This is a genomic window from Kocuria sp. HSID17590 (assembly GCF_003989485.1).
Classification (GTDB): domain Bacteria; phylum Actinomycetota; class Actinomycetes; order Actinomycetales; family Micrococcaceae; genus Kocuria; species Kocuria salsicia.
The window spans coordinates 1-57,671 of the sequence record NZ_RBMB01000007.1; the positions used below are offsets into that span (position 1 = coordinate 1).

General features: G+C 72.0%; 42 protein-coding genes and 1 tRNA gene (1 of these 43 running past the window's edge). 27 read left to right on the top strand and 16 right to left on the bottom strand.

What is annotated here, in order from left to right:
- The first annotated feature begins 189 nt into the window (after nucleotides 1–189).
- Together hemB and hemL are read left to right on the top strand one after the other, a co-directional pair.
- Entirely contained in the window at nucleotides 190–1,182 is a 993-nt protein-coding gene (gene hemB / locus D8M39_RS03515) for a porphobilinogen synthase (protein WP_174233458.1), read from the top strand.
- An 80-nt stretch (nucleotides 1,183–1,262) separates the two neighbouring features.
- The gene (hemL, locus tag D8M39_RS03520; protein ID WP_055082201.1) at nucleotides 1,263–2,582 is read left to right on the top strand and encodes a glutamate-1-semialdehyde 2,1-aminomutase; all 1,320 of its coding nucleotides are present in this window, start codon (nucleotides 1,263–1,265) and stop codon (nucleotides 2,580–2,582) included.
- Between the two features lie 119 nt (nucleotides 2,583–2,701).
- Here hemL and D8M39_RS03525 read toward each other — a convergent pair whose 3' ends face one another.
- Entirely contained in the window at nucleotides 2,702–3,400 is a 699-nt protein-coding gene (locus tag D8M39_RS03525; protein WP_055082212.1) for a 3'-5' exonuclease, read from the bottom strand.
- A 411-nt stretch (nucleotides 3,401–3,811) separates the two neighbouring features.
- Here D8M39_RS03525 and D8M39_RS03530 point away from each other — a divergent pair, with 411 nt between their 5' ends.
- Entirely contained in the window at nucleotides 3,812–7,378 is a 3,567-nt protein-coding gene (locus tag D8M39_RS03530; protein WP_094394315.1) for an ATP-dependent DNA helicase, read from the top strand.
- Nucleotides 7,379–7,380: 2 nt separating this feature from the next.
- Nucleotides 7,381–11,037 (top strand): ATP-dependent DNA helicase, encoded by a 3,657-nt coding sequence (locus D8M39_RS03535; RefSeq protein WP_310745609.1) that lies wholly within the window; start codon nucleotides 7,381–7,383, stop codon nucleotides 11,035–11,037.
- Here the strand turns inward: D8M39_RS03535 and D8M39_RS03540 are convergent.
- Nucleotides 11,034–12,299: a macrolide 2'-phosphotransferase gene (locus tag D8M39_RS03540; RefSeq protein ID WP_238693935.1), complete on the bottom strand. Its 1,266-nt coding sequence runs from the start codon at nucleotides 12,297–12,299 to the stop codon at nucleotides 11,034–11,036. The genes D8M39_RS03535 and D8M39_RS03540 overlap by 4 nt on opposite strands.
- A 148-nt stretch (nucleotides 12,300–12,447) precedes the next feature.
- On the opposite strand from D8M39_RS03540, the gene nudC reads away from it, so the two are divergent.
- Together nudC and D8M39_RS03550 are read left to right on the top strand one after the other, a co-directional pair.
- On the top strand, nucleotides 12,448–13,422 hold the full coding sequence (gene nudC, locus D8M39_RS03545; protein ID WP_126874430.1) for an NAD(+) diphosphatase: 975 nt from the start codon (nucleotides 12,448–12,450) through the stop codon (nucleotides 13,420–13,422).
- Nucleotides 13,423–13,424: 2 nt separating this feature from the next.
- Nucleotides 13,425–15,224 carry an ATP-dependent helicase gene (locus tag D8M39_RS03550; RefSeq protein ID WP_371413757.1) on the top strand — a complete coding sequence of 600 codons (1,800 nt, stop codon included), beginning with the start codon at nucleotides 13,425–13,427 and terminating at the stop codon, nucleotides 15,222–15,224.
- Between the two features lie 20 nt (nucleotides 15,225–15,244).
- Here D8M39_RS03550 and D8M39_RS03555 read toward each other — a convergent pair whose 3' ends face one another.
- Nucleotides 15,245–16,069 (bottom strand): alpha/beta fold hydrolase, encoded by an 825-nt coding sequence (locus D8M39_RS03555; RefSeq protein ID WP_055085508.1) that lies wholly within the window; start codon nucleotides 16,067–16,069, stop codon nucleotides 15,245–15,247.
- Nucleotides 16,066–17,544, bottom strand: a complete 1,479-nt coding sequence (locus D8M39_RS03560; RefSeq protein ID WP_126874431.1) for an NAD(P)/FAD-dependent oxidoreductase — start codon at nucleotides 17,542–17,544, stop codon at nucleotides 16,066–16,068. The genes D8M39_RS03555 and D8M39_RS03560 overlap by 4 nt, the downstream gene beginning before the upstream one ends.
- A gap of 339 nt (nucleotides 17,545–17,883) precedes the next feature.
- On the opposite strand from D8M39_RS03560, the gene D8M39_RS03565 reads away from it, so the two are divergent.
- Nucleotides 17,884–18,891, top strand: coding sequence for a LacI family DNA-binding transcriptional regulator (locus D8M39_RS03565; protein WP_126874432.1), 1,008 nt, complete (start codon nucleotides 17,884–17,886; stop codon nucleotides 18,889–18,891).
- Nucleotides 18,892–18,917: 26 nt separating this feature from the next.
- Here the strand turns inward: D8M39_RS03565 and D8M39_RS03570 are convergent, their stop codons facing one another.
- A complete protein-coding gene (locus D8M39_RS03570; RefSeq protein WP_238693936.1) occupies nucleotides 18,918–19,733 on the bottom strand; it encodes a hypothetical protein in 816 nt (271 codons plus the stop codon).
- Between the two features lie 104 nt (nucleotides 19,734–19,837).
- On the opposite strand from D8M39_RS03570, the gene D8M39_RS03575 reads away from it, so the two are divergent.
- The gene (locus D8M39_RS03575; protein ID WP_126874433.1) at nucleotides 19,838–20,431 is read left to right on the top strand and encodes a M48 family metallopeptidase; all 594 of its coding nucleotides are present in this window, start codon (nucleotides 19,838–19,840) and stop codon (nucleotides 20,429–20,431) included.
- 266 nt (nucleotides 20,432–20,697) lie between these two features.
- Here the strand turns inward: D8M39_RS03575 and D8M39_RS03580 are convergent, their stop codons facing one another.
- On the bottom strand, nucleotides 20,698–22,242 hold the full coding sequence (locus D8M39_RS03580) for a zinc-dependent metalloprotease (RefSeq protein ID WP_126874434.1): 1,545 nt from the start codon (nucleotides 22,240–22,242) through the stop codon (nucleotides 20,698–20,700).
- Nucleotides 22,243–22,598: 356 nt separating this feature from the next.
- Here D8M39_RS03580 and D8M39_RS03585 point away from each other — a divergent pair, with 356 nt between their 5' ends.
- The 3 genes from D8M39_RS03585 to D8M39_RS03595 all read left to right on the top strand — a co-directional run bounded on the left by D8M39_RS03585 (nucleotide 22,599) and on the right by D8M39_RS03595 (nucleotide 26,971).
- Complete coding sequence (locus tag D8M39_RS03585; protein ID WP_238693937.1) at nucleotides 22,599–23,681, top strand: PDZ domain-containing protein; 1,083 nt, start codon at nucleotides 22,599–22,601, stop codon at nucleotides 23,679–23,681.
- A 108-nt stretch (nucleotides 23,682–23,789) separates the two neighbouring features.
- Nucleotides 23,790–26,777 carry a UPF0182 family protein gene (locus D8M39_RS03590; RefSeq protein ID WP_126874435.1) on the top strand — a complete coding sequence of 996 codons (2,988 nt, stop codon included), beginning with the start codon at nucleotides 23,790–23,792 and terminating at the stop codon, nucleotides 26,775–26,777.
- A gap of 117 nt (nucleotides 26,778–26,894) precedes the next feature.
- Nucleotides 26,895–26,971 (top strand) — tRNA-Met (locus D8M39_RS03595).
- A gap of 175 nt (nucleotides 26,972–27,146) precedes the next feature.
- Here the strand turns inward: D8M39_RS03595 and D8M39_RS03600 are convergent.
- The 4 genes from D8M39_RS03600 to D8M39_RS03615 form a co-directional block, all read right to left on the bottom strand.
- A complete protein-coding gene (locus D8M39_RS03600) occupies nucleotides 27,147–27,575 on the bottom strand; it encodes a hypothetical protein (protein ID WP_126874436.1) in 429 nt (142 codons plus the stop codon).
- Nucleotides 27,576–27,743: 168 nt separating this feature from the next.
- Nucleotides 27,744–29,357 (bottom strand): helicase HerA-like domain-containing protein, encoded by a 1,614-nt coding sequence (locus D8M39_RS03605; RefSeq protein ID WP_126874437.1) that lies wholly within the window; start codon nucleotides 29,355–29,357, stop codon nucleotides 27,744–27,746.
- Nucleotides 29,358–29,360: 3 nt separating this feature from the next.
- Entirely contained in the window at nucleotides 29,361–30,116 is a 756-nt protein-coding gene (locus D8M39_RS03610; RefSeq protein WP_126874438.1) for a PspA/IM30 family protein, read from the bottom strand.
- A gap of 87 nt (nucleotides 30,117–30,203) precedes the next feature.
- Nucleotides 30,204–32,234, bottom strand: a complete 2,031-nt coding sequence (locus D8M39_RS03615; protein ID WP_126874439.1) for a TPM domain-containing protein — start codon at nucleotides 32,232–32,234, stop codon at nucleotides 30,204–30,206.
- A 266-nt stretch (nucleotides 32,235–32,500) separates the two neighbouring features.
- Between D8M39_RS03615 and D8M39_RS03620 the strand changes: the two genes are divergently transcribed.
- Nucleotides 32,501–34,024 carry a S1C family serine protease gene (locus tag D8M39_RS03620; RefSeq protein ID WP_094394296.1) on the top strand — a complete coding sequence of 508 codons (1,524 nt, stop codon included), beginning with the start codon at nucleotides 32,501–32,503 and terminating at the stop codon, nucleotides 34,022–34,024.
- Between the two features lie 162 nt (nucleotides 34,025–34,186).
- Here the strand turns inward: D8M39_RS03620 and D8M39_RS03625 are convergent, their stop codons facing one another.
- Nucleotides 34,187–34,651, bottom strand: a complete 465-nt coding sequence (locus D8M39_RS03625; RefSeq protein WP_126874440.1) for a tRNA (cytidine(34)-2'-O)-methyltransferase — start codon at nucleotides 34,649–34,651, stop codon at nucleotides 34,187–34,189.
- A 34-nt stretch (nucleotides 34,652–34,685) separates the two neighbouring features.
- Here D8M39_RS03625 and D8M39_RS03630 point away from each other — a divergent pair, with 34 nt between their 5' ends.
- From D8M39_RS03630 to secA, 10 genes are all read left to right on the top strand, one after another.
- Complete coding sequence (locus tag D8M39_RS03630; RefSeq protein ID WP_094394836.1) at nucleotides 34,686–35,912, top strand: cysteine desulfurase family protein; 1,227 nt, start codon at nucleotides 34,686–34,688, stop codon at nucleotides 35,910–35,912.
- A 203-nt stretch (nucleotides 35,913–36,115) separates the two neighbouring features.
- Nucleotides 36,116–37,270, top strand: a complete 1,155-nt coding sequence (gene mnmA / locus D8M39_RS03635) for a tRNA 2-thiouridine(34) synthase MnmA (protein ID WP_055084840.1) — start codon at nucleotides 36,116–36,118, stop codon at nucleotides 37,268–37,270.
- A 42-nt stretch (nucleotides 37,271–37,312) separates the two neighbouring features.
- Complete coding sequence (locus D8M39_RS03640) at nucleotides 37,313–37,705, top strand: chorismate mutase (protein WP_055084842.1); 393 nt, start codon at nucleotides 37,313–37,315, stop codon at nucleotides 37,703–37,705.
- Nucleotides 37,702–38,724 carry a hypothetical protein gene (locus tag D8M39_RS03645; protein ID WP_126874441.1) on the top strand — a complete coding sequence of 341 codons (1,023 nt, stop codon included), beginning with the start codon at nucleotides 37,702–37,704 and terminating at the stop codon, nucleotides 38,722–38,724. The genes D8M39_RS03640 and D8M39_RS03645 overlap by 4 nt, the downstream gene beginning before the upstream one ends.
- Before the next feature lie 87 nt (nucleotides 38,725–38,811).
- Entirely contained in the window at nucleotides 38,812–39,498 is a 687-nt protein-coding gene (gene mtrA, locus D8M39_RS03650) for an MtrAB system response regulator MtrA (RefSeq protein WP_055084846.1), read from the top strand.
- A complete protein-coding gene (gene mtrB, locus D8M39_RS03655; RefSeq protein ID WP_238693938.1) occupies nucleotides 39,495–41,471 on the top strand; it encodes an MtrAB system histidine kinase MtrB in 1,977 nt (658 codons plus the stop codon). Before mtrA ends, mtrB begins: the two co-directional genes overlap by 4 nt.
- Before the next feature lie 143 nt (nucleotides 41,472–41,614).
- Complete coding sequence (locus D8M39_RS03660) at nucleotides 41,615–43,234, top strand: LpqB family beta-propeller domain-containing protein (protein WP_094394290.1); 1,620 nt, start codon at nucleotides 41,615–41,617, stop codon at nucleotides 43,232–43,234.
- A 177-nt stretch (nucleotides 43,235–43,411) separates the two neighbouring features.
- On the top strand, nucleotides 43,412–44,191 hold the full coding sequence (locus D8M39_RS03665; protein WP_126874442.1) for a ComF family protein: 780 nt from the start codon (nucleotides 43,412–43,414) through the stop codon (nucleotides 44,189–44,191).
- Between the two features lie 124 nt (nucleotides 44,192–44,315).
- On the top strand, nucleotides 44,316–45,008 hold the full coding sequence (gene hpf / locus D8M39_RS03670) for a ribosome hibernation-promoting factor, HPF/YfiA family (RefSeq protein WP_055084852.1): 693 nt from the start codon (nucleotides 44,316–44,318) through the stop codon (nucleotides 45,006–45,008).
- 204 nt (nucleotides 45,009–45,212) lie between these two features.
- Nucleotides 45,213–48,017 (top strand): preprotein translocase subunit SecA, encoded by a 2,805-nt coding sequence (secA, locus tag D8M39_RS03675; protein ID WP_094394286.1) that lies wholly within the window; start codon nucleotides 45,213–45,215, stop codon nucleotides 48,015–48,017.
- Nucleotides 48,018–48,147: 130 nt separating this feature from the next.
- Here the strand turns inward: secA and D8M39_RS03680 are convergent, their stop codons facing one another.
- Nucleotides 48,148–48,597: an Rv3235 family protein gene (locus tag D8M39_RS03680; RefSeq protein ID WP_126874443.1), complete on the bottom strand. Its 450-nt coding sequence runs from the start codon at nucleotides 48,595–48,597 to the stop codon at nucleotides 48,148–48,150.
- A 122-nt stretch (nucleotides 48,598–48,719) separates the two neighbouring features.
- Nucleotides 48,720–49,712, bottom strand: coding sequence for a hypothetical protein (locus D8M39_RS03685; RefSeq protein WP_055084858.1), 993 nt, complete (start codon nucleotides 49,710–49,712; stop codon nucleotides 48,720–48,722).
- Nucleotides 49,713–49,843: 131 nt separating this feature from the next.
- Here D8M39_RS03685 and D8M39_RS03690 point away from each other — a divergent pair, with 131 nt between their 5' ends.
- Entirely contained in the window at nucleotides 49,844–50,512 is a 669-nt protein-coding gene (locus tag D8M39_RS03690) for a hypothetical protein (protein ID WP_238693939.1), read from the top strand.
- 13 nt (nucleotides 50,513–50,525) lie between these two features.
- Here D8M39_RS03690 and D8M39_RS03695 read toward each other — a convergent pair whose 3' ends face one another.
- Nucleotides 50,526–50,741 carry a helix-turn-helix domain-containing protein gene (locus tag D8M39_RS03695; RefSeq protein ID WP_055084862.1) on the bottom strand — a complete coding sequence of 72 codons (216 nt, stop codon included), beginning with the start codon at nucleotides 50,739–50,741 and terminating at the stop codon, nucleotides 50,526–50,528.
- A gap of 229 nt (nucleotides 50,742–50,970) precedes the next feature.
- Here D8M39_RS03695 and D8M39_RS03705 point away from each other — a divergent pair, with 229 nt between their 5' ends.
- The 3 genes from D8M39_RS03705 to D8M39_RS03715 are packed head-to-tail and all read left to right on the top strand — an operon-like array spanning nucleotide 50,971 to nucleotide 55,097.
- A complete protein-coding gene (locus D8M39_RS03705; protein ID WP_126874445.1) occupies nucleotides 50,971–51,633 on the top strand; it encodes an SAF domain-containing protein in 663 nt (220 codons plus the stop codon).
- Nucleotides 51,630–53,492, top strand: coding sequence for an AAA family ATPase (locus D8M39_RS03710; protein ID WP_238693940.1), 1,863 nt, complete (start codon nucleotides 51,630–51,632; stop codon nucleotides 53,490–53,492). The genes D8M39_RS03705 and D8M39_RS03710 overlap by 4 nt, the downstream gene beginning before the upstream one ends.
- Before the next feature lie 21 nt (nucleotides 53,493–53,513).
- Entirely contained in the window at nucleotides 53,514–55,097 is a 1,584-nt protein-coding gene (locus D8M39_RS03715; protein WP_055084869.1) for a sensor histidine kinase, read from the top strand.
- A 214-nt stretch (nucleotides 55,098–55,311) separates the two neighbouring features.
- Here the strand turns inward: D8M39_RS03715 and D8M39_RS03720 are convergent, their stop codons facing one another.
- Nucleotides 55,312–55,560: a WhiB family transcriptional regulator gene (locus tag D8M39_RS03720; RefSeq protein WP_055084871.1), complete on the bottom strand. Its 249-nt coding sequence runs from the start codon at nucleotides 55,558–55,560 to the stop codon at nucleotides 55,312–55,314.
- A gap of 370 nt (nucleotides 55,561–55,930) precedes the next feature.
- Between D8M39_RS03720 and D8M39_RS03725 the strand changes: the two genes are divergently transcribed.
- Nucleotides 55,931–56,392: a hypothetical protein gene (locus tag D8M39_RS03725; RefSeq protein WP_238693941.1), complete on the top strand. Its 462-nt coding sequence runs from the start codon at nucleotides 55,931–55,933 to the stop codon at nucleotides 56,390–56,392.
- 168 nt (nucleotides 56,393–56,560) lie between these two features.
- Here D8M39_RS03725 and D8M39_RS03730 read toward each other — a convergent pair whose 3' ends face one another.
- A protein-coding gene (locus D8M39_RS03730; RefSeq protein ID WP_161971376.1) for an FtsK/SpoIIIE domain-containing protein crosses the window boundary here: on the bottom strand, nucleotides 56,561–57,671 show its final stretch. It continues 3,038 nt past the right edge of the window; 1,111 of the gene's 4,149 nt are visible here — the last part of the coding sequence; its start codon lies off the right edge, out of view; its stop codon occupies nucleotides 56,561–56,563.

Below are 57,671 nucleotides of genomic sequence, written 5' to 3' on the forward strand. Positions count from 1 at the left end.
CGCGCGCTGCGGGAGCTGGGCCTGAGCCCCGTGACCGCCGCCCGGCCGACGCCGCGGGACCTGGCGGACGCGGTCGACGCCGCGCTCGGCACCGCACGAACCGCCGGCCGCACCACGGCCGGAACAGACGCACGACCAACGACCTGCACCGACACGGATCAGGAGAACGAGAAGATGAACGACGACGAGATGTCCTACGACCTGGTGTCGCGCCCGCGCAGGCTGCGCACCACCCCCGCCATGCGCCGGTTCGCGGCCGAGACGCGGGTGACGCCCTCCGAGCTGATCCTGCCGGTCTTCGTCAAGGAGGGGCTGAGCGAGCCGCAGCCGCTCGCGTCCATGCCGGGCGTGGTCCAGCACAGCATGGACTCGCTCAAGCGCGCGGCCGCGGAGGCCGTGGAACTCGGCCTCAGCGGCTTCATGCTCTTCGGCGTGCCCGAGACCCGTGACGCGGTGGGCTCGGCGGCGCTGGACCCGGAGGGGATCCTGAACCGCGGCATCCGTGCCGTGCGGGAAGAGGTGGGGGACGAGATCGTGGTGATGTCGGATCTGTGCCTGGACGAGTTCACGGACCACGGCCACTGCGGCGTGCTGGACGAGCAGGGCCGCGTGGACAACGACCGCACCCTGGAGATCTACGGCCGCATGGGCGTGGCGCAGGCGCAGGCCGGAGCGCACATGGTGGCTCCGTCCGGCATGATGGACGGCCAGGTGGGCGTGATCCGGGCCGCGCTGGACGCCGCCGGGCGCGAGGACGTCTCGATCCTGGCCTACAGCGCCAAGTACTCCTCCGCCTTCTACGGACCGTTCCGCGAGGCCGTGGACTCCACGCTGACCGGGGACCGCAAGGCCTACCAGATGGATCCCGCCAACCGTCGGGAGGCCCTGCTGGAGATGCAGCTGGACCTGGACGAAGGCGCGGACATGGTCATGGTCAAGCCCGCCATGAGCTACCTGGACATCCTGCGCGAGGTCGCGGACGCCTCCCCGGTGCCGGTCTCCGCGTACCAGATCTCCGGGGAGTACGCGATGATCGAGGCCGCCGCCGCGAACGGGTGGATCAACCGGGACGCCGCCGTGCGGGAGTCCGTGCTGTCCATCAAGCGCGCGGGCGCGAACTCGATCCTGACCTACTACGCCACGGAGCTCGCGCGGTGGTTCCGTGACGAGAACGGCCGGTAACCACACGAGCGCCGCGCGTGGGTCTGCCGCGCCACGGTGTCCCCGGGAGCCGCTCCCGGCGAAAGGAATGAAGTGATCTCATGAGTGTTTCGCAAGAACTGTTCGACCGCGCCCGTCGGGTGATGCCCGGGGGAGTGAACTCCCCCGTGCGCGCGTTCAACTCGGTGGGCGGCACCCCGCCGTTCATCGCCGCAGCAAAGGGCCCCTACCTCACGGACGTGGACGGCCGGGAGTACGTGGATCTCGTGTGCTCGTGGGGTCCCGCCCTGCTGGGCCACGCCCACCCTGTGGTGACCGAGGCCGTGCACGAGGCCGTGGAGCGTGGGCTGGGCTTCGGTGCCTCGACCCGCGGGGAGACCGAGCTCGCGGAGCTCGTGGTGGACCGCGTGGCACCGCTGGAGGAGATCCGCATGGTCTCCACGGGCACGGAGGCCACCATGACGGCCCTGCGCCTGGCCCGTGGCTACACCGGGCGGGACCTCGTGGTGAAGTTCGCCGGCTGCTACCACGGCCACGTGGACTCCCTGCTCTCCGAGGCCGGTTCCGGGGTGGCCACCCTCGCTCTGCCCGGTTCCGCCGGAGTCACGGCCGCCACGGCCGCCCAGACGCTCGTGGTGCCCTACAACGACCTCGCCGCCCTCGAGGCCGTCTTCGCCGAGCACCCGGGAGAGATCGCCGCCGTCATCACCGAGGCCGCCCCCTGCAACATGGGCGTGGTCACCCCGGCGAACGAGTTCAACGCTGAGATCCGGCGTCTCACGCAGGACAGCGGCGCCCTGATGATCCTCGACGAGGTCCTCACGGGCTTCCGTGTGCACGAGGCCGGCTACTGGGGACTGAGCAACGAGCACGGCGAGGACTGGGCCCCGGACCTCTTCACGTTCGGCAAGGTCATCGGCGGGGGACTGCCCACCGCCGCACTCGGCGGTCGCCGCGAGATCATGGAGCACCTCGCACCCACGGGGCCCGTCTACCAGGCGGGCACGCTGTCCGGGAACCCCGTGGCCATGGCTGCCGGTCTCGCCACCCTGAAGCTCGCGGACCGGGTGGCGTACCAGACCATCGACCGGCGCTCCGAGCAGCTGCGTGCCGGATTGCGCGAGGCGTTCGACGCCGCCGGGCTCGACTACTCGATCCAGGAGGCGGGCAACCTGTTCTCCGTGGCGTTCGGCACGCGCGAGCACGGCGTGCACGACTACGCGGATGCCAAGGCGCAGGAGAGCTTCCGCTACACCCCGTTCTTCCACGCGATGCTCGATGCCGGGGTCTACCTCCCGCCCTCGGTCTTCGAGGCCTGGTTCCTCTCCGCCGCCCACGACGACTCCGCGATGGACCGGATCCTCTCGGCGCTGCCCGCCGCCGCTGAGGCCGCTGCCGCCGCGCAGCCGCCGCAGGACTGAGCGGGCACCCCGCGCCGCCCACGGCGGCCGCGGGAGTGTGACGACGGCGCGGCACCCCTTCGCGGGGTGCCGCGCCGTTTTTCTCTCGGCAGGTCTGCGGGTGCGCGGAACGGGCCTTCTCAGGGGCGCGGGTGCACGGGCCAGGTGCCGTCCACCACGGCGTCGGGATCCTTGCGCCGGAAGTACTCCTGCAGGGAGGCGGCCTGCTCGGCGGCCCACCCGATCTGCAGCTCGTGCAGGGCGGTGGCGGGCTGGCGCAGCTCGGCGAAGCGCTCGGCCAGGGCGGTGGCCAGGCGCTCGGTGGCGAGCGCGTCCGCGGCGGAGGTGTGGGCGGCGTCGAGCACCACGCCGTACTCCTCGCACAGGGCACCCAGGGTGCGCTTGCCGCGACGGTAGCGGTGCACCTGCTTGTTGAGGACGAACGGGTCCAGGACCGGCATCGGCGTCATGGCCGGGAGATTGTGGCGTTCGTTCTCGCGCGCCAGGACCGTGAGGTCGTAGGCGGCGTTGAAGGCCAGCACGGGTACGCCGTCGTGCCACATGCCGGCGAGGACGCCGTCGAGCTCCGCGGCGACCTCCGCGGCGGGGCGGCCCTCCGCGCGGGCGCGCTCGGTGCTCACGCCGTGCACCGCCGCGGCCTCCTCGGGGATCTCGATCCCGGGGTCCGCGAGCCACTCCCACTCCCGCAGCACGTCCCCGGTGGGTGAGACCAGGACTACGGAGGCTGTCACGATGCGTGCCTGCTGGGGGTCGCGCCCGGTGGTCTCCAGGTCGAAGCACGCGCGGGGGCCTTCGGTCCACGACGCATCCGGGCCCACGACGGTGCCCTCGAGCGGGTTCACCGCGGTGCCTCCGAGCGGGGCGCCGGGAGCGGGTCGCTGCGGGGAGCCGACGACGTCGGGCGCGTCCGAGCCGTGCGGCGCCCGGTCCAGGGGCGGTTTCGCGGCGGCCGTTGGCGCAGCGTCCACGTGTGGAGCGTTGTCCTGCGGGGTCTCGGCGCGCGCGGCGTCGCCCTGGGGAGAGTTGACGTGCGGCGCCTCGAAGAGGGCGGGCTGCTCGGGGAGTGCCGGTTCCGGGGCCGTCCCACCGGCACCGGCCGGCGGGGTGGGCGCGTCGAAGAGCGCGGGCTGGTCGGAGTCCTCGGGATGCTGCGCGGAAGCCATGACCTCACGGTACCGGGGGCCGCCGACACGCTTATGCGTGTCGGAGTGCCGTGGTCTGATGTGGTCATGCACACGCAGCGAGAAGCCTCCTGGCGCGTCCTGCCGCCCCGCGGGGTGGACGAGGCACAGGCCCCCCTGGAGCTGGACCCCGCGCAGGAAACCGTGGTGGGACTCGCGCCGGGACACGGCCCCGTCCTGGTCCTGGGCGCCCCGGGCACGGGACGCAGCACCGTCACGGTCGAGGCCGTGGTCCGCAGGATCGCCGCGGGAACGGATCCGCAGCGGCTGCTCGTCCTCACTCCCTCGCGGGAGTCCGCCGCCGCCCTGCGGGACCGCGTGAGCCGCCGGGCCTCCGCCACCATCAGCACACCGCTCGTGCGCGCGTGGCAGGCGTACGCGTTCGACGTCCTGCGCCGGGCGCAGGCGCAGGGTCTGCTCCCCGGCATCGTCACGCCGCCCGTCCTGCTCTCGGGTCCGGAGCAGGACGCCTTCCTCGCGGAGATGATGCGCGGTCACGAGGCCGGCTACGGCAGCTCCGTCGTGTGGCCGGCGGAACTGGACCAGGCCCTCGGCACGCGCGGTTTCCGCGGCCAGCTGCGGGAGCTGTTCGACCGCATGAACGAGTACCGGGTGACCCCGGAGCAGCTCGCGGCGTGGGCCGAGCCCCTGGGCCACCCCGAGTGGCGGACGGCCGCGGCCTTCCGCGCCGAGTACCAGGAGATCCGCGCCCTGCGCATGCCCAGCGCGTTCGACCCCTCCGAGCTCGTGGACCGTGCCGCGAAGGTTCTGGAGGAGAACCCGGAGTTCCTCGCGGCCGAGCAGCAGCGCCTGGACGTGGTCCTCGCGGACGACCTCCAGGAGGCCACTCCCTCGGCGCACCGGCTCATTGGAGTGCTCACGCGCGGGCGGGACGCCGTGTTCACGGCGGACCCGGACACCACCGTCCAGGGGTTCCGCGGCGCCCGACCGGACCTGCTGCGCACGCTCGAGGAGCGTGTGGGCACCCCGTCCCACCCGCTGCAGCGGCTCCACCTCGGCACGAGCCACCGCATGCCGCGGCAGGTGGGTCTCGCGTGGCAGCGTGTGGCCCGCGCGGTCTCGGTGGTGGCGGGGGCCCGCGTCCAGCGCGCCCCGGAGCACCCGGTCGGCCCGGACGGCGAACCCCATGAGGGATCCGTGCGGGTGGCAGTGTTCGACTCGCCCACCGCCCAGGCCAGGTGGTGCGCGGACCGCTTCCTGCGGCTGCACGTCCTCGAGGGGGTGCCGTACCGCGAGATGGCGGTCATCGTCCGCAGCGGCTCCCAGCTCTCGGCGCTCACCCGGCAGCTCGCCGCGCTGGGCGTCCCCACCACCACCTCCGCGGCGGAGACACCCCTGCGGGACGAGCCCGCCGTCATTCCCCTCCTCAATGCCCTGCGCATCCTGCTGGCCGCCCAGGACAGGGACTCCGGACGCGACGGCGCGGCGGAGCTCGCTCCCGTCGACGGCGAGGCGTCAGCGTCCGGGGCCGAGGTCCCTGCGCCCGGCGCGGCGATGCCGCCGAGCGGTGACGGGCTCCGGGCCGCCGCTGGTGAGCTCTCCGCGACCGGTGACGAGCTTCCCCCGGCTCACGACCAGGCCCCCGCGTCCACCGACGAACCTGTCCCGACCGCCGACGACGCCCCCGAGGACCTGGACGCCGAGGCACGCGGGACCATGCTCACCGCCACGGCGGCCGTCTCCCTGCTGACCTCCCGGATCGGCGGCGCCTCACCCATGGAGGTCCGCCGGATCCGGCAGAAGCTCCGCGGCTACGAGCTGCGCACGGGCGGTGGCCGCACGAGCGACGACCTCCTGGTGCAGGCGCTCACGGACGGTGTGCTCCTCGAACTCGCCGAGGTCCGCTCGGACGCCGCCGCCCGTGTCGCGGACATGCTCCTGGAGGGCCAGAACGCGCTCCAGGAACCGGGGGCCACGGCGGAGTCCGTCCTGTGGGCCCTGTGGGAGGCCTCGGGTGTCGCTCCGAGGTGGCGCCGTCGTGCTTTGGCCGGTGGAGCGGAGTCGGTGCGCGCGGACCGGGACCTGGACGCCGTCGTCGGCCTGTTCGAGGCCGCCGAGCGCTTCGTGGACCAGGTTCCCGGCGCCACGGCCCGTGCGTTCATGGAGTACATGGACCACCAGGAGCTGCCCATGGACACCCTCGCCGCCCGCGCTCCCGCGGAGGACAACGTCTCCGTGATGACCCCTGCGGGTTCCGCGGGACGGCAGTGGGCCCACGTGGTGGTCGCCGGCGTGCAGCAGGGGGTGTGGCCCAACACAGCCCTGCGCGGGCAGCTGCTGGGCACGGACGTCCTCACGGACGCGCTCGACCACGGGCCGGAGCAGGCGCTGCGCCTGGGCGCGGTGGACCGGCTGCGGCAGGTGCGCTTCGACGAGCTGCGGCAGTTCGCCACGGCCGTCTCCAGGGCGGGGGAGAGCCTCGTCGTCACCGCCGTCGCGTCACAGGACGAGCAGCCCTCCGAGTTCGTGGACCTGGTGGTCGGCGACGAGGGGCAGGACACCGGGACCGTGACCGAGCACGTCACCGCGCCCGAGCCCCTCACCCTGCGGCAGCTCACGGGCACGCTGCGACGCACCCTGACCAGCGGTGCGTCCGGCGAGCACGAGCGGGAGGCCGCGGCCCGGCTGCTGCACGAGTTCGCCACGGTGGCAGATCCGGTGCGGGGGGCGGCCCCGGACGAGTGGTGGGGCCACGCCCCGCTGTCCACCGAGGAGGCGCTGTTCGACGCAGAGGAGGCGGTGCGCGTCTCACCGTCCAAGATCGAGACGATCCACCGTTCACCCCTCGACTGGTTCGTCGCCGAGGCCCGGGCCACCGAGGTCACGGACCTCAGCCGCAGCCTGGGCACCCTGGTGCACGACATCGCCGAGAACATGCCGGAGGCGGACGCCACGGAGCTCGTGGCCGAGCTGCGACGTCGCTGGCCCACGCTCGGCATGCCCGCCGGGTGGACGGGCGCGCAGGAGCTTGAGCGCGCGGAGGAGATGCTCCGCAAGTTCGCGCAGTACGCCCGTGAGATGGGCAGCAAGCACGGACGGCGGCTCGCGGGAGTAGAGGGAAGCTTCGAGGTGCTCGTGCGGGATGCCGCCAGGGACGCACTGCTCACCGGGCGCGTGGACCGGCTCGAGGTGGACGCCCACGGACGCCACGTGGTGGTGGACCTGAAGACGGGCCGCTCCAAGCCCTCCAAGGAGGACCTTCCCGAACACCCCCAGCTCGCCGCGTACCAGGTGGCGCTGCAGGCCGGAGCCGGGCGGGCCATGGAGGAGCTCAGCCGCACCGAGGACCTGCACGAGGCGCACCGGCCCGAGCGGATCGAGCTGCCCGAGGGCGTCGTGCTCGCCCAGCCGGGCGGTGCCCTGCTGGTCCAGCTCGGCGGTTCCACCAAGGCCCCGGGCGTCCAGGAGCAGGAACCGCTGGACGAGGAGCAGAGCTGGGCCAGGGAACTGATCACCCGGGCCGCCGCGCTGGTGGCGGGAACCCGGTTCGAAGCGCGCCACACGGCGGCCCAGGAGTCCGGGTACGGCATCCGGTGCGCGGTGCCGTGGGTGTGCCCGCTGTGCGCACAGGGGAGACAGGTGACGGAGAAGTGACCGTGCAGGAGAACTCCGAGGAGAAGGTCCGGTACACACCGGAGCAGATCGCCGAGGCGCTGGGGGAGCACCCGCCCACCGAGCAGCAGTCGGCGGTGATCTCCTCGCCCCTGACACCCCGGCTGGTGGTGGCGGGTGCGGGGTCCGGCAAGACGACCACCATGTCCGACCGCGTCGCGTGGCTCGTGGCCAACGAGCTCGCCCGCCCCGAGGAGATCCTCGGCGTCACGTTCACGCGCAAAGCGGCCGGCGAGCTGTCCCAGCGGATCAACGTCAAGCTGCGCAAGCTGCGCGCCGCGGGGCTGATCGCCGGGCCGGACGGGGAGGACGAGGCCCCGGCGGCCGTCCAGGAACCCACCGTGAGCACCTACCACTCCTACGCGAACTCGCTGGTGCGCAGCTACGGCCTGAGGCTCGGCGTGGAGTCGGACACCGTGCTGCTCGGCCAGGCCCAGGCCTGGCAGCTGGCCCACGACCTCGTCCAGAGCTGGGACGGCCCCCTGCCGGCGAAGGTTCCGGCGGCTTCCACGCTGACCACTGGGCTGATGAAGCTCGCCTCCGAGGCGTCCGAGCACCTGGTGGACGCTGGCCGGGTGCGCGAGTACGTCCACGACCTCCGGCTGCGCTGCCAGGATGCCCCGCCGGAGGGCAGGAAGCGCACTCCGGGCAAGGTCACGAGTGTGCTCGCGCGCATGGAGCAGACCGAGGTTCTCGCCGAGCTCGTGGAGCGCTTCCACGCCGTGAAGCGTTTCGACTCGGCGCTGGACTACGGGGACCTGCTGGCGCTTGCGGCGCGGATCGTGCGCGTGGACCCGCACGCCCGCACCGTGGAGCGGGACCGCTTCCGGGTGGTGCTCCTCGACGAGTTCCAGGACACCTCGCACGCCCAGCTCGCCCTGTTCTCCGGGCTCTACGGCGAGGGGCACTGCGTCATGGCCGTGGGGGACCCCCAGCAGTCCATCTACGGGTTCCGTGGCGCCTCCTCCGGCCAGCTGTTCAGCTTCGTGGAGAACTTTCCCCGGCGCGCAGCGGCAGACGAGGCCCCCGCGCAGTTCGCGGACACCAGTTTCCTCACCACCGCGTGGCGCAACAGCCTCTCCGTGCTGGACGTGGCCAACACCGTGGCCCAGCCCCTGCGCACACCCCCGCCGTGGAGCCGCTCGGCCGCCACCGTCGAGGTTCCCGCGCTGGACCCCGCCCCGGGCGCGGTTCAGGGCCGGGTCCGGGTCAGCAGGTACCTCACGGACACGGAGGAGGCGCAGGAGGTTGCCGGTCGGATCCACGACCAGCGTGCGGCCCACCAGGGCCAGCCGCTGGAGGAGATGCCCACCATGGCCGTGCTGTGCCGCCGCCGGGCCCAGTTCGAGCCCCTGCGCCTGGAGCTCGAAGCCCTGGACATTCCCTACGAGGTGGTGGGTCTGGGGGGCCTGCTGGACACCCCGGAGGTCGCCGACGTCGTCGCCATGCTGTACGTGCTCACGGATCCGGGCCGCTCGGACGCGCTCGCCCGGCTGCTGACCGGTGCTCGCTGGCGGCTCGGAGCCCGGGACCTCGCGGCCCTCGGAGACTGGGCTGCGGCCCTCGAACGGGGCCACGAGCGAGCGGCCCGGGGCGAGGTCGGTGATCCCGCCCAGTCCGAGCCCTCCCGCACCGGGTCTTCCCATGCCGAGTCTTCTCACGCCGATCGCGCTTCCGCGGGAGAGACCACGGCCGGGGACGCCACGAGTGAGGTCGCCACGGGTGGGGCCGACGCCGCGGAGGAGACGGTCGTCATGGCGGACATCGTGGACCGGGCGAGCCTGATCGAGGCCCTGGAGACCCTGCCGCGCGAGGACTGGGTGTCCCCGCGCGGCCGCAGCATCACCCCGGAGGGGATGCGGCGGCTGCGGGCGCTGCGTCGGGACGTCCGCGAGCTGCGCCAGGTCCTCGGTGACGAGCTGACCACCGTGCTCCACGAGGTGGAGACCGTCCTGGGCCTGGACGTGGAACTCGCCGCGCTTCCGGACGCGGACCCGGCGCAGGCGCGGCGGAACCTGGACGGTTTCCACGACCAGGCCGTGCAGTTCACGGCCACGACCCGCACGCACGACGTCCCGGCGTTCCTCGAGTGGCTGGAAGCGGCCTCGCACGAGGAGAACGGCCTGGAGCTGCCGCCGTCGCACGCCCGGCACGACGCCGTCCAGCTGCTCACGGTGCACGCCTCCAAGGGGCTCGAGTGGGACCACGTCCACGTGCCCGGGCTCAACGGGGACGACTTCCCCAGCAAGAACCCGTCCGCGTGGACGGGGGAGGCGGCGAAGCTTCCGTGGCCCCTGCGCGGGGACGCCCACCAGCTGCCGCAGTGGCAGGCGCGCACCGAGAACGTGCGTGAGCTGGAGGAGTCCTTCGACGAGTTCCTGGAGGACGCCTCCGAGCACGACCTCGCGGAGGAGCGTCGCCTCGCCTACGTGGCGTTCACACGCGCCAAGTCCCTCCTGGAACTGTCCGGGAGCGTCTTCCGGGGGAGCTCCAAGGGCGCGAAGAACCCGTCGCCGTTCCTGCTGGAGGCACGGGAGCTCGCCGACGGGGACAGTGCGGGGATCGAGCTCGGTCCGTGGGTGGAGCCGGAAGACGGTGCCACCAACCCGCAGCTCGACACCCGGGTCAGCGCTCTGTGGCCCTACGACCCCGTGGAGGGTCCCGAGATCGTGCGCACCGCGAGGGACGCCGAGGGGGAGCTCACGGAGACGGTGCTGCCGCCGGCGCACCGGGGCCGGCGCGCTCGGATGGACGAGGCCGCCCGTGCCGTGCGGGAAGGCGGTTTCGATGCGAACCGCGACCTCACGGACGAGGACCTCGAGCACGGTCCCTCGGGGGAGCTCGTGACCCGGTGGCGGCGGGAGGCGGAGCTGCTGCTGGCCCGACGCGAGGCCAGCGACGAGCTGCGGACCGTCCACATGCCGTCCCACGTGTCCGCCTCCGCGCTGGTGGCCATGGACACGGACCCCGAGGAGTTCGTCAGCACCCTGCGGCGGCCCATGCCACGCCGTCCGGGCACCGCCGCACGCGCGGGCACCGCGTTCCACTCGTGGGTCGAGGACTTCTTCGGGGACGCGGCCATCTTCGACCTGGACGAGCTTCCCGGTTCGGACGACTACGTGGACGAGGACCTCGACCTGCCCCGCCTCACGGAGACCTTCCGCCGCAGCCCGTGGGCCTCCCTGCAGCCCTACGCGATCGAGCTCCCCGTGGAGACCCCGGTGGGATCGCTCACGGTGCGTGGGCGCATCGACGCCGTGTTCCGCACCGAGGACGGCTGGGAGCTCGTGGACTGGAAGACGGGGCGGATCCCGCGGGGTCGGGAGCTGCGGCAGAAGGCGGGCCAGCTGGCCCTCTACCGGCTGGCGTTCGCACGACTGCGCGGTGTCCCCCTGGAGAGGGTCTCGGCGGCCTTCTACTACGTGGCCGCGGACGAGGTCGTGCGCCCGCACGACCTCGCGGACGAGCAGGACCTCGAGAGGATCGTGACATCCCTCTACGCGCGGGGATCGGGCTCGTCCACCCACGCCGCGGAGCCGACGTCCGGGACCGCGGACGAGTCCGCGCCGGAGGACACTGCACCGAGCCACACTGCACCGGAGCACACTGCACCGGACGACGCCGCCCCCGAGGAGTTCTAGGAGGTCTGGTCGGACCCGGTGGGGGTTTCTGCGTGGACCGCGGAGGAACCGGAGAGGCCCGGGTCGCCGGACAGTCCGGGGGACGGAGTGTTCGAGGCGTAGTCGTCACGGGGCGCACCAGGTCCGGTCGCGCCACCCCGGTGGCGAGGGGCCGCACCGTGGTCGGGGTCTTCCTGCTGCGGCACGTCCCGCTCCTGCCCGCGATCGTCCGCGCGTTGGACGCCGAGTTCGTTCTGCTCGCGCTCTGACGCGAGATCGCCGTCGAGTCCCCGCGCGGCGTCGTCGTGCCCCTCCGCCTCGTCCGCGAGGGCGGGCGCGACGCTCGGTTCCGGTGCGGCGGTGACGCCGGGGGACGGCGAGGCGCTGGCGCGGACGTCCTGCGCGAGGGTGGCGAGCATGCGCCCGGCGTTGTCCACCATGGACGGGATCCCGCGGTCCACGCCGCGCACGAGCCACTCGGCCAGGGCGAACTCGGCCTTGAGGTGCGCGCGCCGCAGCAGGTGGCGGTCCGGCGGCTGCACCGCGCTCACGGAGTACGCCTCGAGCACGGTGTCCGCGAAGGTCGGGTCCGCCATGCCCACGAGCCACGAGAAGTCCTCGGCCGGATCGCCCACGTGCAGGTCGCTCCAGCCGGTGAAGGAGACGAGCGCGCCGTGGTCCACGGTGATGTTGTCCTCGTGCAGGTCGCCGTGGACCACACGGGTGGAGAACTGCCACAGGGTGGTGTCCTCCAGCGCGTCCTCCCAGCGCCGCAGCAGCTCACCGGGGATCAGTCCGGTGGTGGCCGCCTGGTCGAGGTCGTGCAGCATCCGCTTGCGGCACTGCTCCGCGGAGTAGGCGGGCAGGTCCGCGTCCATGACGAGGGCGCGGGGCAGGGAGTGCAGGGTCCCCAGCGCGCGGCCGAGCTGCACCGCGAGGGGCGCTCGCGGCGCCGCACTCGGAGACGGCGCGTGCAGGGGCGGCTCGGGGCTCTCGTTCTGCCGCTGCAGCTCCCGGAGGCTGAGGGTGTGCCCGGGCAGGTGGGAGTACACGAAGGTGCGCAGCCCGTTGTGCGCCACGGAGCCGGCCACGGAGGGCAGGTGGAAGGGCAGGCGGGCGCGCACGGAGGGCGTGAAGGCCTGCAGCACCAGGTGCTCGGTCTCCAGGCGCATGCTCGCCTCGGTGTTCAGGGGGCTGCGGACGCGCCAGCGCCGGCCGTCCGCGTCCTGGACGATGCACGAGCGGAAGTCCGCGGCGTCGTCGGGGGAGGGACCGGTGGCCACAGGGGCCACCCCGGGCACGGCTGCGGCCGCCACGGCGGCTAGCAATTCGGGGGTCGTCCTCACCCCACCCACCCTACCGGCCACGGCCCGGGGCGGGCTGTCCACAGCGGCCCGGGAGGGTGTCCGGACCCCGGTCTACAGTGGTCGGGTGATCTCATCCCAGGACCGTCCCGGCGCCGTCGCGCCCCTGCTCGACGACGCCCAGCTTCCCTTCGCCGGGCGCCCGTTCGACCGGGACGCGGTCGCCCGGGAGCACAGCGATCTCGTGGCCGAGGCGCTCGCCTCGCCCACCGCGCGGGTGCTCGTGATGCGGGGTTCCCAGGCCCCCACGCGCGACGGCGCCCTGGCCCTCCCATTCGTGGCGGAGGTCCCGGGGCCCACGGATGATCCCGGCCGCCCGGACGTGTACCTGGGGCGGATGGCGGAAGGTGCCCAGGTGATCCTGCGCACCTTCCGCGCGGACACCCAGCTGCCCGGTCTCGACGACGCCCGGTGGGAGGGGCTGCGCACGCTGGCCACCGCGGTGGACCAGGAGCAGACGTCGTTGCTCGTCACCGCGCAGGCGGTGGCGCTGTGGCACCGTGACCACCCGCGGTGTCCGCGCTGCGGGGCGCTCACGGAGACCATCCGCTCCGGGTGGGCCCGGCGCTGCCCCGAGGACGAGTCGCTGCACTTCCCCCGCACGGACCCCGCGATCATCGTCGCGGTCGTCGAGGACGGCCCGGACGCGTCCTCGCAGCGCATCCTGCTGGGCCGCTCGGCGGCGTGGGCCGGCAACCGGTACTCCACGTTCGCCGGCTTCGTGGAACCGGGGGAGTCCGCGGAGCAGGCGGTGGTCCGCGAGGTCGGGGAGGAGGCGGGGATCACCGTGCACACTGTGCAGTACCAGGGCTCGCAGCCCTGGCCGTTCCCGCGCTCCCTGATGCTCGGCTTCCGGGCCCTCGCGGGTTCCGACGCCGCCGTGCCGGACGGCGAGGAGATCCTCGAGGTCCGCTGGTTCACCCGGGAGGAGCTCACGGCGGCCGCCGCGGACGGCACCGTCACGCTGCCGGGCGCGGTGTCCATCGCCCACGCGCTGATCGTCAGCTGGCTCGGTCACGAGCTGCCAGAGACCGGGTGGTGAGCGTGACGGAGCAGCGTCTGGAGGAGCAGAGCGCGGAGGAGCGGATCCTGGGCGGGCTGGACCCGGAGCAGCGCGCCGTGGCCACCACCCTGCACGGACCGGTGTGCGTGCGGGCCGGAGCGGGCACGGGAAAGACCCGCGCGATCACTCACCGGATCGCGTGGGGGATCGCCTCCGGCGTGTACACCCCGCAGAAGACACTGGCCCTGACCTTCACGGCGCGGGCGGCCAACGAGATGCGGCAGCGGCTGCGCGTGCTCGGGGCCCCCGGCGTGCAGGCCCGCACCTTCCACTCGGCCGCGCTGCGGCAGCTGCAGTACTTCTGGCCGCAGGCCGTGGGCGGGCCGCCGCCGGAGATCGTCAACCACAAGGCCCGGCTGATCACCGAGGCCGCGCAGGCCATGAGGCTCACCACGGACCGCGCCACCGTCCGCGACGTCGCCGCGCAGATCGAGTGGGCGAAGGTCACCATGCTCACCCCGGACACCTACGTCCAGGCGGCGGAGGGCCGGGACATGCCCGCGGGCTGGGACGTGCGCACCATGCAGCGGCTCTACCAGTCCTACGAGGACCTTAAGGCGGACCGCCACCTCATCGACTTCGAGGACGTCCTGCTGATCACCGTGGGCATCCTGGAGGAGGACGAGCGGATTGCCGCGGCGGTCCACTCCCAGTACCGCCAGTTCGTGGTGGACGAGTACCAGGACGTCTCCCCGCTGCAGCAGCGCCTGCTCGACGCGTGGCTCGGCTCCCGGGACGACCTCTGCGTGGTGGGGGACGCCTCCCAGACCATCTACTCGTTCACCGGCGCCACCTCCCGGCACCTGCTGGAGTTCCCGGCGCGCTACCAGGGGGCCACGGTCGTGGAGCTCGTGCGGGACTACCGCTCGAGCCCGCAGGTGGTCAACACCGCCAACAGGCTGCTCGCCGCCCGCCGCCCCACGCTCGGCTCCGCGCCGGACACGTGGGCCACCCCGCTGCGTCTGGTCTCCCAGCGCCCGGCTGGGCCCGAGCCCACCTGGAACGAGTACCCGGACGACGAGGCCGAGGCCGCCGGCGTCGCGGTCCGGATCCGGGATCTCATCGACGACGGTGTGGCGCCCCACGAGATCGCCGTCCTGTTCCGCACCAACGGGCAGTCGCAGGCCTTCGAGGCGGCGCTCGCGGACGCGGACATCGGCTTCCAGCTGCGCGGCTCGGAGCGGTTCTTCAACCGCCCCGAGATCCGCCAGGCCATCGTGCAGATCCGCTCCGCCGCCCGCACCGAGGGCGCGGACCGGGCGGACGTGCCCCAGCAGGTGCGGGACATGCTGCGCTCGCTCGGCTACAGCGACCGCGCACCGCGCTCGGACAGCGCCACGCGGGCCAGGTGGGAGTCGCTGCGCGCACTCGTCTCGCTGTCGGACACCATGGCCGCCCGCGCGGCGGAGAAGGACGAGACGCTGTCACTCGCGGGTTTCGCCCAGGAGCTCGAGCGCCGCGCCACCACCCAGGAGGCACCCGTGATGGACGGGGTCACGCTCGCCTCGATGCACTCCGCGAAGGGCCTGGAGTGGGACGCCGTCTTCCTCGCCGGGCTCTCCGAGGGGCTCATGCCCATCTCCTTCGCGGACACCCCGGAGGCCGTGGACGAGGAACGGCGTCTGCTCTACGTGGGGATCACCCGCGCGCGCGAGCACCTCGTGTTCTCGTGGTCGCTCTCGCGCACGCCGGGTGGGCGTCCGAACCGCTCGCGCTCGCGGTTCCTCGACGCCGTGCTGCCCCCGGCGTCGGGCACGCCCGCGCGTCGTCGTTCCCGGTAGGACGACGACGCCGCGGCGGCTCAGCCCCGGTGGTCCACCTCGTCCCAAAACTCGCGCGCCAGGTGCGCGAAGTCCTCAGCACGCTCGATCTGTGGCCCGTGCCCGGTGTCCTCGAAGCGGTGGGTGCGGGCGCCCAGGGCCTTGGTGCCGCGCGCCATGTGCCGGAACGGCAGCACCGTGTCCTTGTCGCCCCACACGATGAGCACGGGCACGCCGGTGGCCCGGACGCGGGGGAGCAGCGCCCTGCGCCAGCCACCCTTCACGCCCGCGACTCCACCGAGCGAGCGCAGCATCCCCAGGAACGCGTCCGTGCCGCCGGGACGCCCGGCCAGCTCGTAGCCGTGCTGCACTCGCTCCTCTGTGACGAAGGCGGGGTCGTGGTACATCGCGCGTTCGGAACGCCTTGCGCCCTCGCGGCTGGGGCGCATGGCGCGCTCGCCCAGACCGGGGATGCTCGCCAGGCGCAGCGCGGGACTCACACCGCGGCCGAAGCCGGCGGAGTCCGCGAGCAGCAGGCTGCGCACCAGCTCGGGGTGGTCCGCCGTGAGCTGCATTGCCACGGCGCCGCCGAGGGAGTTGCCGACCACGTGGACCGGGCCGACGCCCTGCGCCCGGAGGAATCCGGCGACGTCGCCCGCCAGGCGTTCCAGGGTCATGCCGCCGTCCGGGGCGGGGGAGTCCCCGAAGCCGGGCAGGTCCAGGCTCCACACCTGGAAGGAGTCCTCCAGCAGCTCGTGCTGGGCCTGCCAGTCGGCGCGGCTGCGGCCGATGCCGTGGATGAGCAGCACCGGCGCGCCCTGCCCACCCACGCGGTACGCGATGCCGTTGCTCAGCCGCGCGTTCACGACGCCACCGTCGCGGTCTCGGGGGTGGCCGGTGTGAACTCGAGCTGCCCGTCGCGCTCGCTGCCCGGGCGGAACAGGACCTTGTCCCGCAGGTAGTTCTGCCGCACGTGCCACGCTCCGTCCGGACCCTGGCGGGGGAGTAGGTGGGCACCGCGCTGGATGTAGCCGGAGGCCAGGTCGATCAGGGGGCGCAGCTGGGACCGCGGCCCCTTGTAGCGCGGCGTCACGGCCACGGCGCCCCGGCGGTCCATCTGGTCCAGCAGCCGACGGAAGTAGTCGGTGATGAGATCCACCCGCAGCGTCCACGACGAGTTGGTGTAGCCGATCGCGAAGGCGAGGTTCGGCACGCCGTCGAGCATCATGCCCCGGTAGCTCACCCGCATGGCAGGATCCACGTGCTGGCCGTCCACCTGGACGTCCACGGCCCCGAAGAACTGCACGTTCAGGCCGGTGGCGGTGACGATCACGTCTGCCGGCAGGTGCCGTCCGGAGGCGAGATCGATGCCGTCCGCGGTGAAGCGCTCGATGGTGTCCGTGACCACCTCGGCGTCGCCCTCGCGGATGGCCCGGAAGAAGTCGCCGTCCGGGGCGGCGCACAGCCGCTGGTCCCACGGGTCGTACTCGGGGGTGAAATGCTCGTCCACGGGGAAGGTGGGGCCCAGGTGCTTCACCGCGCCCTTGTGCAGCAGCTCGCGCATGGCCTGCGGGCGGCGGCGGCTGAACTCGTAGACGAACATCCCGCGTGCAATGTTGCGCCACCGGTTGGCCTCCCCGGCCAGGCGCGGCGGGAGCCAGGAGCGCAGCTTCATGCCCGCGGTGTCCCTGCCGGGCACGGAGGCCACGTAGGAGGGGGAGCGCTGCAGCATGCTCACGTGGGCGCCGCGCTCGGCGAGCGCCGGGAGCAGTGTCACTGCCGTGGCGCCGCTGCCGATCACGACCACGCGCCGGCCCGCCAGGTCCACGTCCTCGGGCCAGTGCTGGGGGTGGATGACCGTGCCCCGGAAGTCCTGCAGACTCGGCCACTCGGGGGTGTAGCCCTCGTTGTAGCGGTAGTAGCCGGTGGCCATGAACAGCCAGCGCGAGCTCAGCCGCGAGGTCTCCCCGGTGTGGACGTCCTCGTGGGTGACCGTCCAGGTGCTGGTCTCGGAGGACCACTGCGCGCTGCGGACCCGCTGCCCGAAGCGGATCTCGGAAGTGACACCCGCCTCGTCCGCGGCCTCGCGCAGGTACTCGAGGATGGTGTCGCCGGTGGCCAGGCTGCGCTCCCCGGTCCACGGGTGGCTGCGGTAGCCGAAGGTGGCCATGTCCGAGTCGGAGCGGATGCCGGGGTAGCGGAAGAGGTCCCACGTGCCCCCGAGGTCCTCTCGGGCCTCCAGGACGGCGACCGTCCGGCCCGTGCCCGCCAGTTCGCGCGCGGCCCCGATGCCCGAGATGCCTGCGCCGACGACGATCACGTCAACGTCGTACGTGCTCATGGTGCGTCCCACTCCCTGTGGTCCTGTGCTGCTGTGCTCGGTGTCCCGCCGCTGCCAGCCGGTGCCGCGGCCACCGTGCTCACTGCGTGCACGGACCGGCGTCGGACGGGTCTACTAACGCGTGTTAGTGTCTGTGATACCGAGTGTAACAGGTCACATCAAGGCCGTCACGGGTCAGGCTGCCGGAGGGTCAGGTCGTCAGACGGTCAGGGCGTCAGCAGGTCAGGCGGACGGAGCCCCAGGAATTCGGACGGTCGGAGCGTCGCAGTGCCAGAGGAGCGGTGGCGCGTCCGGCGCGCCTATCGTGGGGCGGACGACGGCGGGAGAGGGAGCACACGCATGGACGGTCAGGAGACCAAGTCCCGGCGGGCCACGAGTGCCGACGTCGCGCGCCTGGCGGGCGTCTCGCGCACCACCGTGAGCTTCGTCCTCAACGACACCCCCACCCAGTCGATCTCCGCGGAGACCCGACGCCGCGTGCTCGCCGCGGCGCGCGAGCTCAGCTACGCGCCGTCGGCCGAGGCACGGGCGCTGAGCCGGGGCCGTTCGACGTCCGTGCTCGTCTACCTGCCGCCCGCCCGCTCCCTCACGGAGGAGATCGGGCGGATCGTGGAGCGGCTCTCCACGCTGTTCGACGAGGCCGGGCTGTCCATGGTCATCCACGCGTGGACCCGCCGCCCCGCGGCGCAGGTGTGGTCCTCCGTGACCCCGGCCGCGGTGCTCGCGTGGGACCTCACGGACGAGGACGCGCAGCTGATGCGCGGCAACGGGGTGCGCGGCGTGGCCTCCTGGACGGGCAGGGATGCGATCGGCCGGTGGGTCACCGGCGCGAGGGAGCAGGACAGCGCTCGGCTCCAGGTGGGGCGGCTCGTGGCCGCCGGCCACCACCGGCTCGGCTACGCGGTCACGGGGGCGGACCACATGCACGGTGCGTCCCAGTGGCGCTGGGAGGTGCTGCGCCGCGAGTGCGAGCAGCGCGGCCTCCCCGCACCCGGGGTGATCCGCCTGCCCGCGGATGCTTCGGAAGCCGCGCAGGGACTGGAGGCGTGGCGTGCCCGTGAGCCCGGGGTCACGGGGATCTGCGCGCACGACACCACGGCGGCGCTGGCCGTGCTGGCCGGGATGCGGCGGCTCGGGTGGCGCGCCCCGGAGGACCTCGCGGTGGTGGGCGTCAGCGACTCCGCGGCGGCTGCCCTGGCCGATCCACCGCTGACCATGGTGGCGCTGGATCCGGAGATCACCGCCCGCTACATCGTGGACGTCGTGACGGCGCTCGTTGCCGGGACACCGACACCGCCCGCGCCGGCCAGCGGCGGAGCGGTGCTCGTGGACCGCGAGTCCGTCTGACCCACCACGGGTCTGGATGCCACGCCTCACGGGTCCATGAAGGACAGCGAGCACAGGCACCCGGGCTCGGGCGGCAGCGGAATCCGCCGCAGGCCGTGGTGCAGGGTGGGCCCCGCGGGGCCCTGGTCCGCAGCAGGATCGCCGGGCCCCGCGGCGTCGTCGAAATCGAGCGCGAGGGACAGCAGGAGTCCCGCGATTTCGCCCGCCACCACCGTGCGGGTCACCCGCCGGAAGGGCTGCGCGCGTTCCGAGAGGGCGGGAGCGGCGGCAATCAGCGGGTGCTCGCGGACGAACGCGCGGGCGTGGCGGGCGGCCCCGGTCACGCAGCTGCGGCACGGGCGGTGAGCCCAGTCCGTCACGGGCCAGCGCACCACGCACGCGCCGTCCGTGAGCACCGTGAGGGTGGGCAGGTGCCCGTCCACGTCCGGCACCGGGGGCTCTCTCAGGTCCGCCAGGAGGTCGCCCGCGACCGACCACGCGTGCACCGCGACCGCCCCGCCCACGGCGGCGCTCGGGAAGAGCTCCGGCGCGGTGAGCGGGACGCAGCGCGGTGAGCGCCGCCGGAGCATGGCGCGCAGGGCGAGCTCGCGGGGCAGTCCCTCCGTCTCCGCGGGGTACGGGCCGTCGTGGGCGTCCAGGGCGAGCACGCGGGACCGGTCGTTGACGTCGAGCAGGCAGACGCCAGCGTCCACCAGGGCGAGGGCCACCGCCGCGGCGAGCGGATCGAGCCCGGCGAGGAGCACCCGGACCTCGTCCGCCCTCGGCACGGACGGGCCCGGCCCCGCGAGGCTTCCGGGTGGTGATGCCGAGGCGGCACGGGCGGTGGGCGTGCGCTGAGTCATGGCACCACTGTTCGACGCGAACCGGGCGTCGGGCCAGACCCCGGGCGAAATCCACAGGACGGATCGGCTTTGGCGGAGTCCGAGCGGGGTGGTGGACTGGTGGCATGCCCAGGAGACGAGCCCCCCAGCCGGCGCAGGACTTGCCGGAGATCATCGTGCAGCGCAGCGCGCGACGCACCAAGACCGTGAGCGCGCACTTCAGCGGGGACGCCATCGTGCTGGCGGTGCCCCAGCGGGCCACCCGGGCGCAGATCGCGTACTGGAGCGAGACGCTGGTTGCCAAGGTCGTGGCGAAGCGCCGGGCGGCGGAGGCGGCGGCACGCACGCGCTCCACCGACACCGCGCTGGAAGAGATGGCGCGGCGGCTGTCCCGCACCTACCTCGACGGCGCGGCGCGCCCCACGAGCGTGCGCTGGTCCACGCGGCAGCACACCCGGTGGGGGTCGGCCACGCCCAGCACCGGCACCATCAGGATCGCCCGGCGCCTCGCGGACGCACCTTCCTGGGTGCTCGAGACCGTGGTGCTGCACGAACTCGTGCACCTGCTGGAGGCGCACCACAACGAGCGCTTCTGGGAGCTGGCGCGGCGCCACCCCAGAGCGAACGACGCCGCCCAGTTCCTGGACGGCGCCGCGTGGGCAGAGCGCCACGGGGCCGGGGAGCCCGACGAGGACGCTCCCGGCGGTCAGCCCGAGTAGGCCCCGAACCGGCTTCGTGCCGGTGGATCGAAAGGCTCCTGGTAGACCGCACGGCGCCCGACGGGCCGACCCGCGCCTGACGGACCGAGTGGCGGCTGGCGGTCCACCATGTGCTCAGCGGACCGAGAGAACAGGGTGGACCGAGCAGACCGAGCAGCCTCGGCGGCTCGACCGGACCGAACACACCCGGCGAACCGAGCGCCGCCAGCGGACCGAACAGGCCTGGCGGACCTGGAAAGGCCGGCCCGCCCTGGCACCGGCCCGTCTCAGCGGGCGGCGGGCCCTTCCGGATCGGTGTCGTCGGAGGAACCCTTGCCCTGCGCTCCATCCTCCTCGTGCCCCGTCTCCGAAGCGCCGTCGTCAGAAGCCCCACTGTTCGAAGCCCCATTGTTCGCAGACCCGCTGGTCTGGGACCCGGCGTCCGGGGACACGGTGCCTTCCGTTCCGTTGGCCTCCGCCCCGGACGCGCCGGACCCGTCGTCGTAGCCGCCCGAGAGCAGCTTCTCGAGGGCGGCGTCCATCTCCTCGTCGCTGGCCGTCAGCAGGCCGCGGCGCTCCTCGAAGCCCTGGGGGTCGTCGAGGTCCTCGTCCGTGGGCAGCAGCTCGGGGGACTCCCAGAGGCTGTCCCGCTCGGTGGTGCCGCGCTGCTCCTCCAGGTACTCCCAGAAAGCGGCCGCCTCGCGCAACCTGCGCGGCCGCAGCTCGAGACCCACCAGGGAGCCGAAGGTGCGCTCGGCGGGCCCGCCCTCCGCGCGGCGTCGGGCCATCATCTCGGTGAGGGCGGGAGCGGACGGAATGTTGGCGGTCGCCGCGACCGTGACCCGGTTGACCCAGCCCTCGATGAGCGCGAGCACGGTCTCCAGCTTGGCGAGCGTGGCCTCCTGGGTGGGCGTCATCTCGGGGCTGAACACCCCGGAGGTCAGCGCGTCCTGGATTCCGGAGGGGTCCGAGGGGTTCAGATCCCGGGCGATGGACTCGATGCGCTCCATGTCGATGTGGATCTCGGACGCGAACGCCGTGATGAGGTCCAGCACGTACTGGCGCAGCCACGGCACACCGTGGAACAGCCGCGTGTGGGCCGCCTCGCGGATGGCGAGGTAGAGCATGACGTCCGAGGCGGGAAGGTCCAGGCCCTCGCTGAACTCGGCCACGTTGGACGGCACCAGCGCGCACTTGTCCTTGGCCAGGGGGATCCCCACGTCCGTGGAGGAGAGCACCTCGCACGACAGCGCTCCCACGGCCTGGCCGAGCTGCATACCGAACATCATGGACCCGGCACCGGCGAGCATCCCGGAGAGGTCCGCACCGCCCATGGCCTGGGAGAGCTCCGGCGGAAGCTGCTGGGTGAGTGCCTCCGTCATGGCCTTGGACACCGAGGTGGCCACCGGCGCGGACATCTCCTGCCACGTCTGCCACGTGGCCTCGATCCACTCGGCGCGCGACCACGCGGACGGCAGCACCGGGGCCTCTCCGAACGCGGTCTTCTCCGCGAGCCACAGGTCCGCGAGCTTCATGGCGTCGCTCACGGCGCCCTTCTGCTTCTCCGTGACGGACGGATCGCCCTTCTGGGCGGCGGCCTGCCGGGCGTTCTGGTGGGCCAGCTCCCAGTTCACGGGTTCACCGCTGCCGGAGGAGCTCATCATGGACTGGATCTGCTGGAACATCATGGACATGGACTGCGGGTCCACGGGCATCCCGGCGGGCATGTCACCGGGCTTCATGGCGCCGGAGCCGAGCAGACGTTCGAACATCTCCTGGAACGGGTCCTTGGGGCTCTCCCCGTTCTCGTCGTTGGGAGGATTCGAAGGCATGGGACCGCCAATCATCGAGAGAGGTCTGGGACTCCCTCCAGACTATCGGGAGGCCCCCGGCCCGAACCACTGTTCCGGTCCCCGGTTCGCTGACGGCTCAGGTCCTGCGAGCCACCTGGGAACGGTGCCGGGGCGCACGGGACGGGGGCTGCGGTGCCCATTGGCCGGGGCGCCCGCCACGACCCGGGCGGCGTCGTCCCCGGGAGTGCGGGGGAGGGCGCGCGCCGGGCACGACGACGCCGCGTGGCGGCCCCGCTTGCCCGGTACGCGGCGTCGTCGTGCCGTGCCGGGGGAGCGGGGCCGGGTGCGCCGAGTACCCTGGGACGGTCCAGGAGGCCGGGGGAAGGGAACCAGACGTGACGGCTGAGCAGAAGGGGCGGTGGCGCGCACGCGTGCGACGGCCGTCGTTGCCCTCGGCGGCGCTCGCCGGGATGAGCGTGCTGCTCGTGGCCGGGGTGGTGCTGCCCGCGCCGTACGTGATCGAGGCCGCCGGGCCCACGTTCAACACCGTGGGCAGCCACGACGACAAGCAGCTCGTGAAGATCACGGGCGCCGAGACCTACCCGAGCGACGGCCAGCTGGACCTCACCACGGTGTACGTCAGGGGCGGGCCGTCCGGGCGGATCAACTCGATCAACGCGATCCTGGGCTGGCTGGACCCCACGGATGCCGTCCTGCCCGAGGACACCCTCTACCCGCCGCAGACCACGGGCGAGCAGGTGGACGAGTCCAACGCCGCCGCCATGACCACGTCCCAGGAGGACTCCGTGGCCGCGGCCATGACCTACCTGGACAAGCCCTTCACCACCACGCTCACCGTGCACGCGCTCGTGCCCGGCGGGCCCGCGGAGGGTGTGCTGCAGGCGGGGGACGAGCTCGTGTCCGTGAACGGCACCCACGTCACCTCCCTGGAGGGGCTGCGCGGGCAGCTCGACGCCGCCGGGGCCGACGGCGCCGAGCTCACCGTTCGCAGGGACGGCAAGGAGATCACCAAGCAGGTCAAGCTCACCCGGGACGCGGACGGCTCACGCTGGCAGCTCGGCGTCTACCTGCTGCCGCACTACGACTTCCCGGTGGACGTGGACTTCCAGCTGGAGCAGGTGGGCGGGCCCAGCGCGGGGACGATGTTCGCGCTCGGGATCATCGAGGAGCTCACCCCCGGCTCCATGGCCGGGGACCAGCACATCGCCGGGACCGGGACGATCTCTCCGGACGGCACGGTGGGTCCCATCGGCGGCATCCGCCAGAAGCTCGAGGGCGCCAAGGACGCGGGGGCCTCCTACTTCCTGGCGCCGTCGCAGAACTGCGACGAAGTGGTGGACCACGTCCCGGACGGGCTCACCGTGGTGGAGATCGACACCCTGGGCGAGGCCGTGAGCGCGGTGGAGCACGCCGCCGCCGGCAACGTCACGGACCTCCCCAGCTGCGGCACCCGGTGACACCACCGACGCCGCGCAATTGCGCGCGTCGGAGGGGCTCAGCACAATAAGGTTGACACTGACCATCGACAGATCGTCAGCCGCGCCCAGGAATCTACGAGGTATGCAGTGACCGCCGGATCCACATCCCCCCGTCCATCCAGCAGGTCCGCGACGGGCCGGCGCAAACGAGGGGCGCTGCTGCCCGCGGTGATCGCGGTGGTGGTCCTCATCGCGCTGTTCGTGGGCTTCACGCAGGTCTACACGAACGTCCTCTGGTTCCAGCAGCTCGGCTACCTGCGGGTGTTCGTGACCCGGAACCTGGCCGTGATCGGGCTGTTCGTGGTGGCCGCGCTGATCGTGGCCGGCCTCATGTTCCTCAGCCTGTGGCTCGCCTACCGCAACCGCCCCCGCGGCGAGGAGCGGATCAGCGAGAACATGCAGAAGTACCAGCAGGCGCTGGACCCGGTGCGCAAGGTCGTCATGGTGGCCGTGCCGGTGATCTTCGGACTCTTCGCCGCCTCCACGATCGCCTCCCAGTGGAAGACGGTGCTGCTGTTCTTCAACCAGGAGCCGTTCGGGCAGACGGATCCGCAGTTCAACATGGACCTCGGGTTCTACGTCTTCACCATTCCGTTCCTGCGCCTGCTCCTCGGTTTCCTGGTCACGGCACTTCTGCTCGCCGGGGTGGGCGGGCTGCTCATGCACTACGTCTACGGCGGCATCAGGATCCACGAGCGCGGGATCGACACCACCCGTGCGGCCCGCGTGCAGCTGGGCTCGATCGCGGCCGCGTTCCTGGCACTGCAGTCCGTGAACTTCTGGCTCGACCGCTACTCCACGCTGACCTCCAACTCGGGCAAGTGGACGGGCGCGCTCTACACGGACGTCAACGCGGTGATCCCCACCAAGGGCATCCTCGCCGTCGCGGCCGTCCTGGTGGCCATCCTCTTCGTCGTGGCCGGGTTCATCGGCCGGTGGAAGCTGCCGCTGATCGGCGCCGCGATGCTCGTGGTGGTGGCCGTGGTGGCCGGCGGGCTGTACCCGTGGGCCATCCAGCGCTTCCAGGTGACCCCCACCGAGCAGGCGCTCGAGAACGAGTACATCCAGCGCAACATCACGATGACCCGCCAGGCCTACGGGCTGGACGACACCGAGGTCACCCCCTACGACGCCACCACGAAGACCGAGAAGGGCGCGCTGCGCCAGGACACGGAGACCACCTCCAACATCCGCCTGCTGGACCCCAATGTGGTCTCCTCCGCGTTTGCCCAGCTGCAGCAGTTCCGCCCGTACTACCAGTTCGCGGACAACCTGAACGTGGACCGCTACGACATCGACGGCCAGACCCAGGACACGGTGATCGCCACCCGCGAGCTGAACCCGGACCAGATCCAGGGCTGGTACAACCAGTCCGTGGTCTACACGCACGGCTACGGCGTGGTCGCGGCCTACGGCTCACGGGTGCAGGAGGACGGCAAGCCGGAGTTCATGCAGTCCGGCATCCCGTCCAAGGGCCAGATCTCCGACGACTACGAGCCGCGCATCTACTTCGGCGAGAACTCTCCGGAGTACTCGATCGTGGGCGGCGCGGAGGGGGACGCGCCCCTCGAGCTCGACCGGCCCCAGACCGACGACGGCAACGACGCCGACGCCAAGACCACGTTCACCGGGGACGGCGGCCCGGCCGTGGGCAACCTGTTCAACAAGCTCTCGTACTCGATCAAGTTCCAGTCCACGGACATGCTGCTCTCGGACGCGGTGCGCCCGGACTCGCAGATCCTCTACGACCGCAACCCGCGGGAGCGGGTGGAGAAGGCCGCCCCCTACCTGACGGTGGACGGCAAGCCCTACCCGGCGATCGTGGACAACAAGGTGGTGTGGATCGTGGACGCCTACACCACCGCCGCGTCCTACCCGTACTCCACACCGTCGGTGCTGCAGGAGGCGACCCAGGACACCCAGACCGCGCAGGGCAACGCGGCGGCCCTGCCCGCCGAACGCGTGAACTACATCCGCAACTCCGTCAAGGCCACCGTAAACGCCTACGACGGCTCGGTCGACCTCTACGCGTGGGACGACCAGGACCCGGTGCTCAAGGCGTGGCAGAAGGTCTTCCCGAGCACGGTCAAGCCGTACTCGGAGATGTCCGCGGACCTCATGGCACACGTGCGCTACCCGGAGGACATGTTCAAGGTCCAGCGCGAGCTGCTGAACAAGTACCACGTGACGGACGCGAACAGCTTCTACGCGAACGACGACGTCTGGTCCGTCCCGAACGACCCCACCCAGCAGAACCGCGACGTCTCGCAGCCGCCGTACTACCTCTCCATGCGGATGCCGGGGGAGAAGGAGGCTAACTTCTCGCTCACCTCCTCGTTCATCCCCCAGCAGAACGAGTCCGGCAACACCCGCAACGTGATGTACGGGTACCTCTCCGCGAACGCGGACGCGGGCACCGGCAAGGCGGGCGAGAAGAACGAGAACTACGGCAAGCTGCGGCTGCTCGAGCTGCCGCGCTCCTCGTCCGTGCCGGGGCCGGGCCAGGCGCAGAACAACTTCAACTCGAACACCGAGGTGTCCAACGAGCTGAACATCCTGCGCCAGGGCGCGTCCGAGGTCATCAACGGCAACCTGCTGACCCTGCCGGCCGGTGACGGCATGCTCTACGTCCAGCCGGTGTACGTGCAGTCCTCCGGGGACGCCGCCTACCCGACCCTGCGCAAGGTGCTCGTGGGCTTCGGCGAGAAGGTGGGCTACGCCCCCACCCTCGACGGCGCACTGGACCAGGTCTTCGGCGGCAACTCGGGCGCCGCCACCGACAAGGGTGCTGGTGTGGACGACGAGGCCGCGGAGGCGGCCCAGGGTGGTGACTCGGGCGGCTCCGACGGCGGGGACACCGCCTCGGCGAGCCCCTCGCCCAGCGGGTCCTCCTCGCCCGCCCCGCGCTCCTCCTCCCTCCAGGAGGCCCTGGACAGGGCGAACACGGCCATGAAGGACTCGGACAAGGCCAGGCAGGACGGTGACTGGGCCAAGTACGGCGAGGCCCAGGAGCAGCTCCAGAAGGCCATCGAGGACGCCATGCAACAGGAGGGGAGCGCTTCGCCTTCGGAGTGAGCACCTGCTTCCCTCGGTCGTCGGGTGTCGGGCGGAGGTGGCGAACGCCAGGCCGGACGGGGGAGCGACCCCCGATTTGCACGACCGGGCGACCCTCCGTATAGTTGTGGATGTCGCCGCGGGGTGGAGCAGTTCGGTAGCTCGCTGGGCTCATAACCCAGAGGTCGCAAGTTCAAATCTTGCCCCCGCAACCACGAAGAAGGCCGGTTCCCTCGGGAACCGGCCTTCTTGCATGTCCGGGCCTGTGACCGGTACGGCATGCTGAGCTTTCCGCCTACACAGAACGACGCCGCCGGGCCCGTTCGAGGGGCACCGGCGGCGTCGTGCTGTGTAGGGGCAGCCAGCTGCGGCTCGGAGAAGCCGTTCGCCTCACCTGTCCGAGCGCACTCCCACCTTGCGTGCCGGGTTTCCGGCCCAGATCTCGTTCTCACCGGTGTCGCTCATGAGCACGGAGTTGGCGCCCACGATGGTCCCGGCGCCGATCCGGGTGACCCCCGCTCCACCCAGTACCACGCAGCCGGGGAAGAGCACGGCGTCGTCCCCGATGTGCAGCCACTCGAACGGGGACTGTTCACGGGGCAGGTGCGCGTCCTTCCGCCCGATGGTCACGTTCTGGTAGATGCGCACCCGTTCGCCCAGGGTGACCTCGGGGTAGACCACCGTGCCCATGCCGTAGTGCACGAGCCGCAGGTCCTTTCCGCCCCGGACCCCCGCGGGGATCGAGATGTTCAGGGGCAGCAGCGCGAGCCGCGCCCACCGGTGCCGACGAAGTGCCACGAGTTTCTCGGGTAGTCCCATGTCAGCCCACACTAGTGGACCCGCGAGCCAGTGCGGAGGGCCGCTGTAAAGGCCTTGTGAACGGCCGCCACGCTCGCCGTCAGGTGCTCGCGGCCCGCACAGCACGACGCCGCCGGGCCCCTTCGAGGGGCACCGGCGGCGTCGTGCGGGGCGGATGTGGGCAGCCGTTCAGCGGCGGCGCCGGGACGTGCCGAAGATGGAGCGCGTGATCTCGCGGCCCAGCACGGAGCCCGCGGAGCGCATCATCGAGCGCATGGCCGGGTTCTCCATGACGGAGCCGAGGAACCCGCCGTCCTCCTGCTCGTCGCGGCGGCCGCGGGGAGCCTCGTCCCGGGCCTCCTCACGACGTCGTTCCTCCGGGGGCTCCTCACGGGGCGCCTCCGGGGCCGCGTCCGTACCGTCGGCGTCCGCCGGGGCCTTCTCCAGCCGTCCGCGCAGCAGCTCGTAGGCGGACTCGCGGTCCACCGCCTCGCCGTACTTGGACAGCAGCGGGGACGCGGCGACGGCGGCGTCCACGGTCTCGGCCGGGGCCGGCTGCATCAGCGACTGCGGCGCGCGCATGCGGGTCCACGCCACGGGAGTGGGCGCGCCGGTCTCGGACAGCACCGTGACCACGGCCTCGCCGGTGGCGAGCTGCGTGAGCAGCTGCTCCAGGTCGTAGGCGCTCTTCGGGTAGGTGCGCACCGCGGACTTCAGCGCTTTGGCGTCGTCCGGGGTGAACGCGCGCAGGGCGTGCTGCACGCGGTTGCCCAGCTGCGCCAGCACGTCCGAGGGGATGTCCTTGGGGGACTGCGTCACGAAGAAGATCCCCACGCCCTTGGAACGGATCAGGCGCACGGTCTGCTCGATCGAGTTCAGGAACTCCTTGGAGGCGTCCTCGAACAGCAGGTGGGCCTCGTCGAAGAAGAACACCAGGCGGGGCTTGTCCGCGTCCCCGACCTCGGGCAGGTCCTGGAACAGGTCCGCGAGCAGCCACATCAGGAACGTGGAGAACACGCGGGGGTGCTGCTGCACCTCGGAGAGCTCCAGGCAGGAGACGACGCCGCGGCCGTCCTGGGCAGTGCGCAGCAGGTCCGCGGTGTCGAACTCGGGCTCCCCGAAGAACACGTCCGCGCCCTCGTTGGCGAACGTGGTCAGCTCGCGCAGGATCACGCCGGCCGTCTGCTTGGACAGGCCGCCGATCTCCGCGAGCTCCTCCTTGCCCTCGGGGGAGGTCAGGTGCACGATCACCTCGCGCAGGTCCTTGAGGTCCAGCAGCGCGTAGCCCTTGGAGTCCGCCCAGTGGAACACGAGTCCCAGGGAGGACTCCTGCGTGGCATTCAGGCCGAGCACCTTGGACATCAGTGTGGGGCCGAACGAGGTCACGGTGGCGCGGATCGGCACCCCCTTGCCCTGTCCACCCAGGCTGTAGAACTCCGTGGGGCTCGCGGCGGGCGTCCACTGCTGGCCCACCGACTCCGCGCGCTGCGCGACCTTCGGGTTCTCCTCACCGGGCTGCGAGATGCCGCTGAGATCGCCCTTGACGTCCGTGAGGAACACGGGCACGCCCTGGGCGCTGAGCTGCTCCGCGAGGGCCTGCAGGGTCTTGGTCTTGCCGGTTCCGGTGGCACCGGCCACCAGGCCGTGCCGGTTCAGCGTGGCCAGGGGCACGCGGACCGGTGCGTCGGTGTGGGGACCGTCCTCGTCGAGGGCGGCACCGAGCTCGAGGCACGGGGCCTCGCTCGCGTAGCCGGTGCGGATGGCCTCGAGCTGCTCGCGCGCGCTGCCCGTCGTCGTCGCCACGACTCAGACTTCCTCGGAGGAGACGATGTTCTCCCCGTCCTTGGCGCCGGAGCCGGCCTTCAGCGCGGCGAGCCGGGCCTCGATCTCCGTCTGCTGGCCCATGTTCTCCAGCGCCTCGAACTGACGGTCCAGGGAGGAGTCCGCGAGCTCCTGCTGTCCGGCCACCCTTGCCTCCTCGCGGCGGACCTTCTCCTCGAAGCGGGAGACCTCACTGGTGGGATCCATGACGTCGAAGGACTTCAGGGCGTCCTGGACCTGGGACTGAGCCTGCACGGTCTTCTGGCGGGCGGCCAGCTCGTCGCGCTTGGTGGAGAGCTCCTGGAGCTTGCCGCGCATGCTGTTGAGCCCGTCCTTGAGCTTGTCCACGACCTCCGTCTGGGAGGAGATCTGCGGCTCTGCGGCGCGCGCCTCGTTCTCGGACTGGATCTGGCGCTGCAGTGCCACCTTGGCGAGGTCGTCGAACTTGCCGGCCTCCAGCTCCTTGCCAGCGCTGCGGAACTCCTCCGCCTTGTTGGACGCCGCGAGGGCCTTGTTGCCCCACTGCGCGGCCTCCTGGACGTCCTCCGCGTGGTCCTTCTCCAGCAGGCGAAGGTTGCCGATGGTCTGGGCCACGGCGGACTCTGCCTCGCGGATGTTCTCCGTGTAGTCGCGGACCATCTGGTCCAGCATCTTCTGCGGGTCCTCCGCAGAGTCGATCATGGCGTTGATGTTGGCCTTGGCCAACTGGGCGATGCGCCCGAAAATCGACTGCTTGCTCATGTCGTTCTCCTCTTCTCGTGTGTCGGATGGAGCTGAGATCTTGCGGGTCAGGGCGGTGCGTGGCAGCCCGTGGGGACCCGGGGCGGCTCAAAAGCTGCCGCCCACCCCGCCGTCGAACCCGCCGCCGTCGCCGAAACCACCGCCGAAACCGCCCCCGAAGCCGCCGCCGTCGCCGAAACCGCCGTCGTGGTGGCCGCCGCCGTAGCCGCCGCCCCCGTTGAGGATGCCGCCCAGCAGGATGCCGCCGAGCACCGCACCGCCAAGACCGTTGCTGCGGCGCCCGCCGTAGCCCATGCCGCCGTAGCCGGCGGGAGAGCTGTAGAACTGGTCGACGTCCGCGGTCGCGGAGCGCTGTGCGTCCTCGGCGAGCCGGATGGACTGGTTGGCCTCGTTCAGTGCACGCTCTGGATCGGACTCCTGCAGCTGCTGGGCGATCTGCAGGTGGCGCTCTGCCTCCGCGAGCTGGGTGCGCGCCTGAGCGCCCACGCCGCCCCGGCGCGCCCACACGTAGTCCGACGCCGTGGTGAGGCTCGCCTGCGCGCTCACCAGCGTGTGGGAGAGGGTCTCGCGGGCAGAGCGGGCACGGTCCTGGGCGTTGCGGACGTCCTGAAGCCCCTTGTCCAGCTCCGCCTTCGCCTGGGCCAGGCGACGGGCCGAGCCCACGGGGTCGTAGTGGCCCGAGGACATCTGCTCCGTGACCGTCTGCAGCACAGAGCGCACCCCCGCGGCGGCACCCGCGAGCTCGGGGCGAGAGCCGTGCTGCACGATCCCCTCGGCCTCGGCGACGTCCCGCTGCGCGATGCTCACGGCATCCTTGAGGGACTCCTCGGCCTTCGCCAGCTCGCGGCGCGCGTTGTCCACCGAGGTGATGAGCCCCTCGGCCTGACCCGTGGCCTCCTCGGCGGCCCGGATCGCGAGCACCCCTTCGGAGACCTCACCGGAGTCCAGGTGCTGCTGCGCCTGCTGGATCGAGGACTCCGCGAACTCGAGGCGGTCCCGCGCCTGGGCGCCGTTGTCCGCCACTGGGGCCAGGGCGGCGTCGTCGTAGGTCCCGTGCAGCGAGACGAGCGTAGCCTCGGCGTCCGCAAGGCGTGGCCGCGCGTCCGCCACGGCGCGGCGGACCCCCTCCAACGCCTCGGGGGCGCGGGTCTCCAGCTGCCGCAGCTGGGTGAAGTTCTTCTCCTGCTCCGCGAGCGGCGCCCTGGCCTGCCGCGTGCGGTCGATGATCTCACCGAGCCACGCGCGCTGGTCCGCCTCGGTGTCCGGGATGTCGTCCTCGAGCTTCTGCTGCAGCTCGAAGGACTCCCGCATGTGCTCCTTGGCGCGGGCGATCGCCTCCTGGAACGGCCGTGTCTGCTCCGCGCCGTACTGCAGCTGCGCGAACGCGAGCTCCTGCTCGGAGTGCTGGATGGCGTTGTCCGCCTCCACGAGTGCCGATCCGGCCTGCCTGTGGAGCTCCGGCAGGGGCACCAGCGGACGCTGCGGCGCGCCACCGCGCTGCTGCTGGCCCCCCGGTACGTCTGCGCCACGACGACGTCGCTTGCGCGCCACGACCACGGCACCCACGCCCACGGCGGCGAGCCCCCCGACCGCCACGGTGCCCAGAACCGCACCGCCACCACCGCCCAGACCGCCGCTGAGGGCGGAGTCGATACCCTTCACCGCGCCCTCGGCCGCGCCGTTCCAGTCACCCTTGTTCAGTGCGGGGGCAATGTCATCGGTGTAGATCTTCTGTCGGTCGCTGGTGGAGAGTGGCCCGGCGGAGCTGGCCAGGAATCGTGCCTGGCGAGCCTGTGTGGCCACCGCCAGCACGGCGTCGTTGCTGCCGAGACCGTTGTCGGAGGCGAACTGCTTCGCCCACTGCTCCGGGTCGGTGGGATCCGTGAAGCGCTCTACGTAGACCACGTAGAGCGTGATCTGGTGTTCCTGGGACAGGGACGCGATCGAGTCCTGCAGCGCGGAGGTGTCACCGAGCGCGTCCGCTGAATCCACGACGCGGACGCCCGGATCCACCGTGGGCGGGGTCTCGGCCAGTGCTGCGGGGGAGAGGAGCATCAGGGAGGAACCTGCGAGTGCGGCCGCCGACAGTGTGCGCCGCCAGTAGGTGCGTGAACTCATGACCCTCGTTCTTTCGACGTCAGCCCGGTGGTTCGGCGCCCCCCGTGATCGTCGGTGCGTTCTGCGCGGGAGCGGCGCCGCTCAAGTCACAGAATACGCTGAGCACAGGTGCTGGATCCGTGATGTCAGCGCGCACCCCGGAAAGGTTGAGCTGATTCACGAGAACCCGTCAGTTCTCACAGCACCGGCACAGCACGGGCGCGCATACTGTGGCAACGGAAAGAGACCGGCCCAGGAGTCGGTACCTGAGGTTCTGAGGAGAGAAGATGGCCGATTCCCACGATCCCCGCGACGGCGGCGATCCGCAGCGTCCCGTCCCCCGCTACGGAGAGCAGGCCTACAGAGCGAGCGACTCCGGGTCGACCGGCGCCGCGGGGGACACCGGGGCCGATCCGCGGCACGGTTCGCCCTGGAACCCGAACGACACTCAGCCCATTCCCCCCGCATCCCAGAACGGCCACAACGGCTACGGCTCGGGCAGCGCGGACGGCCAGGCTGGCGGGTACGGCGGGGGTTACGACGGTGCGTCGTTCCAGGGCGGCTCCGCGGCCCACCCGGGTGAGGGCGGCACGAAGACCCGCCGCAAGTTCTCCGCCGGCGCGATGGTGGCAGGCATGGCGCTCGCCGGTCTGCTCGGTGCGGGGACCGCGGTCGGCACCGGTGCGGTGGCCGGTGGGAGCAGCTCGTCGACGAGCGCGAACAGCTCCCCGGTGATCGTCAACAACACGGACTCGGTCAACGAGATCACGGGTGCCACGCAGAAGGCGTCCCCCTCCGTGGTCACCATCTCCGCGACGTCGGGCAGTGAGGCCGGCACCGGCTCCGGCGTGGTGCTCGACGACCAGGGCCACATCCTCACCAACACCCACGTGGTCACACTCGACGGCGCCACCTCCAACGCGAACCTGGAGGTGCAGACCGCGGACGGCTCGGTGCGCAAGGCCACCGTCGTGGGCACGGACCCCGAGTCCGATCTCGCCGTCATCAAGGTGGACCCCTCCGGGCTGACCCCCGCAGAGTTCGCGGACTCGAGCAAGCTCAACGTGGGCGACGTGGCGATCGCGATCGGTGCTCCTCTCGGACTGAGCGGAACCGTCACGGACGGCATCGTGTCCACGCTCAACCGGACGATCGCCGTCGCCTCCTCGGCGGCGCAGGAGACCCCGGAGGACTCCCAGCAGGGCGGCGGCGGGCAGGACTTCTTCTTCAACTTCCCGGACAACGGGCAGTCGGGCTCGCAGTCCGCGAAGTCGAGCGTCTACCTCAACGTCCTGCAGACGGACGCGGCGATCAACCCCGGCAACTCGGGTGGCGCGCTCGTGAACTCGAGCGGTCAGGTGATCGGCATCAACGTGGCGATCGCCTCGGCGGCGGGGTCCTCCTCGAACGACTCCTCCAGCTCGGGGAACATCGGGGTGGGATTCTCGATCCCGTCCAACACGGCCAAGCGGGTCGCGGACGAGATCATCAAGGACGGCAAGGCCACGCATGGCTACCTGGGCGCGTCCGTCTCCTCCTACACGCCGTCCGGGAGCAACTCGGGGCAGTTCTCCTCGGGCGCCCTGGTGCGCAGCGTGGAGAGCGGCTCCCCGGCCGCGGACGCCGGGCTGAAGGCCAACGACGTGGTCACGAAGTTCAACGGCAAGTCCATCACGGACGCCGATGCGCTGACCGCGGGCATCCGCGAGCTCGCGGCCGGTTCCCAGGCGGAGCTCACCTTCCGCCGCGGCAACGATGAGAAGACCGTCACGGTCACCGTCGGCAACGCGGCGGACCACACGAGCAACTAGCCACTGCACGGGGACAGCCCCGGACGGAGCGCCCCTCGACGACGGCGCCCTGCGCACCCGGGTGCGCAGGGCGCCGTCGTTGTGCGCTGCGCTGGGCCGCCGTCGCCGTGTTCCCCGGCGTGGTGGCTGCGGTACCGGCCCCGCGCCGCCGTCGTCCCCGGCTCAGACGCCGTCCGGGAAGCCCAGCTGGCGCCAGGCCTCGTAGAGCGCGATGGACGCCGAGTTGGCGAGGTTGAGGGAGCGGCGGCCGGGCAGCATGGGGATGCGCACCCGCTCGGTCACGTGCGGGTCCTCCAGGACGTCCCCCGGAAGCCCCGTGGACTCGCGGCCGAAGAGCAGGACGTCCCCGTCCCGGTAGTCCAGCTGCGTGTGGCGGGTGCTCGAGTGGGACGTGAACGCGATCACGCGGGCATCCCCGAGCGAGTCCCAGAGCGCGTCAACGCTGGGGTGCACGTCCATGACTGCGAGGTCGTGGTAGTCCAGGCCCGCGCGGCGCAGGTTGGCATCGTCAAAGTTGAAGCCCAGGGGCTCCACCAGGTGCAGCCGTGCGCCGGTGCACGCGGCCAGGCGGATCGCGTTGCCCGTGTTGCCGGGGATCTCGGGGGTGTGGAAGACGAAGTGCAGCATGGGGGCGATTGTAGGCGCGCCTAGAATGGGGACCATGCCCACACCCCGCGTCTACATGGATCACGCCGCCACCACGGACATGCTCCCGGAGGCCGTTGAGGCGTTCGTCGAGCAGGCCCGCAGGGGCGGCAACCCGGCCTCCCTGCACTCCGGCGGTCGCGCCGCGCGCATGACGCTGGAGACGGGGCGGGACCAGATCGCGGCAGCCCTCAACGCGGAACCGGTCGAGGTCATCCTGACCTCCGGCGGCACCGAGGCGGACAACATGGCGGTGCTCGGCCTCTACCGTGCGGCACGGGAGGCCGACCCTCGTCGCACGGTGATCGCGCTGTCCACCGTGGAGCACCACGCCGTGTCCGAGACAGCCGAGTGGCTCGTTGCCCACGAGGGCGCGGAGCTCGCGTGGCTCGAGGTGGCCGAGGACGGCCGCGTGGACCCCGCCGCGCTCGCGGACCTGCTCGCGCGGCGCGGTGACGAGGTCGCGCTGGCCACGGTGATGTGGGCGAACAACGAGGTCGGCGCCGTCCAGCCCGTGGCGGAACTCGCGGCCCTGTGCGACGACGCCGGGGTGGCCTGCCACGTGGACGCGGTCCAGGCGTTCTGCGCCGTGCCCGTGGACGCCCATCTGCGCGGCATCAGCACCCTCGCAGTCTCGGCCCACAAGCTCGGCGGCCCGATGGGTGTGGGTGCGCTCTACGCCCCACGCACGGTGAAGCTCGCCGCAACCAGCTTCGGGGGAGGTCAGGAGCGCAGTGTCCGCTCCGGCACCGTGAACGCGGCGGGTGCCGCGGCGTTCGGCGCGGCGGTCGAGGCGGCCCGGTCCGATCTGCGCGGGGAGTTCCTGCGCCGCGCACGCCTTCGCGACGCCCTCGTGGCCGGGATCCGGGAGCGGGTCCCGGACGCCGTTCTGCGAGGGCCCGAGCCGGGTGCCCCGGAGGCGGAGTGGGAGCATCCCACCCGGCTGCCGGGCAACGCGCACTTCACGTTCCCCGGTTGCGAGGGGGACTCCATGCTCTTCCTCTTCGACGCGGCCGGGGTGGCGCTGTCCACCGGCTCGGCGTGCAACGCGGGCGTGCCGCGCGCCTCCCACGTGCTGCTGGCCATGGGCGTGCCGGAGGAGACTGCCCGCGGCGCGCAGCGCTTCTCGCTTGGGCACACGAGCACGCAGCAGGACGTCGAGCGCGTCCTGGACGCGGTGGGCGAGGTCTACGAGCGCGCCCGCACCGCGGGCCTCTCGGGGCACGTGCCCGGCGCGTTCTGAGCGGGTTGCCCGCTGAGCACGACGACGCCGCGGCCCGCGCCGCCCGGACGAACCGGCGCCGGGGCACCCGCCGCGGCGCGCGGCGTCGTCCCCGGGAATAGCAGTTTGGCAGGCGGCGTTGTTAAGTCGTCCCCGGGAATAGCAGTTTGGCAGGCGGCGTTGTTAAGGAGTCCCACCCGACGACTTTCCCTGGAGGCACCCCCGTGCGCGTACTGGCAGCCATGAGCGGCGGCGTGGACTCGGCAGTGGCCGCGGCACGCGCCGTGGACGCCGGGCACGACGTCACCGGCGTCCACCTGGCACTGTCCCGCACCCCGGGCACGCTGCGCACCGGAGCACGCGGATGCTGCACGATCGAGGACTCCCGGGACGCGTGGCGTGCCGCGGAGAAACTGGGCATCCCGTACTACGTGTGGGACTTCTCCGAGCGCTTCCAGGCGGACGTGGTGGACGACTTCGTGGCCGAGTACGCCGCCGGGCGCACCCCGAACCCGTGCATGCGCTGCAACGAGAAGATCAAGTTCGCCGCCCTGCTGGAGAAGGCGCTGGCGCTGGGCTTCGACGCCGTGTGCACCGGCCACTACGCCAAGGTGGTGGAGGACGCGGACGGCCACAAGGAGCTGCACCGCGCCGCGGACTGGGCGAAGGACCAGTCCTACGTGCTGGGCGTGCTGACCGCCGAGCAGCTGGAGCACGCCATCTTCCCCCTCGCCGAGACCCCCTCCAAGGCGCAGGTGCGCGCGGAGGCGGAGGAGCGGGGACTGTCCGTGGCCAAGAAGCCGGACTCCCACGACATCTGCTTCATCCCGGACGGCAACACCCGCGGGTGGCTCGAGGACCACATGGACCTGGACCCCGGGCGGATCGTCGACACCGAGGGCAACGAGCTGGGAGAGCACCGCGGTGCCCAGGCCTACACCGTGGGACAGCGCCGCGGGCTGCACATCGGCCGCCCCGCCCCGGACGGCAAGCCCCGGTTCGTGCTGGAGATCCGGCCCAAGACCAACGAGGTGGTCGTGGGTCCCGAGCAGCTGCTCGCGATCGACGTCATGGAGGGGATCCGCCCCTCGTGGGCGGGCCTGCCCCCGCGTGAGGTCGCGGCCCTGGGTGACGCGACGGACGCCCGCTCCGAGGAGTTTCCGGTGACCGTGCAGGTGCGCGCCCACGGCGATCCCGCCCCGGCGACCGCCTGGCTGAGCCGCGAGGCCGGCGAGCCCCGGCTGCACGTGCGGCTCGCGGAGTCCCAGCGCGGCGTCGCACCCGGACAGACCATGGTCCTCTACCAGGGGACGCGCGTGCTGGGGCAGGCCACGATCGACTCCGCGCACGCGGACCGCCCGGTCGTCGCGGCCTCCTGAGAGCGTTTCGGGGCGTCGGACCACGGTGATTACAGTGGACGCATGACCCCAGCCACTCACCCGACCGCCCGCCCCGAGGACCACGCCCCGGTGGATCCGGCGGCGTCCGACGTCCCGCACCGCACGTCCGAGACCGCGCTCGAGCGGCTGAGCTCGATCCGCGGCACGATCGACAACATCGATGCCGCCCTGATCCACCTGCTCGCGGAGCGCTTCAAGGCAACCCAGCGGGTGGGCAGGCTCAAGGCCGAGAACGACCTCCCGCCGTCGGACCCGGAGCGGGAGAAGGCGCAGATCCAGCGGCTGCGCAGCCTCGCGGAGGCGGCTCACCTGGACCCCGAGTTCGCAGAGAAGTTCCTCAACTTCATCATTAGCGAGGTCATCCGCCACCACGAGGCCATCTCCGAGGACCACCACCGCGGCCAGGACGCATGAGCGCGCCCGCGGGGGACGCCGTCACGGCCACCCTCACCCGGGCGCTGCGGGGGACGGACCTCTTCGAGACGTTCACGGTGCTGCGCGGCGAACTGGGTGCGCCCCACCTCGCGGGCGTTCCCGTGCTGCCGGACCGCGGACCGCAGGCTGAGCTCGCGGCCCGCACGAGCGCCGTGCTCGACTCGCTGCACGCGGACCGGCAGCCCCACGGGTGGCGGATCACCTCCGTGCCCGGTGCGGACTCCCGGCAGGCCCGGGCCCTGCTCGCGAGCGACCTCAACGTGGTCGCGGACGTCCTGGGCGCCGAGTCCGGTTCGGACACCGGCCCCGTCGCGTTCTCCCTGCTCGGCCCGGTCTCTCTCGCCGCCACGGTCCACGTGCACAACGGCGAGAAGCTGCAGTCGGACCCCGGCGCACGGCGGGACCTCACCCAGTCCTGGTGCGCGGGGCTGGGCGAGCTGCTTGCCGCCCTGCGGCGCAACACGGACGGCCGCGGCACGGTGCTGGTGGTCGAGGAGCCCGAGCTGGACCGCGTGCTGCGCGGCACCATTCCCACCGCCAGCGGCTACCGCACCCTGCGCTCCCTGCCGCGCCACGAGGTGCGGGCGGCCCTCACCGAGGCCGTCGGTGCGGCGCGCGACGCCGGCGCGGAGCGTGTGCTGCTCGCCGCCGGTTCCGCGGAGCCCTCCTGGGCGCTGCGCACGGGAGCGGACACCGCGGTGACCGCGCTGCCCACCGGTCCCACAGAGGCGTGGGAGCCCCTCGCAGCCCTGCACGAGGCGGGGGTGGGGCTGTGCTTCGACACCGCACCCGTGACCGGTCGTCCCGCCGTGCGCGCCCACGTGGAGCGGGTGCTGCGGCCCTGGACCGAGCTGGGTATGGACCCCGCCGCGCTGCTCGGGACGCTGCTGGCGCCGTCGTCGGCCGTCAGTGAGCTCACCCCGCCCGAGCTGCCGGGTGCACTGCGGCGCGTGACGGAGCTGGGGGACGCGCTCACGGAGGCGTGCAGCGAGGCCTGAGCCCCACCAGGCCGTAGAATCTCAGCAGGACGCGGGGAGCCCGGCCACGGCCGCACCCGGTGGAGGACTCGAGTGCGAAAGCGGGCCATGAAGGCGAGAATCTTGGTAGTGGACGACGACGCCGCGTTGTCGGAAATGATCGGCATCATCCTGGCCTCGGAGGACTTCGAGCCGGTGTACTGCTACGAGGGTTCCAGCGCGCGCGAGGTCTTCCGCGCCTCCGAGCCGGACCTGATCCTGCTGGACCTCATGCTCCCGGGCATGGACGGCATCCAGGTCTGCCAGCAGATCCGTGCCGAGTCGGACATCCCGATCGTGATGCTCACCGCCAAGTCGGACACCGCGGACGTCGTGCGCGGGCTGGAGGCCGGCGCGGACGACTACGTCCCCAAGCCGTTCAAGCCCGCCGAGCTCGTGGCCCGCGTCAAAGCGCGGCTGCGCCCCACCGACCGCGGTGCCTCGCAGGAGATCACCCTGGGGGACATCGTCATCGACGTCACCGGGCACACCGTGACCCGCGACGGCGAGGAGATCCCCCTGACCCCGCTGGAGTTCGACCTGCTCGCCACGCTCGCGCGCTCCCCGCACCAGGTCTTCAGCCGCGACGAGCTGCTGCGGGACGTGTGGGGCTACCCCCACGCGGCGGACAACCGGCTCGTGAACGTGCACGTGCAGCGGCTGCGCTCCAAGGTCGAGCGCGACCCCGAGAACCCCGAGGTGGTGCTGACCGTCCGGGGGATCGGCTACAAGGCGGGCGGACACCCGCATAAATGACGGTGTCCCCGGCGAACGCCGCGGCGCGCAACCCCGGCCCGCGCCGTCGCCCCAAGCGCTTCCGCAGGCTCCGGCTGAGCCGCCGTGTGCTGTTCCGCCGCTGGCGGCAGTCGCTGCAGTTCCGGGCCATTGCGGTGGCGCTCACCCTCACCTCCATGGCGTTCTTCGCCACGGGGAGCTTCCTGTCCCACCAGATCGCGGACCGGCTGTTCACGGACCGCCTCAACCAGGTGCTGGAGGAGGCCCGCACGGACATCGGCACCGCGCAGGCCAGCTTCGACGCCTCGGACGCCTCGGACCGCACCGAGGTGCAGGCGCTCATCAACTCCACCCTCGGCAAGCTGAGCCAGGACCCCAGCACCACGGACCACCGCTGGGTGCTGATCCCCCTGGACCAGGGGACGGGACAGTCCTTCGTGGGGGTGCAGACGGAGAGCTCGTGGATGACCTCGGCATCGGTGCCGCAGCAGCTGCAGCAGCGCGTGGCGAGCGGGGACGGCACGTACTGGCAGCCGGCGTCCGTGCGGATGGCCGAGAACGCGCCGGAGCAGCCCGTGATCGTGATCGGGGACGTGGTCCAGCTCAACCAGAACTCCCGCTACGGCCTCTACTTCGTCTACGACTTCTCGGACCCGCAGGCCACCCTGGACTCGATCCACGCCGTGCTGCTGCTGTCCATGGTGGCGCTGCTGCTGCTCGTGGGAACGATCGTGTGGTACGTGACCCGCGAGGTGGTGCGCCCGGTCTCCAACACGGCCCGCGTCTCCCAGCGGCTGTCCGAGGGTGACCTGGACGTGCGCATGGACGTGCGCGGCAGCAACGAGGTGGCACGGCTGAGCCGGTCCTTCAACCGGATGGCGGACTCCATCCAGAACCAGATCACGCAGCTCGAGCAGCTCTCCTCCATGCAGCAGACCTTCGTCTCGGACGTCTCCCACGAGCTGCGCACGCCCCTGACCACGGTCAAGATGGCCGCCGAGGTACTCTACAACGCCCGCGACGACTTCGACCCCGTGAACCGGCGCTCGAGCGAGCTGCTGCACAACCAGGTGGAGCGCTTCGACTCGATGCTCTCGGACCTGCTGGAGATCTCCCGCTTCGACGCCGGGGCGGCGCGGCTGGACATGGCCTCGACCGACATCTTCTCCGTGATCTACGACGTCGTGGAGGCGGCCGCGCCGATCATCCTCACCTCCGGCTCGGAGCTCACCGTGCGCTCGACCCTCACCCGCGCCGTGGTGCAGATGGACCAGCGGCGCATCGACCGGATCCTGCGCAACCTGGTGACCAACGCGCTGGAGCACGGGGAGAGCAAGCCCGTGGACATCTACGTGGGCGCGAACGAGAACTGCGTGGCGGTGGCGGTGCGGGACCACGGCATCGGCATGACCGAGGAGCAGACCAGCAAGGTGTTCAACAGGTTCTGGCGCGGCGATCCCGCCCGCGTCCGCACCGTGGGCGGCACCGGGCTGGGTCTGGCGATCGCTACGGAGGACACCCGGCTGCACGGGGGACGGCTCGAGGTCTGGGCCGAGCCGGACAACGGCGCCTGCTTCCGCCTCACCCTGCCGCTGCTGCGCACTCAGCCCCTGGACCCGGAGCTGCCGAACCCTCTGCCCATGCCGCCGGACGAGGACTCCGCCGAGTCCACGGCGCGCGTCACGGACACCGGTTCCCTCCAGCTGACGGCCCCGCCCACGCGCTTCGTGAGCGAGCCTGCCACTGGTCAGCTGCGCATCGAGGTTCCGGGGGAGCGTGGCCCGCAGGGGGCCTCGGCGGGTCCCGCCGCCCCGGAGCACCCGGGCGGCTCCGGAGACAGCGTCAGTCACGGTGACGGTGACTGTGACGGCGACGCCGCCGCGGACGTGACCGGGCACGGTCACGGTGGGCGCGGCGTCGTCGGCGGCGCGGGAAGCGGTCCGCGGACGGGCTCGAGCGCGGCCACGGACGGCCGCGGGACGGAGGAGTCATGACGGCACGGAAGCACTCACGGCAGGTGAGGGGCCGGACCGGCGGAACGCCTGCCGGTAGGACGCCCGCGCAGCACCGGCGCGCCCGGTACGCCGGCGCGCTGGCGGCGGTGGCGCTCGGTCTGACGCTGTCGGCGTGCGGAGCCATGCCCCGCTCCGGTCCGGTGCACAAGGTCATCGAGCCCACCGAGCAGTCCGAGCAGACCGCCATGGCGTTCAACCCCCAGGCCCCGCAGGTGGGGGCCTCGGCGCAGGAGATCGTCGAGGGCTTCCTGGCCGCCGGGGTGGGGGCGCAGGACGACTACTCCGTGGCGCGCAAGTACCTCACCCCGCAGCTGGCCACCACGTGGAAGCCGGACACCCGCGTGCTCATCCACTCGGGCGAGCCCACCACCGTGCCGCGGCTCAACGAGGGCGAGTTCCGCACGAGTCTGGAGATCAGCGGTGAGCTGGGCTCCAACGGTGTCCTCACGTCCCAGCCCTCGGGCAGCACGCGCGTGCTGGACTTCGTGCTGACCTCCGTGGACGGCCAGTGGCGGATCTCCAAGGCGCCGGACGGGGTGATCGTGCCGCGGGCAGACTTCGAGCAGATCTTCGACCCCATCACGCTCTATTTCTACTCCGCGAAGGACCCGAACTACCTGGTGCCGGACCCCCGGTGGTTCGCGAAGCGCTCCACGGCCTCCACCGCTGCCGTCCGCGCCCTGCTGAGCGGTCCCGCGGGATACCTCGGGACCGCGGTGACAAGCGCGCTGCCGCAGACCGCGTCCCTCTCCCGCTCCTCGGTGCCCGTGTCCGGGGGGACCGCGGCGGTGGCCCTGAGCCTCGCGAACTTCGACCCCGCGGACGTGGACGAGGCCCACCGCATGGACCAGCAGCTGCGGGCCACCCTGCGTTCGGTGCCGAACGTCGAGGACGTGGACCTCACCATCAACGACGCCCCGGTGGAGACCTCTGGGAGCTCGAGCAGCGAGGCCGTCCGCTCGGTCACCGTGCCGAACCGGCAGATCGGCGTGTCCGACAACCGCCTCGCGTTCTACCAGGGCGGGCAGTCCGAGGACATCCCCAACGTGACCCTGCCTGACGGCGCCTCGATTGCCCGGCCGGCCATGGGCACCGAGGCCACCATTTTCGGATTCGTCAACAACGCGGACTCCGTCGTCTACACCGTGGCCTCGGGGAGGGAGCCGGAGCGGCGCTGGTCCGGCACGCAGCTGACTCGCCCCAGCTTCGACCGCATGGACTACGTGTGGGGCTCCGACCGCTCCGGGACCGTGCACGCGGTGCGCGCCTCCGACGAGGGCGAGGGCAGCACCGTGAGCGCGCAGTGGCTCGAGAACCAGCACGTGGCCTCCCTGCGGATCTCGCGGGAAGGCAGCCGCGCGCTCGTGGTGACCACCACGGGCAGTTCCTCCCGCGCCACGGTGTGGCTCGCGGGCGTGGTCCGGGACGACTCCGGGCGGCCCACCGAGCTCGTGAAGGGCAACGCGGTGGCGGCGGACGTGGACGTGGACACGGCCCAGTGGATCAGCGCGGACGAGTTCGTGACCACGGCGCTGGACCAGGACGGCAACGCGCAGCCCCGGCGCTACAGCGTGGCCGGGCGCTACGACGAGCTGCCGTCCCTGACGGGCGTCACCTCGATCGCCGGCGGCAACGGCCCGGCCGCGGTCTACGGCGCGTCGGACGGCAAGCTGTACATGCTCACCGGCAGCTCGTGGGCCCTGCAGAGCGAAGCGGTCACGGACACCGCGTTCGCGGGGTGAGCGCGCCGTGATCCGCGGCTGACGAGCGCCCGGTCGGGTGCCGTCGCACGGGGCACCGGGCTTTGACGGGCTCCCGGGTCTCCCGGGTGGTGCACGTGCCCCGGGGCCCGTGCGGTCCGCCCTCCCCATGACCTCCGGGGGCTGCGGTGCGCCCGCCGCACGGTGTGAACTCGGTCCATGACGACGAGGACGACGCCGCCGCGGCGCCGCGGGCCCGTGGGCTGGGACGCCCGGGCCGCCCGGTTCGCCGGCTGGTGGGCCCAGGCCCTGGAACTCGTCCTGCCCGTGACCTGCGCGGTGTGCGGGGAGCCAGGGAAGGCCCTGTGCCGCTCGTGCCGCATCGTGCTCCGGCGTGCCACGGCGCACCCGGGCTCACTGGTGCCCCCTCCGCCGCTCGCCGCCGCTGGGGTGCGCGTGTGGACCGCGGGGGAGTACGAGCACGAGCTCGCGTCCTGCCTCCTGGCGTTCAAGAACGGTGGCCGCACGGATCTCGCCCCGGTCCTCTCGGCCGTGCTCGCCCCGGTGCTGACCGCGGCCGCGCGGGACGTCCGCAAGGAACCGGGTGGTGCGACGGCGCCGGTGCACTGGGTGCCGGTTCCCACGAGCGCCCGCGCGCGGCGTCGTCGCTGGTTCGACCCGGTGGCGAGCATTCTCGGGGGCACCGCCCTGCCCCGGAACACCCGCGTCACCCCCGCCGTGTCCCACCGGCGGGTGCGGGGACGGGGCACCGGGAGCCAGAAGGCGCGCGGCGGCGCCCAGCGGGAGCGGGCGCTGCGCGGGACGATGCGTGCGACGGGCGTGCGGGGCACGGTGTGCTTGGTCGTGGACGACGTCCTCACCACGGGCGCCACGGCGGCCGAGGCCGTGCGCGCACTGCGGGCCGCCGGGGCGTGCGTGCCCGCCGTCGTGACCCTCGCCGGGGTCCGCGTCCCGCGTTCACCCCAGGAGAACGCATGAACGTCCGAGGTGGCGATCAGTGAATTTCCTCACCAATTCATCTAGCGTTGGACCACGGGAATCAAAGGTGTCCCGCGTGGGCGAGCAACTGGTCCCACACCATCCTCAAGCTCTGGAGGGTCTCATGGAACTGAACATCAAGGGTCGCAACATCACTCTGCCGGACCGTTTCCGGGAACACGTCGAGTCCAAGAGCGAGCGGTTCCAGCAGCTGGGCGACAAGGTGGAGGCCATCGAGGTCAAGGTGACCAAGGACACCTCCGGTTCCGGGCGCCAGGGGATCCGTGTGGAGATCACGGTGGACGGGCGCGGCCCCGTGGTCCGTGCGGAGGCCCGCAACGACGACAAGTTCGCGGCGTTCGACGAGGCCTACGCGAAGCTCATGGAGCAGTTGCGCCGGGCGCGTGATCGTCGCAAGATCCACCGCGGAGGCCACCAGCGCCCCGTCGCCGTCCACGAGGCCACGGGCTCCCTGCCCGTGGTGCCGAGCGACGCCGGGCCCGCATTCGCCTCCGAGCAGGAGCTCGCCGCGGCAGAGGACGAGGTGTTCGACGACGAGTTCGTCCTGAGCGACACCCCCTCGCCCGTGGAGATCCGCCGCAAGCGCTTCCCGGCCCACGAGATCACCGTGGACGAGGCCGTGGACCAGATGGAGCTCGTGGGTCACGACTTCTTCCTGTTCGTGGACAAGGACACGCAGGAGCCCTCCGCCGTCTACCGCCGCAAGGGCTGGGAGTACGGCGTGATCAGCCTCAGCGCGGACGGTGCCTCCGGCGAGGAGAAGGTGGCCTACCAGGCGGACGCCACGGCCTCCTGAGCCCGCCCGCCGGGCACCACCGCCCAGCACCCCGCACCACCACCGGGCCCCGCGACCACGTCGCGGGGCCCGGTCCGTGGTCACGGACGGCGCGATTCCCGCGAGCACGCGGGAATCGTCCAGCCTCACTCACGTACACTGTTCGGCGGTGCACCCCCAGCCCATCTCCGGTGCCCACCACTGATCTCGGAGGAGCGAACACACGTGGCGTCATTCCTGGAAAAAGTCCTTCGCACGGGGGACAAGCGTGTCCTGAAGCGGCTGAGGACTTACGCGGACGCCGTCAACAGCCTCGAGGACAGCTTCAAGGAGCTCTCCGACGCCGAGCTGAGGGCCGAGACGGACTCGTTCCGGGAGCGCATCGAGGGCGGCGAGTCGCTGGACCGACTGCTCCCCGAAGCCTTTGCCGCCGTGCGCGAGGCCGCGTCCCGCACGCTGGGCCAGCGCCACTTCGACGTCCAGATCATGGGCGGTGCCGCGCTGCACCTCGGCTACATCGCCGAGATGAAGACCGGTGAGGGCAAGACGCTCGTGGCCACCCTGCCCGCGTACCTCAACGCCCTCACGGGCAAGGGCGTGCACGTGGTCACCGTCAACGACTACCTGGCCGAGTACCAGGCGAACCTCATGGGCCGTGTGTTCCGCTTCCTGGGGCTGGAGACGGGCGTGATCCTGAGCGGACAGGATCCGGCCACCCGCCGGGAGCAGTACAACGCGGACATCACCTACGGCACGAACAACGAGTTCGGCTTCGACTACCTGCGCGACAACATGGCCTGGAGCAAGGACGAGCTCGTCCAGCGCGGGCACAACTTCGCGATCGTGGACGAGGTGGACTCCATCCTCATCGACGAGGCCAGGACCCCGCTGATCATCTCCGGACCGGCCTCCGGGGAGGCGAACCGCTGGTACCGCGAGTTCGCGACCGTCGTGAAGAAGCTCGTCCCGGAGACCGACTACGAGGTGGACGAGAAGAAGCGCACCGTGGGTGTGCTCGAGCCCGGGATCGAGAAGGTCGAGGACTGGCTCGGGATCGAGAACCTCTACGAGTCCCAGAACACGCCGCTGATCGGGTTCCTGAACAACGCCATCAAGGCCAAGGAGCTGTTCCGCAACAACAAGGACTACATCGTTGCCGGCGGCGAGGTGAAGATCGTGGACGAGCACACCGGTCGTGTGCTCGCCGGTCGGCGCTACAACGAGGGCGTCCACCAGGCCATCGAGGCCAAGGAGGGCGTGGAGATCAAGCCCGAGAACCAGACGATGGCCACGATCACCCTGCAGAACTACTTCCGCCTCTACGACAAGCTCTCCGGCATGACGGGCACCGCGCAGACCGAGGCGGCGGAGTTCATGAACACGTACGAGATCGGCGTCGTCGCCATCCCGCCGCACCGCGGCATCGCCCGCGAGGACAAGCGGGACGTGGTCTACAAGAACGAGGCCACCAAGTACGCCGCCGTGGTGCGTGACATCGAGGAGCGCCACGAGAAGGGCCAGCCCGTGCTCGTGGGCACGGCCTCCGTGGAGAAGTCCGAGTACCTCTCGCGGTTGCTCGCCAAGCGCGGGGTGCGCCACGAGGTGCTCAACGCCAAGAACCACGCCCGTGAGGCCGCGATCGTGGCGCAGGCCGGACGCAAGGGAGCGGTCACGGTCGCCACGAACATGGCCGGTCGAGGCACGGACATCATGCTGGGCGGCAACGCCGAGTTCAACGCCGTCGAGAAGATGGCTGAGCTGGGGCTGGACCCGGAGCGCGACGCCGAGAAGTACGAGGCGCAGTGGCCCACGGTGCTGGAGCAGTGCGAGGCCGCCACCCGCAGCGAGCACGACGAGGTGCTGGAGGCGGGCGGCCTGTACGTGCTCGGCACCGAACGCCACGAGTCACGCCGCATCGACAACCAGCTCCGCGGCCGTTCGGGGCGTCAGGGCGATCCCGGGGAGTCCCGGTTCTACCTGTCCCTCTCCGACGACCTCATGCGCCTGTTCAACCCGGGTGCCGCGCAGCGTCTGATGGCGATCGCCCCGGACGACGTCCCCGTGACCGGGCGCCTGATCACCTCCGGCATCGCCAACGCCCAGAACCAGGTGGAGGGGCGCAACGCCGAGCAGCGCAAGAACGTGCTGAAGTACGACGACGTCCTCAACCGCCAGCGCGAGGTGGTCTACCGCGACCGTCGCCGGATCCTCATGGGCGAGGACATCAAGGGGCAGATCGAGCAGTTCACCGAGGAGATCATCACCTCCACCATCACGGACCGCACACGCGTGGGGCACTCCGAGGACTGGGACCTGGACGAGCTGTGGACCGCACTGCGGGCCATCTACCCGATCTCGATCACGCACCAGGAAGTGGTGGAGGAGGCCGGCGGTCTTCCCCGTCTCTCCGCGGACTTCCTGCAGGAGCAGATCCTCTCGGATGCGAAGGTCAGCTACCAGGAGCGCGAGGAGCAGCTGGGCTCCGAGGCCATGCGCAACCTGGAGCGCCGCGTGCTGCTCTCGGTGATCGGCCAGCGCTGGCCGGAGCACCTGTACGAAATGGACTACCTCAAGGAGGGCATCGGGCTGCGGGCCATGGCCCAGCGCGACCCCCTGGTGGAGTACCAGCGCGAGGGCCACGCCATGTTCCAGGACATGATGGCCGCCATCCGCGAGCAGACCGTGGTCACGCTCTTCAACCTCGAGGTCCGCAAGCAGCGCACCGGTGAGACGGGCGGGGCGGTCGAGCTGACCACGCCGCAGCGCCCCGCGTTCCTGCAGTACACGGCTCCCGACGAGGACGGCACGCCGCACGCGGAGGTCGAGTCGGAGGAGCAGTGGGGTTCCGACGCCGCGGCGACCGGGACGTCGAGCGCCGCTGGGACGTCGAGCACTTCCGGTACGTCGAGCACGTCCGGGGCTTCGGGCACTGAGGACGACGACGACGCCGAGACTGGCGCGAACCGGGCCCAGCGCCGCACGAAGGCCGGCAAGGGTGGCGCGAAGGCGAAGCGCGGCAAGCGACGCTGAACTCCTGAGCCGCTGTGGCGCTGAACCGCTGTGGTGCGGACCCCTGAGCTGCTGAGCCGACGGGTTGCTGGGGCGCTGCCTTGCTGTGACAGGGTGCCCGGGATCCCCGGCACGCCGCGGGCGGAGTCGCTCACCCCACCTCGAGGTGGGTGACACGCCACTGGCGGCTGATGCGTTCGATGCGCAGCGCGACCGCGCGTGCCCGGGTGGCCTCCTCGACCACGAGTGAGGCCTCCCAGCACCCCGGCGCGGGACTGCACACGCGCACGCGGCGGATCCTGGAGGCCCGGTGCACGTCGAAGGCTGCACGCCGTTCGGGGCACTGCTCCTGCACGAGCTTCAGCATGGCCGCACGCTGCGTGAAGCGCTCGACCACCTCCGGCTCCGTCCACAGGGACAGCTGAGAGGCCGGACGGGTTCCCGCCAGGATCTCTACTGCGGCCTGGCCGATGCTGCGCGCAATTGCCGCCACGCGCTCCATCTCGTTCTTTCCGGTCAGTGCGGCGGCGGAACGGTCCTGCCGCCAGGTGTAGCCACCCGCGGGAGTGCGGGGTGCGGATTCGGGAACGGCGATGCTCATGGTGTGCTCCTCGTGGTTCGTGGTTCGTGGTTCGTGGTTCGTGGTTCGTGACGTGCGGTGCGTGACTGGTGGTCAGCGGATCGTTGCCGCTGACGGTGTGACTGCTGGCGCGGTCTGTGGGCTCATTCCCGTGCGTTCTGCTGCGTGAGCAGGTGCGGTGGTACCCGCAGCTGGTCGCCCGGGTGGATCAGGTCCCCGTGCTCGGCGAGCGTGTTGTGCTCCAGCCAGGACGCGAGGTGCTGTGACACGGTGGCGTCCGAGACGTCCGGGCCCAGCAGCTGGGACGAGAGGTCCCAGAGGGTGTCCCCGGCCATGACGGTGATGACCCCGTCCGCCACGCGCTCCCGGGCGGGAGGATTGGCGATCGAGTTCGTTGTCCCATCGGGCGCTCCGGCCCGCGTGTCAGCCTGGCCTGTGCTCCGCCCGAGCGGCAGGCCCGTGGGCGTGCCTGCGGCGGGCGCCCCGCCCGTGGTCGTTCCGGCCGCGGGCGAACCGCCAGCGGGCAGGTCGGGACTCGCCGGGGCGCCAGGGTCTGTTGCGGTGCCGGGTTCCGACGCCGCATCGGTACCGCCGAGGCCGCCTTCGGCACCCGGCGTCCCGTTGGCCGAGGTGCCGCTGGCGGGTGACGTGCCGTCGGCTGACGGGATGGCCGCCGGTGCCGCGGCATCCGTCGTGCTGGGCTGCTCGCCGGGTGCTGCGAGCTGCTCCGTGCCCGAGGCCGCGGACCCCCAGAACGGGTCCAGAGCGGCGTCGTCGGCGTGGGCGGGGGAGAGGACCGCGAGCTGGATGCCCACGGCGGCCGCCGTCGTCCGTGCGACGAGGCCCGGGGTGAGCCGGGTGGCCCGGCGCTCCAGGCCGGCCCAGCGCAGCCGTCTCGCAACCGCAGCGAGGGTGAGCATGGCCAGTCCGCCGATCCACCACCCGGCCACGGCCAGGCACGTGCCCGCGGCGAGCACGGCGACGGCCAGCGTCGGGTCGTCGGTGGCACCCGCGGAACGGAGGCGATCGGCCTGCAGCCATCCGAGCGCTCCCAGGGATGCTGCCGCGAGGGGAACCACGAGCCAGAGCGCCGCACGCGGTGACGGTGCGGAGGATTCAATCGTCGCTCGTGGCATGTCGGGCTCCTGATGATGTCGTTTGATGCCGTTTGATATTTTTAGATCATTCAGAGGTTTCACTCGGGAGTCAATCAAAGAACCAAATGCATGGAGCGGGGACCGCAGAGCGGCTGGGACGCGAGTGCCCGGTGCCCTACGGTGAAGCGCAGGTCCTGCGCGGGCGCCGCTCAGGAGGACGGCGGCTGGGCAGGGATCGGCACGGGGAGGCGGGGCTGGAGATGCGGTGGGACGAGCTCTTCGAGGACATGGAGGCGCAGCTCGAGCAGGCGCACGTGCGCACCGTCGAGCAGGAGGCGGTGGAGACGGCGCGGGCGGAGCTCTCGCGGCTGTCGCTGCTCGAGCGGCTCGCGGCGCACCGGGACCACCCGGTGCGGTTGCGGCCCTCACGCGGTGACACGCTGGAGGGCGTCCTCGCGGACGTGGGTGCGGGGTGGGTCGTGGTGCGGGAACGGCACCTGCAGCACCTGGTGCCGCTGCACAGCGTGGTGTGGTGGGAGGGGCTGCCGCGGCGGTTCGAGGTGCTGCCCGAGAGGTCCACGATCCGCAGACTCGGCATGGGTCACGTGCTGCGGGCCCTGAGCACGGCGCGGGTCCACGTGCGCGTGCTGCTGCAGGATCCCGCCGGTCAAGGTGAGCTGGAGGGCACGCTGGACGCGGTGGGACAGGACTTCCTCGACGTGGCGGTGCACCCGGAGGACGAGTTCCGACGACGCCGCGCGGTCACCGCGGTGCGCACGGTCGGGTTCTCCGCGGTCGCCCTGGTCTCCTCGCTCGACACCGGATCCGAGGGGCTGTGAACCCCGGACGGGTTCAGTGCAGGGTGCCCTCGCGCACCGCGGTCTGCGTGCGCTCGTAGCCCTGCTGGATGTACTCCTCGAGCTTGCTCTTCTCCACGCGCCACTGGCCGCGGCCCCCCACCTGGATGGCCGGCAGCTCGCCGGAGCGCACCATCGCGCGGGCCTGCGCCACGGAGACGGAGAGGATCTCCGCGACGTCGGAGAGCGTGAGGAATCGTTGCTGCGTCACGGCCCTGTCTCACTTCCTTTGGCGCTGTTCGATGTCGAATCATCGGAGTTCACCAGACATTGTCCCACGTGGGGCGGAGAGGGACCGGTTATCAACAGGATCGACCGGGCATGCAGGCGTGGACACCTCTGTCCACAGTGTGTCCCGTCACACTTCCCAGGGGGCTCCCGCGCGGGGCACACTCGGGTGGATCCGGTGGGGACCGGGCACTGGGGGAAAGGACGATCGCATGGGCAGCTCGGCATCGCAGGGACGGGCATCCACCACGGCCGCGAGATTCCGGAAACCGTCCTGGCGGGATCCGCGGCTGCTCGTGGGTCTGCTGCTGGTGCTCGTCTCCGTGATGGGTGTGGTGCTCCTGGTGGCCACGGCCAACAGGAGCGAGCCCTACTACGCCGCCGCGGGGGACCTCGCGGTGGGGCAGCGGATCACCCGCGAGGACCTCACCACCGTGGACGCACACCTGCAGGACGCCTCCGAGCGCTACCTTCCCGCCTCTCAGGAGCTGCAGGAGAACGCCGTGGTGACCCAGCGCGTGGCGCAGGGGGAGCTGGTCCCCGCCACCTCACTGGGCACTGCCGACGAGCTGGACCGCACGCCTGTGGGCATCAAGCTTGAAACCCCCGTGCCCGCCCAGGCCGGGCCCGGTTCCCACGTGGACGTGTGGGTGGCACAGCCCAAGCCCACGGGCCGGGGGTTCCAGGAACCCAGGAAGCTCGTCCCGGGTGCGGAGATCGCCCGCGTGGACACCACGGACACCGCCCTGGGCGGCACGGGCGGCGTCACCGTCCACGTGCTCGTCCGCCAGGCGCAGGTGGGTCCGCTCGTGGACGCCCTCGGCAACGACGCCAAGGTCACCCTGGTGCTCGACGTCACCGGGAGCGGCTCGTGAGCATCTCCGTGGCCACCCTGGGCATCAGCACGTGGGAGCTGGTGGACCGGCTCGAACGGCTGCACGGGGAGGTCACGGTGGTGCGGCGGTGCATGGACCTCTCGGAGCTGCTGGCCTGCTCGCACACCGGGATGGCGGACGTGGCACTTGTCGGGGAGGGCGCGGAGGAGCTCACCGGAAGTCTCCTGGAGCAGCTCGACGGCAACGGCGTGCGAGTGCTCGTGGTCGAGGGGCACGACAGCTCACGGCTGTCCCGGCTCGGCGTGGGCAGCGTGGCCGTGGCGGCCTCGGGCGAGGACCTCGCGGAACGGATCCGCCTGGCGGTGCGAGGACCAGCCAGCGGCCACGCCGGGAACGGGGCCGGCGCGCGGGCGGTCGGTGCGACGTCGGCGGCCGCGGCGGAAGACGACGACGGCACAGCCCACGATGACGCTGCGGCGCGCCACGCGGAGGGCGCATCGGCCCGTACTCCAGCACGCGACGACGTCGCTGGCGCACCTGATCCCCGACTCGCACCCGCCGAACCCGGTGCGGCCGGAGGCAGCCGTTCCCGTGGGAGTCGATCCGAAGGTTCGGCGGGACAGGGGCGCAGCGGCGACAAGGGCAGTGCCGGCGGGGGCACGGCCGGGACCGGCACGGTCGGTGGTGGCCGGGACAAACGCGGTAAGGCCGCGGGCCGCGCGGGCGGCGGATCGTCCGTCGCCGAGGGGCGGCGGGCCCCGGGCAAGGGCGCTCGCGGGAAGGGACGCGGTCGAGCCGCGGGTCCAGCAGTGGGCTCCGACGACGCACGTGGCAGCGGCTCGGCGCGCGGGGAGTCCCCGTCCCCGGCGCAGCCCACGAAGGGGGCTGGAACCGGCACCTCGGCCGACCGGGAGACGAATGAACTCGGCGGGGAGTCCGGGGAGAGCGCCTGGCGGCCGGACGCCCACGCCGCGTCCGCAGCCCCCGGGTCTGCCCCGGACGGTTCCGGGGCCCGCGGTCTCGTGACCGTGTGGGGCCCCGCGGGTTCCCCGGGGCGGACCGTGACCGCCGTGAACCTCGCCGCGGAGGCCGCTGTCCTCGGTGTGCGCGTGCTGCTCGTGGACGCGGACACCTACGCCGCGTCGGTGGCCGCGAGCCTCGGCATGCTGGACGAGGCGGCGGGCCTCGCCCAGGCCTGCCGACTCGCGGACCAGGGCCGCATGGACGAGGCGGGGCTGCGACGCTGCGTCACCGCAGTCTCCGTGGCCGGTGCGTCCATGGACGTGCTGACCGGGATCACCCGGCACGACAGGTGGCCCGAGATCCGCGGCTCCGCTCTGGAGAGTGTCCTCGAACGGGCGCGGCAGGACTACGAGCTCGTGGTCGTGGATGTCTCCTCGTGCCTCGAGGCGGACGAGGAGATCAGCACCGACTTCCTGGCGCCGCGCCGCAACGCCGCCGCGCTCGGGGCAGTCGCCGCGGCGGACACGGTGATCGCACTCGGCGCCGCGGACGCACTGGGGGTGCCCCGGCTCGTGAAGGCCCTGCCGGACCTCTGGGAGGCCGCACCCTCCGCCCGCCTCGTGGTGGTGGTGAACAAGCTGCGCGCCGCAGCCGCGGGGCGCTCCGCGGGCGAGGCCGTGCGGGAGGCCTGGGACCGGTTCTCGCCAGGCAACCCCGTGGCCCACACCCTTCCGTGGGATCCGGCCGCGTGCGACGACGCGCTGCTCGCCGGCGCGGTCCTCGCCGAGACGGCCCCGCGCAGCGCCCTGCGGGCCGAGCTGACCGCCCTCGTGCGCGTGCTGGAGCATCCGGAGGAAGACTCGGGTGCGGCGCAGACCACCGTGAGGGGGACTAGGCTGGGGCGTCAAATGGGCGCGTGGTTGCGCCGCGGTTGACGGTCGGAAAGCGAGCCTGCCATGTCCTTCACGGACCCCCTGCGAACCGTCCCGGACTTCGACGCGGGGGACGCCGAGTGGCTGCACCTGCTCGTGGGCGACTGGCAGATGGTCGCGGACCTCGGCGTGGGAGACCTGCTGCTGTGCTTCCCGCGCTCGGTCGTCCCCGCCTCGCAGAGCCCCACGGGCCGGCCCATCCCCACGGAGGACAGCGACTTCCTCGTGCTCGCTCACGCCCGCCCCACGACCGGGCCCACCGCGTACCAGAAGGACATGGTGGGGGAGACCGTCAGCGGAGACGTCGCGCGGCCCCTGCGCAGGGCGTGGATCGACCAGCGTATCGAGAAGATGGGCCCCTCGGAATGGTCCAGCCTCGCGCCGCGGTCCGTGACCCTGGTTCCGCTCGTGCGCAACAACCGGACGATCGCCGTCGTGAGCCTGACGGCCGAACCCCACCACGACAGACTGCCCTCCCGCATGGAACTGGTGTACCGGCAGTCGGCGAGCGACCTGCTGCGGATGGCCAACGAGGGGACGTGGCCGGACTTCGCCGTGCGCATCGACTCCAGGCGCGGAGCGCCGCGGGTGGGCGACGGCCTGATCCGGCTCGACACGGACGGGGTCGTGGAGTTCTGCTCTCCCAACGGCCTCTCGACGTTCCGCAGACTGGGCCTCCAGGGGGACCTGACGGGGCAGAACCTCCTCCACGCGGCGTGTCAGCTGCAGCTCAACGCCCCGGGGGTGGACGAGACCCTGGCCCCCGTGCTCGCCGGGACGATGCCCTGGCGGGCGGAGCTCTCGGCCGTGAAGGCCTCGGCCTCGTTGCGGGCGTTCCCGCTGCGTCGCGGCACGGAGCGCGCGGGCGCACTCGTGCTGTGCCGCGACGTGACCGAGCTGCGGCGTCGTGACCTGCAGCTGGTCTCCAAGGACGCGACGATCCGCGAGATCCACCACCGGGTGAAGAACAACCTCCAGACCGTCTCCGCCCTGCTGCGGCTCCAGTCGCGGCGCATGAACTCGGAGGAGGGCAGGAACGGTCTGCAGCAGGCCATGCGCCGGGTGAGCTCGATCGCCCGGGTGCACGAGTCCCTCTCCCACGAGATCTCCGAGGACGTGGACTTCGACGACCTCATCCGGCACCAGGTGAAGCTCGCCGTGGAGACGGCCTCCGCCACCCAGCACGTGCGCACCGAGGTGCACGGGGAGTTCGGCCGGCTGCCCTCCAAGAGCGCGACGTCGGTGGCGCTGGTGGTCAACGAGCTGGTCGCGAACGCGGTGGAGCACGGGCTCAGGGACAGGGACGGCACCGTGGAGCTGAGCGTGGCGCACCTGCAGGACGAGGTCGACGCCGCGGGGACCGCCAACCGGGTCCTGGAGATCATGATCGACGACGACGGCGGGGGCATGGGGGACACCGTCATCGAGGAGTCCGGAGTGAGCGCGTACCGCCCGCCGGCCGAGGGGGAGGGGCTCGGGATGCAGATCGTGCGCACGCTGGTGGCGAGCGAGCTGGGCGGCAGCATCCGGTGGCAGCCCGGCGAGTCCGGGGGGACCAGGGTGGTCATCACCGCGCGGTTCCCGCAGCAGGCCTCGGGGCGGGGCTGAGTCGCACGCGTGGGCGGCGGGGCGGCCGTGGCGGGGTCATCGCCTCCGGGCGTTGGACAGCAGCAGTCGTCGTAGTGTCGATTGGGTGTGAACTGGGCGGTGGGTGGGAACCGGGTGAGGTGCCCCGGACACGCCGACGGCCCGCGCACCTCTCTCTCGGAGAGGGTGCGCGGGCCGCGGAGTGCGGGACGTCAGGTCCCTGGTGCGGGGTTGCTCAGGAGGCGCGGCGGGCGCGGGCGGCGCGACGCTTGAGCGCGCGACGCTCGTCCTCGCTCATGCCACCCCAGACGCCGGCGTCCTGGCCGGACTCCAGGGCCCACTGCAGGCAGGTGTCCATGACCTCGCACGTGCGGCACACGGACTTCGCTTCCTCGATCTGCAGCAGGGCGGGGCCCGTGTTGCCGACAGGGAAGAACAGTTCGGGGTCTTTCTCGAGGCAGGCTGCGCGACTACGCCAATCCATGATGGCTACACCGCTCCTTTCAGGTTCGGGTGTGCCGGTCCGCGCACGTGCCGCAGCGCGCGACGGGCAGCCGCGGCAGGGGGTGCTGGGGAGGGACACACAGAAAAGGCCCGGAGGATCGGGCCTTTGGTGATCTGTTAGTAGTTTCCCACGTAAACACACCCGAAACAAGAGTGTGAGCGCTACATCACAGGTGAGAAAAATGCGGGTTACCCGCGCGTACCGCGGGTCCGTGGAGACCGCCTGATCTCCCCGTGGACGTGGCCGGGATGTGCGTCGCTCGGTGGTTGCCGCGGATCACCCGCAGCCCTCCGCTCACGCGCTCGAACCGCACGGGGATTGGGACCGCGGGCGGTCACTAGAGTGGAGCGTGTCGTCCTCCCACCGAAAGGCCCCGTTCATGCTCAGCCCGGCGTCCCGTCCCTCCCCGGAGCTCTCCGAGGTCCGTCCGTGGACGGCGGGGGTGGTGACCGTGCTCGTGGCGCTGGAGGCGCTGGCACTGCTTGCCGTGGCGGTGGGCCTGGTCGCATCGCTGTTCTCGGTCCACGTCCTGCCCCTGGGTGGCATCGTCTTCGCGACCCTCGTGATGGCCGGAGGAAGCCTGTGGCTCGCAGCGGCCGCCCGGGGCACGTGGGGTGGCCGACGCTGGCCCCGCGCCGCGGTCCTCGTGTCGCAGGCGTTCCTGCTGATCGTGGCGATGTCCCTGCTGCGGGTGACGCTGGGTTGGTGGGGAATCCTGATCGCGGCGGTCCCCGTGGTGACGATCCTGTGCCTCTTCGCCCCGCCCACCACGGCGTGGATGCACCGCACCCGCGACGACGCTGCCCGCTGAGTCGACGCCGCACGGCGGCGGTGGCCTCGCGCGCTGAAATATCACCGCACGACTGCGGTGGCGTCGCCCGCTCGGGCCCCATTTCCGGATGAACAACGCTCGGTCCGGATGACCCGGTAGTGCTGAAACCACCCCGTACGACTGACCCCCGCCGCCTCCCCCAGAGGCTCACACGTCGTTGCCCTCGGACGGACCTTGCACGGGCGCCGGGCTCTGCAGCAGTTCGACGAGACCGCGGTGCACCCAGAACGCTCTGCCCACCGGGCCGCCCAGGGGCTGCCCCGCGAGCGATGCCCCGAACAGGTCGCCGTCGAACGCGCGGCGGGGCCGGAGCAGCAGGGCGTCTGCGCGGTGCCGCCACGACAGCAGGGGCGGGAACGTGGCTGTCAGCGAATCCGTCAGGTGCACGGAGAGGACCAGGCGCGGGCCCGGTCGGCTTCCGGGTGGGCCCTGCGCCTCCCCGTCCGGCCGCTCGGAATCTGCCCGGCCGAAATTTTCCCGCGCGGAACCCTGCGGTTCCCACACCGCCGCCAGGGTGCGAAGTGCCTCGATGGGCAGGGCATCGGCGTCGTCGATCACGATGGTCACTGGGCCGGGGGTGGCGCGGGCGTTCCGCAGGAGGGCCTCCACCTCCGCCGTTGTCCGGGGAGATGCCCGCAGGACGCGGTGACCCGAGGTCTGCGCGATGGTCCCCTCGTCCGCAGCGGCCCCGGGCCCGGTCACGGTGGAGGCGGAGCCGGCTCGCGACCCCGGGGCGGTCCACGCAGTGGCTGACTCCGCTGACCCCGGTGCGGTCCTCGTGCGCCCCGACAGGCGTTCGACGCCGCCGTCGAGGAACGTGGTGCGTCCGGAACGGGCGGGACCGGCGACCACGAGGGTGGCGCCCGGTCCCCACGGGTGCGCGATGACCTCACCGTCCCGGGAGACGCCCAGGAGCAGGCCCGGGACGGCACACGAGGGCGGCTGCCACGCGTCGGGCAGGGGGAAGGAGCGGGGCCAGGCGTCGAACTCCGCTGATGTGAACGCGGGAACCGGCGACGGACGTGACCCGGGATCGGAAGGTGGTGCGGTGCCGACCGCGAGCTGGACGACCGCCGCACCGTCCGCCAGCGGGGCGGTGCCCGGAGTGGTGCATCGGGCCGCACCCGGCCCGAAGTAGGCGGCGCGCAGGGTGTGGTGGGTCATCGGCGGCAGGCGAGGCCACTGCAGCAGGGCGTCCGGGGCCTGACCCGCTGGGAAGTGGAGACGGCACGATCCCAGCTGTGCGGATCGCCCGGCG

What these genes read in the sequence shown, in the direction of transcription:
- D8M39_RS03630 (WP_094394836.1), top strand. Translation starts at nt 34,686, where the DNA reads ATGCCCACACCCCGCGTCTACATGGATCACGCCGCCACCACGGACATG.
- D8M39_RS03560 (WP_126874431.1), bottom strand. Translation starts at nt 17,544, where the DNA reads ATGAGCACGTACGACGTTGACGTGATCGTCGTCGGCGCAGGCATCTCG.
- D8M39_RS03600 (WP_126874436.1), bottom strand. Translation starts at nt 27,575, where the DNA reads ATGGGACTACCCGAGAAACTCGTGGCACTTCGTCGGCACCGGTGGGCG.
- D8M39_RS03665 (WP_126874442.1), top strand. Translation starts at nt 43,412, where the DNA reads ATGACGACGAGGACGACGCCGCCGCGGCGCCGCGGGCCCGTGGGCTGG.
- D8M39_RS03720 (WP_055084871.1), bottom strand. Translation starts at nt 55,560, where the DNA reads ATGGATTGGCGTAGTCGCGCAGCCTGCCTCGAGAAAGACCCCGAACTG.
- D8M39_RS03620 (WP_094394296.1), top strand. Translation starts at nt 32,501, where the DNA reads ATGGCCGATTCCCACGATCCCCGCGACGGCGGCGATCCGCAGCGTCCC.
- hpf (WP_055084852.1), top strand. Translation starts at nt 44,316, where the DNA reads ATGGAACTGAACATCAAGGGTCGCAACATCACTCTGCCGGACCGTTTC.
- D8M39_RS03660 (WP_094394290.1), top strand. Translation starts at nt 41,615, where the DNA reads ATGCCCCGCTCCGGTCCGGTGCACAAGGTCATCGAGCCCACCGAGCAG.
- D8M39_RS03705 (WP_126874445.1), top strand. Translation starts at nt 50,971, where the DNA reads ATGGGCAGCTCGGCATCGCAGGGACGGGCATCCACCACGGCCGCGAGA.
- D8M39_RS03580 (WP_126874434.1), bottom strand. Translation starts at nt 22,242, where the DNA reads ATGCCTTCGAATCCTCCCAACGACGAGAACGGGGAGAGCCCCAAGGAC.
- D8M39_RS03680 (WP_126874443.1), bottom strand. Translation starts at nt 48,597, where the DNA reads ATGAGCATCGCCGTTCCCGAATCCGCACCCCGCACTCCCGCGGGTGGC.
- D8M39_RS03685 (WP_055084858.1), bottom strand. Translation starts at nt 49,712, where the DNA reads ATGCCACGAGCGACGATTGAATCCTCCGCACCGTCACCGCGTGCGGCG.
- D8M39_RS03615 (WP_126874439.1), bottom strand. Translation starts at nt 32,234, where the DNA reads ATGAGTTCACGCACCTACTGGCGGCGCACACTGTCGGCGGCCGCACTC.
- D8M39_RS03530 (WP_094394315.1), top strand. Translation starts at nt 3,812, where the DNA reads ATGCACACGCAGCGAGAAGCCTCCTGGCGCGTCCTGCCGCCCCGCGGG.
- D8M39_RS03625 (WP_126874440.1), bottom strand. Translation starts at nt 34,651, where the DNA reads ATGCTGCACTTCGTCTTCCACACCCCCGAGATCCCCGGCAACACGGGC.
- D8M39_RS03715 (WP_055084869.1), top strand. Translation starts at nt 53,514, where the DNA reads ATGTCCTTCACGGACCCCCTGCGAACCGTCCCGGACTTCGACGCGGGG.
- D8M39_RS03645 (WP_126874441.1), top strand. Translation starts at nt 37,702, where the DNA reads ATGAGCGCGCCCGCGGGGGACGCCGTCACGGCCACCCTCACCCGGGCG.
- D8M39_RS03565 (WP_126874432.1), top strand. Translation starts at nt 17,884, where the DNA reads ATGGACGGTCAGGAGACCAAGTCCCGGCGGGCCACGAGTGCCGACGTC.
- D8M39_RS03640 (WP_055084842.1), top strand. Translation starts at nt 37,313, where the DNA reads ATGACCCCAGCCACTCACCCGACCGCCCGCCCCGAGGACCACGCCCCG.
- D8M39_RS03610 (WP_126874438.1), bottom strand. Translation starts at nt 30,116, where the DNA reads ATGAGCAAGCAGTCGATTTTCGGGCGCATCGCCCAGTTGGCCAAGGCC.
- mtrB (WP_238693938.1), top strand. Translation starts at nt 39,495, where the DNA reads ATGACGGTGTCCCCGGCGAACGCCGCGGCGCGCAACCCCGGCCCGCGC.
- hemL (WP_055082201.1), top strand. Translation starts at nt 1,263, where the DNA reads ATGAGTGTTTCGCAAGAACTGTTCGACCGCGCCCGTCGGGTGATGCCC.
- D8M39_RS03575 (WP_126874433.1), top strand. Translation starts at nt 19,838, where the DNA reads ATGCCCAGGAGACGAGCCCCCCAGCCGGCGCAGGACTTGCCGGAGATC.
- hemB (WP_174233458.1), top strand. Translation starts at nt 190, where the DNA reads ATGTCCTACGACCTGGTGTCGCGCCCGCGCAGGCTGCGCACCACCCCC.
- D8M39_RS03570 (WP_238693936.1), bottom strand. Translation starts at nt 19,733, where the DNA reads ATGACTCAGCGCACGCCCACCGCCCGTGCCGCCTCGGCATCACCACCC.
- mtrA (WP_055084846.1), top strand. Translation starts at nt 38,812, where the DNA reads ATGAAGGCGAGAATCTTGGTAGTGGACGACGACGCCGCGTTGTCGGAA.